This window comes from Paraburkholderia sp. WC7.3g (genome assembly GCF_050436345.1).
Classification (GTDB): Bacteria; Pseudomonadota; Gammaproteobacteria; order Burkholderiales; family Burkholderiaceae; genus Paraburkholderia; species Paraburkholderia podalyriae.
On sequence record NZ_JBNDMA010000001.1, the window covers coordinates 2,350,293 to 2,405,000 of the forward strand.

The following is a 54,708-nucleotide window of genomic DNA, read 5'->3' on the forward strand; positions in this document are numbered from 1 at the left end:
TCGAGAACCTGCGCGCCGAACTCGGCTACGCCGATTACCTCGGCGCGCTGCAACGCTACCGGACCGAGCATCCCCGCGACACGCGCCTGCTGTTGATGTCGTCGTTCCTGATCGAGTATCCGTTTGCGAACCGGCTTTATCCGGGCGCGCTGGACGCGCTGCGGCATGTCGGCAAACACGGGCCGACGGTGATCCTGTCGGATGGCGACGTCGTGTTCCAGCCGCGCAAGATTTCGCGCTCGGGCCTGTGGGACGAAGTCGACGGGCGCGTGCTGATCTACATCCACAAGGAGCTGATGCTCGATCAGGTGATGGAGTGCTATCCGGCGCGCCATTACGTGATGGTCGACGACAAGCTGCGGATTCTGAGCGCGATGAAGAAGGCTTGGGGCGCGGAGCTGACGACGGTGTTCCCGCGCCAAGGGCACTATGCGTTCGATCCGAAGGAAATCGCGAGCAATCCACCCGCGGACGTGACGCTCGGGCGGATCGGCGAGTTGGCGGAGATCGATGTGCAAACCCTGTTGCGTAGCGCGAAGGGCAACTAGTGGGCGCCGCTGCGCCGGGCGCCGCTGCGCTAGCCGTGGCCGAACAGCTTGACCAGCAGCCCGAACACACCAATCGGGATGGCGACCGCCACGCACAGCACCACGAACGTAAGGACCAGGACCACGAGCACTTTGATCGCACTGGGAGATGTCGACATAACGGCCATTGACCTGAGACAAAGGAACCCCAAAGGAAAGCAGGTCGCGCAACGCGAATGCAGTGCGAATGCCACGTTCGGCGCGACATACTGTGACAGGTAGCAGGCATTCGCCACCGTTTGAGCAGCTTAGTACATTCGACTCGCGCACCACGGCTTCGTTTCGATTGCATCGAATCATCCTCTGCCGATTCGTGCGAGCCCATCACTCATCCACTACCGCATCATCCGCCAACCCGCTTGACAGTCGTTTTCGAGGAGTGACGCCATGGCCGAAGCAACCTCGCAACCCACCCCGCCGCAAGTGCTGGACCAAGACACGCTGCGCAATATGGATCGCTACTGGCGCGCGTGCAATTACCTGTCGGTCGGCATGATCTATCTGCGCGACAATCCGCTGCTGCGCCAAGCGCTGAAGCCCGAGCACATCAAGAACCGGCTGCTCGGCCATTGGGGCTCCGACGCCGGACAGAGCTTCGTGCTCGTGCATCTGAACCGGCTGATCCGCAAACTCGATCTCGACGTGATCTATCTGTCCGGTCCCGGTCACGGTGCGCCCGCGAGCCTCGCGCACTGTTACCTGGAAGGTCATTACTCGGAGATTTATCCGGATCGCAGCGAGGACGAAGCAGGCATGCAGCGCTTTTTCCGGCTATTCTCGTTCCCGGGCGGCATCGGTTCGCATTGCACGCCGGAAACGCCGGGCTCGATTCATGAAGGCGGCGAACTCGGCTACTGCCTGTCGCATGGCTACGGCGCCGCGTTCGACAATCCGGAGCTGATCGTCACCGTGATGATCGGCGATGGCGAAGCGGAAACCGGCCCGCTCGCCACCTCGTGGCATTCGAACAAATTCCTTAACCCGATCCGCGACGGCGCGGTGCTGCCGGTGCTGCATCTGAACGGCTACAAGATCGCCAATCCGACGCTGCTCGCGCGCATTCCGCGTGAAGAACTCGAAGCATTGATGATCGGCTACGGCCATAAGCCGTATTTCGTCGAAGGCGACGATCCGGCCACGATGCATCAACAGATGGCTGCGGCGCTCGAACAATGCATCGGTGAAATTCGAGCGATCCAGCAACATGCGCGGCAGAACAATGACGCGACGCGGCCGCGCTGGCCGATGATCGTGCTGCGCTCGCCGAAAGGCTGGACCGGGCCGAAGGAAGTCGACGGTCACAAGGTCGAAGGATCGTGGCGCTCGCATCAGGTGCCGGTGGCCGATGCGGTGACCAATCGCAAGAGTCTGAAAATCGTCGAGGAGTGGCTGCGCAGCTACGGCCCCGACACGCTGTTCGACGCGAACGGCCGGCTCGTCGAGGAACTGCGGGCGCTTGCGCCCGAAGGCGCGCGCCGCATCAGCGCCAATCCGCACGCGAACGGCGGGCTGATGTGCAAGATGCTCGATATGCCGCCGTTTCGCGATTACGCGGTGGCCGTGAAGAAACCGGCAGCGGACTATACGTCGCCGACGGCGGTGCTCGGCACGTTCCTGCGCGACGTGATGCGCAACAACATGTCGAATTTCCGGTTGTTCGGTCCCGACGAAACCGCGAGCAACAAGCTGCACGCGGTTTATCAGGCATCGGGCAAGACCTGGGTCGCCGGGCTCGAAGCGAGCGACGCCGACGGCGGCGACCTGTCGCCCGATGGCCGCGTGATGGAAATGCTCAGCGAGCACACGCTCGAAGGCTGGTTCGAAGGCTATGTGCTGACCGGTCGCCACGGACTCTTCGCGACCTACGAGGCGTTCGTGCACGTGATCGACTCGATGTTCAACCAGCACGCGAAGTGGCTCGAAAAAGCCAAGCGCGATCTTGGCTGGCGGCAGCCGGTGCCGTCGATTAATCTGCTGATCACGTCGATCGTGTGGCGCCAGGACCACAACGGCTTCACGCACCAGGACCCCGGATTTCTCGACGTGGTCACGAACAAGAGTCCGGACGTCGTGCGGATCTATCTGCCGCCCGACGCGAACTGTCTGCTCAGCGTCGCCGATCACTGCCTGCGCTCGCGCGACTACGTGAACGTGATCGTGTCCGACAAGCAGCCGCATCTGAACTACCTGGACATGGATGCGGCCGTCACGCATTGCACGAAGGGCATCGGCATCTGGGACTGGGCATCGACCGATCAGGGCGTCGAGCCGGACGTCGTGATCGCGTGCGCGGGCGACATCGCGACGATGGAAGCGCTCGCCGCCGTGCAGATCCTGAAGGAGCATTTCCCGACGCTGAAGATCCGCTTCGTCAACGTGGTCGATCTGTTCCGCCTGATGCCCGAGCATGCGCATCCGCATGGACTGTCCAACCGCGACTTCGATTCGTTGTTTACGACCAGCAAACCGGTGATCTTCAACTTCCACTCGTATGCATCGCTCGTGCACAAGCTCACGTATAACCGCAAGAATCACGAAAATATTCACGTCCACGGCTATCGCGAGAAGGGCAACATCAATACGCCGCTCGAACTCGCGATCATCAACGGGATCGACCGATTCACGCTTGCGATCGATGCGATCGACCGGGTGTCAACGCTACGCGGCGTTGGCGATCATACGAAGGAGTGGCTGCGCGGGCAGATCATCGAGCATCTCGCGTACGCTCACTCGGAAGGGATCGACAGGGAGGAAATCCGCGACTGGACGTGGAAAGGCTGAGCGAGGACGCGCCATGCACGATCACGATCAGGAACGGAAGATTCTGGTGCTGAATAGCGGCTCGTCGTCGCTGAAGTTCGGGCTTTTCGCGCACTCGGCCGACGACGAACAGCTGCTGCTCGAAGGGGCGGCCGAGGGCATCGGCCGCGACGACGGCCGCCTGCGGATTAAGGCGGCCGATGGCCGCGTGCTGTTGCAGCAGCAGCGCAAGCTCGAATCGCAGTCCGACGCGCTGCAGAAGCTGTCGCAGGTGCTCGTGCAACAGCATCATGCGCGCCCCTGTGCGGTCGGGCACCGCGTCGTGCATGGCGGCCCGCATCTGCGCACGCACCAGCGCATCACCGGCGACGTGCGCCGTCAGTGGCACGACGCGCTGCACTTCGCGCCGCTGCATATTCCGCCAGCACTCGCGCTGATCGACGAAGCCACGCAGATTTTCGGCGACGCCGCGCATTTCGCCTGCTTCGACACCGCGTTTCATGCGACGCTGCCGCCGCGCGCCGCGCAACTCGCGATACCGCGCCGTTACGCGGACGCGGGCGTGATCCGGTATGGCTTTCACGGGCTGTCGTACGAATCGCTGGTCACGCAGATCGGGGCGGCGTTGCCGTCGCGCGCGGTGTTCGCGCATCTGGGCAACGGCTCGAGCGTGTGCGCGCTGCTCGATGGGCGATCGGTCGATACGTCGATGGGCTTGACGCCGACCGGCGGCATTCCGATGGGCACGCGGTGCGGCGACCTCGATCCGGGCGTGCTGCTGTATCTGATGCGCACGGAACGGCTCGACGCCGATGCGCTCGAAACGCTGCTCAATCGCCACAGCGGTCTGGCTGGTTACGCGGACGGCGAAAGCGACATGCAAGCGCTTGAAACTCGCGCGACGACTGGCGACGCGCAGGCGTCGCTCGCGCTCGATGCCTTTGCGAGCGCGCTGCGCAAGACGACCGGCGGATACGCGGCCCTGCTTGGCGGCATCGATCTGCTGGTTTTCACTGGCGGGATCGGCGAGCACAGCGCCGAGGTGCGGCGACGCGTGTGCGATGGGCTCGCGCTCGTGGGGCTCGTCGAAAACGATCCGACGGGCAAGGTGAGGGTGCTGCACACCGAGGAGGAACGGCAGATCGCGCGGCATTGCCGGGCATTGCTGCAAGCGGGCGAGGGCTCGGCCCGGTCCGTCTGAGCCGCCTGATCCACGTTAGGGCGTTCGGACGACGGTCCGGTCCGCGATCGCCGTGACGCCGAACAGCCGCGTCACGTCTTCGAGCATCGCGGCGCGCTGTGCTTCGCGCTGAAGCTCGCCCGACAGCGTGATGCGCCCCCGCGCGACTTTCACGCACACGGCGTGCGGCGGGACGGCCGAGTCCCACGCGAGTCGGCGCGTCGCTTCGGCGGCGATCTGCGCGTCGGTCAGGCGGGGAGATTCGCTCGATCTCGAGCTTGCGGACCGCATGGACGCTCCACGAAACAGAATGCTGATCCACTCACACTAGCAGATGTGGCGGGTTTTGCCCGCGTGCGCGCTTTGCCCGCGCTTCGCCGCGACCGCCGCGCGATCGCGGGTATGCTCACGATTCGTTCCGCCACGTTTATCATGATGACTACCTGACAAAACGCGCTGTCGAGCCGTGAACGGCGCGCGCATCTTCCACGAGACCTCGCATCCCCATGAATTCGACTCCCGACGCTCCTTCCCGACCCTCGCCGCGCGCGCTGACCACGCTCGAAGGACGTGTTCTCGGCGTGCTCGTCGAAAAGCAGCACACGGTGCCTGACAGTTATCCGTTGTCGCTGAACGCGCTGACGCTCGGTTGCAATCAGAAGACCGGCCGCGCGCCGGTGCTCAACGCGACCGAGGCCGAGGTGCTGAGCGCCGTCGATGGATTGAAACGCCTGAGCCTCGTGTTCGAGGGCAGCAGCAGCCGGGTGCCGCGCTTCGAGCACAACATGAACCGCGTGCTCGGGCTGCCGGGACAATCGATCGCGCTCTTGACCACGCTGCTGCTGCGTGGCCCGCAAACGGCCGCCGAATTGCGCCTGAACAGCGCGCGCCTGCATGGCTTCGCCGATATTTCGTCGGTCGAGGCGTTCCTGGACGAGCTTGCCGCGAACGATCCGCCCCGCGTGATCCGGCTGCCGCGCATGGCGGGCGAGCGCGAGCCTCGCTGGATGCATCTGTTGTGCGGGGAGTTCAGCATCAGCGAAGCCGCGCAGTCCGCGATCGCCGAGGACGACAGCGTGCCGCCGTCCGCATTCGAGGCGCTGAAGGCCGAGCAAAAGCGTCTCGCCGATGAAGTGACCCGGCTGCAGACTGTCGTGCGGCGCATGGCGACGGAGCTGGGTATCAGCGCGGACGATTTGTGATCTGAACCGGAAACGAAAATCCGACCGCCTGTTTCACGCATCCCGCCGACGCGGCCTGTCCGCCAGCAACGTGCGCTGCGTGCGATAGAAGATCCGCGGTGGCACGTTCGGCGAGTCCTCGGCGAGCCGGTCGAGTTCGGTACGGATCGCGCTCAGGTAGTGCGTTTCGCGAGCATCGGCGTCGCCGGCAAACACCGCTTCGAGCCGCCGGCGCACCGCACCATAGCGCGCACCGGCCGCGCGATGCTTCTCGGCACGCTCCGCATAGCGCAGGAACGTCTGCAACGCGGCCGACATCGCCGCCGCCACGCTGACGAGCCCAACGACAATCCGCATCCCGATCGACACCGGCGGCGCGCTCAGCGAGGCGAACACCGCCGTGCCGACGAACGCGGTCAGCGCGGTCACGAGCCACCCCATGCGGCGCTCGCGCGCCGACAGCAGATCCGCCATGTCGTAATGACTCATCTGCGATTCGCGTGCGCGGCGAATCCATTTCAACAGCAACTCGGTTTCGTCGACGGGCGGCTCGTAGGCGGGCAGGGTCGTCATCGTTCAGCGTTCGGCACGCGCATCAATCGTAGGAAAACGAGCTGCCGAACTTCTCGATCCGCTCCAGCGCCATGCCCGAGCCGCGTACGACGCAGGTGAGCGGCGCCTCGGCGACGAACACCGGCAAGCCGGTTTCCTCGGCGAGCAGGCGGTCGAGGTCGCGCAGCAGCGCGCCGCCGCCCGCGAGCATGATGCCGCGCTCGGCGATGTCGGCGCCGAGTTCCGGTGGCGTCTGTTCCAGTGCGATCTTCACCGACGACACGATCTGGTTCAGCGGATCGGTCAGCGCTTCGAGGATTTCGTTGCTCGACACCGTGAAGCTGCGTGGAATGCCCTCGGACATGTTGCGACCTTTGACTTCCATCTCCATGACCTCGGAGCCCGGAAAGGCGGAGCCGATTTCCTTCTTGATCGCCTCGGCGGTTTGTTCGCCGATCAGCATGCCGTAGTTGCGGCGAATGTAGTTGACGATCGCGTCGTCGAACTTGTCGCCGCCGACGCGCACCGAGCCTTTGTACACGATCCCGCCGAGCGAGATCACGCCGACTTCGGTCGTGCCGCCGCCGATATCGACGACCATCGAGCCGGTTGCGTCGGACACCGGCAGGCCGGCGCCCGTTGCCGCGGCCATCGGCTCCTCGATCAGATAGACCTGCGAGGCGCCCGCGCTATGCGCCGCCTCCTTGATCGCGCGGCGCTCGACCTGGGTCGAACCGCACGGCACGCAGATGATGATGCGCGGCGATGGAGCAAACAGCCGCGACTCGTGCGCCATCTGGATGAAGCGCTTGATCATCTGCTGGGTGATGTTGAAATCGGCGATCACGCCGTCTTTCATCGGGCGGATCGCCTCGATGTTGCCCGGCACCTTGCCGAGCATCTGCTTCGCTTCGCGGCCGACGGCGAGGATGATCTTCTTGCCGTTCGGGCCGCCTTCCTGACGGATCGACACGACCGAGGGCTCATCTAGCACGATGCCCTTGCCACGCATGTAGATCAGCGTGTTCGACGTGCCGAGGTCGATCGCGAGGTCGTTGGAAAAGTAGCCGCGCAGAAAACCGAACATGCGTATTCCTGTCTTTGCGTAGTCGGGCGCTTGAGCGCCGCCGGGAGGCTGTCGGGGTCTGCCGCTTGCACGCGGCGGGCGGCCACTGCGGCCGCGCGACAGCAAGAATAGCAGTTTATCGACGGGCGCGGCCGCGAAGCCGCACTATATCGTCGGCTATCTCCCGCTCGCCGGCCGAGCCGCGCCGCGATCGTGCGGCATGCCGCAAGCAGCGGCTCGACACGCAAATAGCCCCTAAATCAAGGCTTGCGCGCGCAATCTGATCGAACACCATCTTTAAGCCTCCTTTAAGTGGAGGCCACTACATTACGCACCCACCACGTAACCCTCGGCAAAACTCCCTGACTATGATCACCAAAAAGTATTGGCGCGGTAGCGCTGCGATCTGCGTTGTCCTCGCAATCGGCGGCGCGTATGCGCTCAGCCAACGCAATGCCGATGCGTCCGTGAGCGACGCGCAGGGCCCGACGTCGTCGCCGCATGCGGCGTCGGATATCGTCGGCTCGCGCACGTCGGCCCCGGACTTCTCCGGCATCGTGACGCGTTATGGCCCGGCGGTCGTGCACATCGGCGTCAAAGAAGCCGCATCGGTCGACGAAAACGGTCAACGCAAAAGCGGCGGCGAAGCGCTCGGCTCGGGCTTCATCATCAGCCAGGACGGCTTCATCCTGACCAACAATCACGTCGTCGACGGCGCGACCAGCGTGAGCGTGAAGCTCACCGACGGCCGAGAATTCCGCGCCCGCGTGATCGGCAAGGACAAGGCCACCGACGTCGCCGTGGTCAAGATCGACGCGACCAATCTGCCGACCGTGAAGATCGGCAATCCGGACAGCAGCAAGGTCGGCGAATGGGTCGTGGCAATCGGCTCGCCGTATGGCTTCGACAGCACGGTGACCTCGGGCATCATCAGCGCGAAATCGCGCTCGTTCTCCGACGATAGCCCGATCCCGTTCATCCAGACCGACGTGCCGGTCAATCCGGGTAACTCGGGCGGCCCGCTGTTCAACCTGAACGGCGAAGTGATCGGCATCAACTCGATGATCTACTCCCGCACCGGCGGCTTTCAGGGCCTGTCGTTCGCGATTCCGATCGACGCGGCGATGCACGTGAAAGACCAGCTCGTGAGCACCGGTCACGTGAGCCGCGGCCGCATCGGCGTGGCTGTGCAGCCGCTTAGCGCGGACAAGGCGAAGGCACTCGGTCTCAACTCGGCGGGCGGCGCACTGGTGGGCTCGGTCGATCCCAACGGCCCCGCGCAAGCAGCCGGTCTGCGCCAGGGCGACGTGATCGTCGGTGTGAACGGCAAGCATATCGGCAGTACGACAGAATTGATCGGTCAGGTCGCGCAGCTGTCGCCGGGCAGCGCAGCGACGATCAGCGTGTGGCGCAACGGCGGCGAACGCAAGCTGTCAGTGGCGGTGGGCGCGCAGCAAGCGTCGGACGTGGCATCGGCCGCGCCGCGCGAGGAGCAGCAGCAACAGCCGCAGCAGCAAAACCGTCCGCGTCTCGGCGTCGCCGTCCGCGCGCTGACCCAGGACGAACAGCAGCAAGCGCAGCTGCCGGGCGGCGTGGTGGTGCAGCAGGCCACCGGTCCGGCCGCCGAAGCCGGCATTCAGGCGGGCGACGTCATCATTGCCGTCGACGGCAAGGTGATTCACGGCGTAGAGCAGTTGCGCCGCATGATCGCTCAGGCGGACGATAGCGTGTCCGTCACCGTCGTACGCGATGGTGAAGAAGCGTCGGTCAACGTGACGCTGGGCTGATCGGTTGGGCCCGCCGGTGCAAAGCCGGCGGTGGGCACGGCGCGCTCAGGTAGCGCGCGTGCCTCAGTTGGACGGCTGGACCCCATCCGCGTGAGACGTGCGTTGCGATACGTCGCGCGGCTCGTCGGGTCCGCCTCCCAGCGCGACATAAAGCGATACGCCATTCTGCAACGCCGTCGCCCGAAGCTGGATCAGTTGCTGCTCGGCGGCAAACTGATTGCGTCGCGCATCCACCACCTCGAGATAAATCGAGATTCCGTTTTCGTAGCGCAGCTCCGCCGTTTCGGCGAGTTGCCGCTGCGCCTGCACCGCCTGCTCTTGTGCAGCGATCTGCTCCTTGTAGCGTTGCCGTGCGACCAATGCATCGGACACCTCACGAAACGCGTTCTGCACCGTGCGCTGATAATCGGCGACCATCTCGTCGCGTCGCGCGCGCGCCTGCGCCAGCTGTGCCTGGCGCTGTCCCGCATCAAAGATCGGCATACCGACCAGCGCGCCGAACGACCACGCCTGCTTGGCCGGCACGAACAGATCACCGAGTTCCGGCGATACATAACCGAAGCTGCCGGTCAGCGCGATGCGCGGAAAGAAGTCCGCGCGCGCGGCGCCGATGTCGGCATTGGCCGCGCGCAGCTGCTGCTCGGCCTGCCGGATGTCCGGCCGGTCGATCAGCAATGCGGACGGCAAGCCCGCATCGAGCTCGCCGAACTGTGCGGCGTCCGCGATCGGCGGCGCGTGCGGTAGCGCCTCGCCAAGCGGCCCGCCGATCAGCACCTCGAGCAGATGGCGCTGCTGCGCGGTGGTCCGTTGCAGTTCCGCCAGCTGCGTCTGCGCCTGCGTGACCAGAATCGCGGCCTGGTCGTAATCGACCCACGATGTGACGCCCGCGTCGAGCCGCAGCTTCGCGACTTCCAGCGCGTAGCGGCGACTGTCGAGCGTCTGTTGCGCAAGCTCGATGCCTTCTTCGCCCGAGCGGATCGCGTAGTAGTTCGACGCGACATTGCCGATCAACGACAAACGGAACGCGCGCTGCGCCTCGGCGCTCGCCAGATACCGGCGCCGCGCCGCTTCGCTGGTGTTGCGCACGCGTCCCCAGAAGTCGAGTTCGAACGACGTGACCGCAGCCTGAACGTTGTACTGGTTGAACTGGACCGAGATATCCGTGTTGTCGAACTCGGGATCGATCGAGCCGAGCGGCGCCTTCGTGCGGGTCGCGCCCGCGTTCGCATTGACCTGCGGTAGACGCGCGGCGTTCTGGATGCGATAGAACGCGCGCGCCTGCTCGATGCGCGCAATCGACGCCGCCAGATCGCGGTTGTGCTCGAGCGCCGCGTCGATCAGCAGCTTCAGTCGCGGATCGGCGAAGAAGGTCTGCCAGTCGACTTCGCTTGCCAGATGCGCGTTGGCCGGATTGGCGGTCTCCGTCGTGTCGAAGTGATCGGCGATCGGCAGTTGCGGCTGCTGATACTTCGGTGCGAAATTGCAGGCGGCGAGCGAGCAGCAGAGGAGGGGCAGCAGGCTCTGACGAAAGCTCTTACGCATCGCGCTGACCTCCACCCAATTCGCGAGGCGTAGCCGTCGGCCGATCGTCATCGTCGAGATCGATGCTGCGTTTGTTGCGACTCAGCCAGCGGCGCGCGGCCACATAGAACAACGGCGTAAAGAAGACGCCGAACAGCGTCGCGGTCAGCATGCTGCCCATTACGCCGGTGCCGACCGCGCGCCGGCTCGCGGCGCCCGCGCCGGTTGCGAGCACGAGCGGCAGCATACCCAGCACGAATGTGACGCTGGTCATCAGAATAGGGCGAAGACGCTGCTGTGCGCCGCTTTTTGCGGCGGCCAGCGCGTTTTTGCCTTCGGACTCTTCCTTGATCGCGAACTCGACGATCAGAATCGCGTTCTTCGCGGCAAGGCCGATGATCGTCACGAGGCCGATATTGAAGTACACGTCCGCGGACAGCCCACGCAGCATCGTCAGCAACACCGCGCCGATCACGCCGAACGGGATGATCAGCAACACCGCCACCGGAATCGCCCAGCTCTCGTACAGCGCCGCGAGCAACAGGAACACGACCACCAGCGACAGCCCTAGCAGCATGCCGATCTGGCCGCTCGCCTGTTTTTCCTCGAGCGCGGTGCCGGTCCATTCGTAGGTCAGGTTGCCGGTCAGCACGTGCGACGCGATGCGCTCCATCTCGGCGATCGCCGCGCCGCTCGAACGGCCGGGCGCGGCCTGGCCGGACAGCGTCGCGGACGGAAAGCCGTTATAGCGTTCGAGTTGCTGCGGCCCGGAAATCCAGCGCACGCGCGTGAACGCCGAGAACGGCACCATCTCGCCGCGGCTATTGCGCAAGCGCAGCGAGGTCACGTCCTCGGCGCGCATCCGTTGCTCGGCATCCGCCTGCAACAATACCCGCAGCACGTTGCCCTCGAACACGAAGTCGTTCACGTAGTTCGAACCGAACGTCAGCGCGAGCGCCTGGTTGACCTGGCCGATCTGCAGGCCGAGCGCGCGTGCCTTCACGCGATCGATCTCGACATAAAGCTGCGGCGCCTCCGGCATGCCCTCGGCGCGCACGCCCGCGAGGAGAGGGCTTTGCGATGCTTCGATCATCATGCGCCGCGCGGCCTGCTGCAGCGCTTCGCCACCGACGCCACTGCGATCCTGGATCTTGATCGTGAAGCCGGTCGCGTTGCCGAGCGACGGAATCGCCGGCGGATCGAGCGCAAAAATGATCGCCTCGGGAATCTGCCGGAACGCGGCATTCGCGCGCCGCACCAACGCGCTCGCCGAATCGGCATCGCCCGAGCGTTCGTCCCACGGCTTCAGATCGACGAACGACAGTGCCGCCGATTGCCCCTGGCCAAAGAAGCTGAAGCCCGTCACCGACGCGACGTTGCGCACCTGCGGCTGCTGCCGCAGAAACGCCTCGACCTGGTCGATCGCGCGCTGCGTGCGCTGTTCGGTCGAACCCGGCGCGCCGGTGTACGTGATGAAGATGTGCCCCTGGTCCTCGGTTGGCAGAAAGCCGGTCGGTAGCCGCGCGAAGAAAAATGCGGTGATCGCGCAGGCCGCGACGAACACCAGCAGCCAGCGCAGCGGCGAGCGCAACATCGCATCGACGCCGCCGATATAACGGGTGGTGCCCGCATCGAGCCCGGGATTGAAGGCGTCGAACACGCGGTGCAGTAGACGCGCCGCCGGATTCTTCGGCCGCTCGTTGGCCGCTGCCTCGCTGCGCAACAGCGCCGCGCACAACGCCGCGCCGAGTGTCAACGCCAGCAGCGTCGACAGCAGGATCGACACCGCGAGCGTCACCGAAAACTGCCGGTAGATGCCGCCCGTCGAGCCCGGAAAAAAAGCCATCGGAATGAACACCGCGACTAGCACCAACGTACTCGCGATCGCCGCGCCCGCAATCTGCCCGATCGCCTTTACCGTTGCGCGCGGCGCGCTGAGCCCTTCCTCGCGCATGATGCGCGCGACGTTTTCGACGACGACGATGGCGTCGTCGTTGAGGATACCGATTGCGACCACCATGCCGAACAGCGACAGAATGTTGATCGACAGCCCGAACAGATACAGCCCCGCGCAGGTGCCGATCAGCGCGATCGGCACGACGATCGTCGGAATCACGGTCGCGCGCCAGTCCTGCAGGAACAGGAACACCACGACGGTCACGAGCAGCAGCGCCTCGATCATCGTGCGGATCACGCCGTGCACCGAGGTCGTGATGAACGGCGTGGTGTCGAACGGCACGGTCCACGTGACGCCGCGCGGGAAGGTCGGCCGCAATTCGGCCATGCGCTGGCGCACCGCGCTGGCGACCGCGAGCGCGTTCGCGCCGCTCGCGAGCTGGATCGCGATGCCGGCCGACGCCTTGCCGTTGACGCTGAGCCGATTGCCGTAGCTGTCGTTACCGAGTTCGACGCGCGCGACGTCACCCACACGCACGGTCGAGCCATCCGGATTCGCGCGCACGATGATGTCGCGGAACTGCTCGGGCGTCGAGAAGCGGCTTTGCGTGACGATCTGCGCGGTGAATTCGGCGCCCGGCGCGATCGGCTGATCGCCGAGGCCGCCGCCCGCGGTCTGGCTGTTCTGCTCCTGGATCGCCTGCAGCACCTCGCTTGCCGACAGGCCGAAACCCGCGAGCTTGCGCGGATCGAGCCAGATCCGCATCGCGTACGACGAGCCAAACAGCTGCACGTCGCCGACGCCGTCGATACGGCGCAGCTCGTTGACGATGTTGTTCGACGCGAAGTTGCCCATCGCAACGGCGCTGGTGGTGTCGTCGGTCGCCTGCAACGCCAGCAGCATCAGAAAGCCCGACGACGCCTTCGTGACGCGCACGCCGACCTGACGGACTTCGAGCGGCAAGCGTGGTTCGACGCGACTCAGACGGTCTTGCACCTGGGTGCGCGCAATGTCGAGATTGGTGCCGGGCTTCAGTACCACGGTGATCTGCATCGAGCCGTTCGCGCGACTCACCGACGACATGTAGAGAAAGTTTTCGATGCCGTTCATCTCGTCTTCGACGATCGACGTGACGGTACGCTCGAGCGTGCTCGCGTCCGCGCCGCTAAAGGCCGCGCTGATGCTCAGCGACGGCGGAGCGACGTCGGGGTACTGCTCGACCGGCAACAGCGCAAGCGCGATCGCGCCGAACAGCACCGTGAAGAGGGCGATGACCCACGCGAAAACCGGCCTGGCGACGAAGAATCGATTCATCGGCGAGCCCGTCAGTGCGCAGCGGAAGCGGCAACGGGCGACGCGGCCGAGTGTGCCGTTGGCGACGCCTCGGGCGCGGGCCGCGCGTCGACACGCTGACCCGGCTGCACCTTCTGCCATCCATCGACGATCAGGCGCTCGCCAGGCTTCAGGCCATCGCGCACGGTCCAGCGTCCTTCGCCCTGCTCGCCGAGATCGATGTTGCGGCGGACCACGGTGCCGTCGTCGGCAACCAGCGCGACGCTCGCGATGCCGTGATCGAGCTGCACCGCGCGCTCGGGAATGCGGATGCCCTGCAGATTGCCCGCCGCGATGATGCGCCCGCGCACGAACTGCCCCGGCAACAGCGTGCGGTCCGGATTCGCGAACTGCGCGCGCACCGTCTGCGTGCCGGTGGACGGATCGACAACGAGGTCGGCGAAGTCCAGAAAGCCGCGCTCGTTGTAGACCTGGCCGTTGGCGAGGATCAGCTGCACCTCGACATGCTTCATGCTGGTCGGCTTGCGAGTGCCTGACTGGATCTGCTGTTCGACATCGAGCATCGCGGTATTCGACTGCGTGAACACCGCGTTGATCGGCGTCAGCTGGTTGACCTGGGTGAGCAGCGTGGCCGCGCCCGCGCTGACGAGCGCGCCTTCGGTGACGAGTGCGCGGCCCGCACGCCCGGCGATCGGCGTGCGCACGATGCAGCGATCGAGCCGCAGCTGCGCGAGCGAAACGGCCGCCTGCGCATCGGCCACGCTGGCCTGCGCCTGCTGCACCGTCGCGAGCGCGGCGTCGTATTCCTGCGCGCTGACCGCATGACGGCCGACCAGCGGCTTGAACCGGTCGACTACCGACGCCGCGTTGTCACGCACAGCGGTCGCGCGCGCGAGCGCGGCCTGCGCCTGCTGCAACTGCGCGCGATAGTCGCTCGCGTCGATCTGGAACAGCGGGGCGTTGGCCCGCAGGTCCGTGCCTTCCTGATACAGCGTGCGCTCGACGATGCCATCGACGCGCGCGCGAATCTCGGCGGTACGCACGGCCTCGATACGACCCGGCAACTCGACGACATCAGCGACAGGGGTGGTGGAAACCGTTTCGACGAGCACGGGGAGCGGCGGCATCGACGCGGCGGTGGGGGCCTGCTGGCGGTCGTTGCAGGCGGCAAGCAGAAGCGGCAAACCGGTGATCAACAGCGATATGGCACGACTACGCAGGCGGAGTGCGGAGCGAAGCAAGAGAAACTCCTTTGATCAAGGCAGTCTTTTTTGCGCGTGAGATCGGTGAAAGCTTTAACGGTTTGCGGTCGAATTAACTATTGAAAACGTGTGGGCGCGTTAACGCGCGGAAAAGATTTCCGTCGATGCTACCGTGTCTAGATGGCTTGTCAATTTATTCTTGGTCGTGTCGCGTGGAGTGGCGTCGCAGCGGGCAAGTGGCGGATCGGGCGGGCATGACCGGTGGCTTTCCGCTCGCAGACGACACACATGTTGAATGGCAATTGTCAATCACATGTCAATTACGATTCAACAATGCCGCTATTTAAAGTTCGACGTCCGCGCTGGCCGACGATATCGGCAATGGTTTTGCGTGCCATGTAACCGGTAGCGGCCAATGATGAGTCGTCCCTTTCAAATGGTGATCAGGCGCGAACCGGCTCGACTGCTAGCGGCTCGTGGAGCACGACCAAAACATCCGTTGCCGCGCACGGCAACGGCCGTGAAATCCGCATGCTTTGTGGGTGGCGATGCGGCAGCACCGTCGCGGGTTTGCACGGCATCGGGCGTGCCGCGGCGTCGCATTTGCGCGCTTGCGGAATCGGCGGTGAATCGTCGGCGACTCGAGGATTGCGAGGCAGGCCTCAGCCGATGCGCCCGCGCCGCAGCACGGTGCTCAGACCGAGCGAGTGGCCTGGGTCGTAGTAGTGAATCAACAGGGTGCGCCGCTGGCCGTTTCGCACGTCGAGGTTCGCATGCTGAAGTGCGAAGCCGTTGAATTCGTAAACGCTGCCGGGTTTGACCCGAATGCGCCTGCAGTGACCGACACGCAGATCATGCAAGGTATGCCAGGTGCGCCAGCTGAGCGGCAGGCTGTGCAGGAAGCCGTGGCGGATCTTGCAGATCACGTTGGTCAGCGTGGTCACCGACAGGCGCGGCTTGCGGTACATCACCAGGTCGCCGTTGTGAACCCCGTCGGGCGCGAGCTGAAGCGGAATCAGCAGCGTCAGCAGGTGCGAGTCGTAATGGCGGCAATGGCTCTCCGCCAGCGAGGTGTTGCTGGCACAGCGCAGCACGGGGAACGCCTCGGTCGGTAAATCTGTATGGCCAATTTTCGCGGCCATCGCGCGCGTATTCGCGCAGATCGCCTGCTCGAGTTCGCGAAAGGCTAGACCGCGACGCAGCAGGTCGGCGATTCTCGCGCCGGACTGCGAACGCTCTGGCGTGTCGCCGAACAGGTGGTCGATGAACTCGTTGATTTCGGCGATCGTCTCCAGTGGAATCACGTCATCAAAAGACTTCAAAGCAACATTTCTGCCGATTCGAATCCGCCTGGAAAGAATATGCCCACGCACGTCTGTCAGGGTGTCCATCGCCCAAATTTCCATTCGTTTATTGCTCTGCGACCGTAATGAAAAATATGCTTTACGAGCCTCCAGCAATGTGCGCCAGCGTACACAAGATGCTCGGGCGATTGAGCGAGGTCATCGAATCTTAAGTCGATTCCCCAGTCGAATTTGTTAAATATCGTTGGAGGAATTTGAAACGGCTGCGGCTGCGACGATGTGTGCGCGAGTTCGGCAAAATGCGGAAATAATGGGTCGAATTCGAAATCTTCCTTGTCGATGTCGAGGCCATTCTGAAACGTCGTAGCGGCAGCAAAGTAGAAGTGTCGCGGTTTGTGTCCTTGTTATCTCTTTGACGAGGTTTTGAGCCGTGCTGCTCCAGATAGCCGCGCGTTGCCTCGAAATAGCTGAAGGTCGATTCGGTCGCCGTGAAGTGCAGCGCCATCAGCCGGCTGGTCGCATCGTCGATGTACACACAGCAGCGTGCACGCCGCGGACCGTTCCTCGAACCAGCGATGATCGCTGCCATCGATCTGGATCAGTTCACCGAGGCACGCGCGCCGGGCACGCGGCTGGTAGATCTTCGGCGGCCGCTGCCGGCGTGGAATCCACAGCCCGGCCTCCGTCGTCAGGTGACGCACCGTTTCCTTGGACAGCCCCAGCCCGTGACATTCGCGCAGCTTCTCGCACGCCAGCGTCGGCCCAAAATCCGCGTAGCAGTCCCGGATCAGATTCAACGCCCGTTCAGCCACGCCATCGGCCAGCTGATAGTTGCTCGGGTGCCCACGATGTCGCGACAGCAGCCCCGACGCGCCCTGGCTGCGATAGCGCAGCACCAGACGTTCAACCTGACGGACGCTCAACGCAAGGGGGTCCGCTGCCTGGCCCGGCTTCAGACGTCGCTCGCAAACAGCCTGTACCACTTTCAACCGGTCCAGCTCGGTCATCGTCATGGTGATCATCCCGGACGTCCTCACGCGAGCCTCCCATTCAATGGTCAGCCAGCATGACATGCGACGCTTCAGCTTTGCCCAGGTACGACATTACAGCTTTGCCCTAACATCCGGATTGTTGATAATTAACATTATGTCAAATTATACATCCCTCGAAACCGGCTGCCACGACGCACTTCACCTGTGGTCGTGCCGATTCTCACTCAGAGGCATTACGATCCCCGCGCGTATCGGTTTGATTCATGCACGAGCTATGCCCCATTCGCTAATTGTTAAATATTTCGTGCGCCGCGAGAATAATCTTTGCAGGAAAGACAAATACCCCTATTGAGGATCGAAGCGAATTTCTTCGTTGGCATCAGCTACATGCATTTCGACGTGGCATTCGAACGCAACGTGATCGTCGCGTCGCCTCTCGCCGTGATTTGCGACGCATGTTCGAACACGCGCAGACGCTCGGCATCCGCGATCAGTCGTTTCCTCGTCGTCGAGCGTCCCGTCGACCCGAAGCCCATCACCTTTTCGTATTCGCGCGGTCTGCCGTGCCTGAAGCGGTTAAAAAAGTCATCGCCCGGCAGACCGTTGTCGAGACTCATCAGGCAACCGTAGTCGAGCGACGCGCAGTCGCTCAGCGAGCGCGCCGCTTCCTCCAACGCGCGATAGCGGCTTTGTAATGGATCGTCGCGACCGAAAAGCGCGTGCAGTTCCTGATACGTCACGAGCCTTTTGCGCTTCGCGGCACGCAATAGCATCGCGGCAATATCGCGGGTCCTATCCGTGTTCACGTTGTTCTCCTTACCGCGTGCTTGCAAAGACCACAACTATTACCGCAGCTATGCGTATCGAGTCATAAAGTGCCCGGCATAGAAGTAATTCCGGATTTGAATCATGCAGCCAGATTAAGCAGATGTTACTGGACTGGGAATTCACAGCGGCACCTATCCATTCAAAACCCCGCGAAGCGTTTCCAATCCGCAGCATCCTTTTCGCAGGGTTGTGGCAAATATCAGCACCACGCATCGAAGAGTGCACCCTAATAAACATTCACAAAACAGCAAGGTGTGCCAGGCGAGCCGAACGCAACAGATAAGGTTATTTAAATCAGTTCAATCAGGTTAGCAAACGTTAAATTCAATCTCAAGAAGAATCTTTAAGTTGGTAGAAAGAAAAACGTCATATGACCGACCTACGAGAGGTTCAAAAACGATTTTTCTATCAAACGAAAGCCGCGATTAATTTTTATTATTTTAGACACAGCCGCCAACTTTTCGATTATTTCTAAGTTGCGCGCCCTGCTTTGTGTCTGCCCGGGTAACCGATTACAGTCCGGTCAGCGACCACCAACGGTGGAGTTCTCGATGTATCGACCGAATGACGATTTGCCAACCGTCGCACGGCGTCTCGCGGCGGGGAAGAAGCTGCTCGACGGCGTCGCGGCCGCCGTGGTCGCGAAAGAGATGGGCATGACAAAGACGACGGTCGAGCGATATCGAAAGCTATTGGAGCAAGGTGGACTGGACGCACTCAGAAACATGAGCGTCGGCGGCCGCCATTCCGCGCTGGCGGTGGCGGATCTCGACTGGCTGGCACAGGCGCTGAGGGCCTCGCCGCGAGACTACGGCTTCGACGCCGACGGCTGGAGCAATGCGCGTATGCGCGAGCTGATAAGCCGTCAGTTCGGCATTTCGTACTCGCGAGTCTATGTGTGGCAACTGGCCACCAGACTCGGCGTCTCTTACCGGCTTGGAAGGAATGCGCAATAACGCTGCGGCCGAGCTAAAGCACGCGCGTGTGCATCGGCTTATGCGCTTTCGCGAACCTTCGGCAGAAACTGCGGCGCCAGTTCGACCTCCGACCACTGGAATGGCACGGCGGCGCCGCTGCGCCGCACTTCGGTCACATGAAACCGCACGAGCCGCTGCGCGCCTGCAAATGCCGCGAGTTCGTCGCAGTCCCATATGATTCTCGCTTGCACCGCGAGATAAAGTAGATCGCCGGTCGCGAAGTCGATAAACAGCAGACCCGCGCGTGGATCGTGCACGAGGTTGCCGATCGTGTTGAAAAGCCGGTTGCCGCTATAGTCGGGCGTGGTCAGCGTATTCGCGTCGTCCACGCGCACGAAGCCCGGCGCACCGCCCCGATGCGAAACGTCGACGCCCTTCCCCAACCCCGCTTCCTCACTCAGGTTCGCACTGGCGATAAAGAACGTGTCCGCGCTCGCGAGCAATTCGCGGTCGGCATCGCTCAGATGAGCGGCGATGTCGGGCTGTGCGCGCATCAAGCTCGCATCCCGTTCGGCGAAATACGGCGTGCGGCTCTGGATGTACTTCGGGCAATTGCCGAAGCTCTGCAACACTTCGACCTGCAACGTGCCACCGTCCACGGACCGTACGACGCCATTCGCCCGATTGCGCCGCCGCGTGCGCGGCTCGATGCCCAGCGCTCCGAGCTGCGCGCCGACGCGCCATCCCGCGGCGAGCGGATCGCCAGCCAGGGCGCCGCCCTCGATACGCAGCGTCCGCGCATCCGGTGACGAGACGAAACCCGGCGCACCCGCGCGCAGCGTCGCCCACGGCTGACCGCTCGCGTCGACGCCGCCGATCACGACAAACGGTTGCGCGGCAAAAAACTCGCGGTGCTGCTCCGGCATGAAACGGCGAATCCCCCGACGTCCGATCGACTCCGCGATGTCACGCACACCCGCACGCTGCTGCGCATGCAGCTCGCCCGCATGAAACGGCGACGCGTCGGCCCCCCAGCTATTCAACGGAACGAATTCGGACATGATCGGACTCCTGTGCAAAATCTGACGCGGCGCTGAACGCGCATCACGCCGCCAGCAACCCCGCCTTGGTCGACGGCATCGCGATGAACCGCGGCAATGCCTCCACGCGACGCAGCCACGCGCGAATGTGCGGAAACGGCTGCAACGACACGCCGCCCTCGGGCGCGTGAGCGATATACGTGTGCGCGGCGATATCGGCGATCGTGACGTGGATGCCCGCCACGAACGCCTTATCGGCAAGCTCCGCGTCGATCACGTCGAACAGTTTGACGGCGATCTTCTTCGCGCGCTCGTGATCGAGCGGCGCGCCGAACACGGTAACGAGCCGCGCCGCGCACGGCCCGTATGCGATCTGACCCGCCGCGAGCGACAGCCAGCGCTGCACCGCCGCGGCGCCGCGCGGGTCTTCCGGGAGCCACGACGCGTCGCAATAGCGCTTCGCCAGATAGACGAGAATCGCATTCGAGTCGAACAGCGTCAGCTCGCCGTCCTGAATCGTCGGCACCTGACCGAACGGATTCAGCGCGAGGTACTCGGGCGTGCCGTTCTCGCCCGCCTTCAGGTTCAGTTCGATCACCTCGAACGGCAGATCGAGCAGTGTCAGAAACAGCTTCACGCGATGACCGTGGCCCGAAAGCGGCGTCGTGTACAGCTTGATAGGCTGGGCGGGTCTGGCGACAGGCATGGACGGCTCCGGAGGCGTTGAATGATATGCCCAGCATAAGGCGTAGGCACACTCGCGCGGAAGCCCGATAATCCGGGAAACATAGTCAAGCGGGAATGGACAATCGATCATGGCCGATGTGCGCAACGTGAACCTGAACCGCCTCGCGATCTTCGTCGCGGTCATCGACGCGGGCTCGCTGAGCGCCGCGGCGACCCGTCTCGGACTCGCCAAGACGATGGTCAGCACGCACATGCAGCGGCTCGAGGCGGAGGTCGGCGCGAGCCTGCTCGTGCGGACCACCCGGCGGCTCGGTGTGACCGAGGCGGGCCGCGCGTTCTACGAGGCGAGCGTGAAGATTCTGCGCGCCACCGAGGACGCGCTGAAGGCGCTCGGCGGGGAAACGTCGCCGGTGCGCGGCACGCTGCGCGTCAGTGCGCCGAACGACTACGGCACGCTCGTCGTCGCGCCCGCGCTGGTCGAATTGCGCCGCACGCATCAGCAGCTCGACATCGAGCTGCTGAGCAGCGACCGCTACGTCGATCTGATTGCCGATGGCATCGACGTTGCGATCCGGCTGGGTCGTCTCGCGGATTCCAACTATCGCGCGGTGAAGCTCGGCAGCTTCGTCAAGTGGCTGGTCGCGAGTCCCGAGTTCGTGCGGACGTGGGGCGTGCCGGGCACGCCGATCGCGTTGGAGACGCTGCCCTATTGCGCGTTGTCGGTGCTGCCTCATCCGTTGATGCTCGATCTGCGGCACGTCGACGGCAAAACCGCGAGCGTGCGCTGCGCGTCCGCGTTGCGTGTCAACACGGCCGATGCCTGCCGCGCGGCGACGCTCGCGGGCGGCGGCATCGGTCTGTTGACCGATTTTTCGATCGCGGACGACGTTGCGGCGGGACGGCTGATCCGGCTGCTGCCCGAATGGACAACCGCGCCGGCGAGCATCCAGGCCGTGTTTCCGCCGACCAGCCACCCGCCAGCGAAAGTGCGTGCCTTGATCGACACGCTCAAACGAAGGCTCGCGGCGGCCCCCGCGGATCAGAACGAAAACTAGCCTGCCGGTCCATTGGCGTTCCCGTTCCAGCCCTACGGCGGTTAGCTTCTATCCGCGCAAGCGCCCGATTTGCTCTACTGCGACGATGCGCGCCGCGCCCCGCGGCATCGCCCGATCGTCAATGTGGAGAGCTTATGTCCGCCGTTTCACGTCCTGCTCAAGGGGTTCTCACCGTCGCATGTCCGAGCGCGGCGGGCCAGGTTGCCGCCGTCGCCGGCTTTCTCGAACGGCATCGTTGCTATGTCGACGAGCTCACCGTATTCGACGACGAGCTCAGCGAGCGCTTTTTCGTGCGCTGCGTGTTTCACCACGTCGATCGCGACGCCTCGCTGCGGATCGCCACGCTGACGCAGGAATTCGCGCCGATCGCCGAACGCTTCCGGATGACCTGGGCAATCCACGATCTGTCGAGCCGGCCGAAAGTGCTGATCATGGTGTCCAAACTCGAGCACTGTCTCGCCGACCTGCTGTTTCGCTGGCGCATGGGCGAACTGAAGATAGACATCGTCGGCATCGGCTCGAATCACCGCGACCTCGAACCGCTCGCACGGCAGCACGGCTTGCCGTTCCATCATCTACCGATTACCGCAGATACCAAGGCACAACAGGAAGCCCAACTGCTCGACCTGTTCGACTCGTCCGGCGCGGAGCTGCTGATCCTCGCGCGCTACATGCAGATCCTGTCGGCCGAAACGAGCCGGGCGCTCGCCGGTCGCGCGATCAATATCCACCATTCGTTCCTACCCGGTTTCAAGGGGGCGAGGCCGTATCATCAGGCCCATGCGCGCGGCGTCAAGGTGATCGGCGCCACCGCGCATTTCGTCACCGACGATCTCGACGAAGGTCCGATCATCGAGCAGGGAGTCGAACCGGTCGATCACTCGTACAGCCCCGAACGGCTGCTGACGACCGGACGCGACGTCGAATGCATTACGCTCGCTCGCGCGGTGAAAGCGTTCGTCGAGCGGCGTGTGTTCATCAACGGCGAGCGCACCGTCGTGCTGCGCTAAACGGAAAAACGCCGCTAAAAAGCGGCGTTTTCATCTGCTGCGCCGACGCTTGCCGGCTTACTTCACCCAACTATCCACTCGATCCGAATGCGCGCTGATCCACGCGTCGGCGGCCGCGACCGGTTTTTCGCCATTCTGCGTGGCCAGCATCACCGTGTCGATCTCGCCGGGCTTCCATTGGAACTTCTTCAGGAATGCGACCACCGTCGGCGCCTTTTTCTCGAGCTCCGGATTCACCACGCTATCCACGTGCTCCGCTTCACCGAATACCTTCTTCGGATCTTCGAGGAATTTCAGCTTGTACTTCGCGAACATCCAGTGCGGCTTCCAGCCGGTGACGATGATCGGTTTGCTGGCCGCCTCCGAGCGCGCCAGTTCGGCCGTCATCGCACTGCCCGAACTCGGCATCAGCTGATAGTCGAGCCCGTAGGCCTTGATCGCCTCGCTGGTTTTTTGCATCACGCCAGCGCCAGCATCGATGCCGACGATACGCGCGCCGAATTCCGACTTCTTCGCCTGCAGATCGCCGACGCTCTTCACATCCGAGTTGTCCGGCACGATCAGACCGATCTTCGCGTCGTTGAAGTTCGGCCCGAGGTCGACCACCTTGTCCTTGAAGTTGTTCCAGTACGCGCCGTGCGTGACCGGCAGCCACGCGGACAGCGTCGCGTCGAGATCGCCGCGCGCGACGCCCTGCCACATCACACCGGCGGCCACCGGCACCAGTTGGACCTGATAGCCGAGGCGTTTCTCGATCACCTGGGCGGCTACGTTCGACGTCGCGACGCTATCGTCCCAGCCCTCCACGTAACCGATCTTGATGGTCGGCTTCGAATCGGCCGACACGCCCGCACTGCCCGCCGCCAGCATCACGCCCAACGCGCTTGCCACCACTATCTTTCCGATCAGTCTCATCGCCGTTCTCCCGTTGATCCATTTGCCCATTGACGCGTTAGCTATCGAACCGCTCATCGCTCCTTTAGAATCGCCAACCAGAATTGCCGGGTAGCGTTGTTTTGCGACATGCAGTTGTCCGCATGCGACTTCCACGCAAATCCGCCGAGTGTTTGCCGTGCTCTCGTGGTTATCAGTCGTGCTACTTGTCGACGACGAGATCGGTCAACGGCTTGCTACAGCACAGCAGCACCATGCCCTGATCGATCTCGCGCTGACGGATACCGCCCGCGTGCTTCATCGCCACTTCACCGGACACGAGCTTTACCTTGCAGGTGCCGCACATGCCTTGCGTGCACGACGCCGGCAGCCGCACGCCCGCCTGCTTCGCCGCATCGAGCACATGCTGGCCGCCGCCGCACTCGATCTCACGATGACTGCGCGTAAAGCTCACCTTGAAACGCGTTGCGGTTTCGACCGGGGCGGGCGCATCGCGCGGCGTGTCCGCGACATGCGCTTCAGCCGGTTGCGCGGCCGCTTCGCCGATAGTCTCGAACGAAAAGCTTTCCTCGTGATAATGCTGGCGATCGAAGCCGCCTTCGTCGAGCAGATTGCGCACCGCCTGCATGTACGGCGCAGGGCCGCAGGTGAAAATCTCGCGCTCCAGAAAATCCGGCGCCACGAGTTTTAGCAGCGGCAGCGTCAGAAAGCCGGTGATGCCGGGCCAATTGGTGCGCGTGCCCACGCGCTCACAGACGAACGCGGTACGGAAATGCGCCTGATTCGCGGCGATCAGATCGAGCTCGCGCGCGAAGATGATGTCGTCCGGCGTGCGCGCGCTGTGCACGAAGACGATATCGCTGTCCTCGCCGAGTTCATGATGCGCGCGGCTCATCGACATCAACGGCGTGATGCCCGAGCCCGCCGACAAAAACAGGAACTTGCGCGCCGGGTGCCGCGCGCAGGTGAATTCACCGGCGGGTCCCAGCACGCGCACCTGCATTCCCGCATGCAGATGATCGTGCAGCCAGTTGGACACGGGGCCACCCGGCACGCGCTTCACGGTAATCGAGATCGTATGCGGCCGCGTGGGCGGCGACGAAATCGTATAGCAGCGATTGACCCGCTCGCCGTCTATTTCCAGTTCCAGCGTGATGAACTGCCCCGGCTCGAACACGAACGCCCGACCGGATGGTGCGCGGAAGAAAAAGCTCTTCACGTCGTGCGTTTCGTTGCGGACCTGGCAGCACTCCAGCGTGTCGTCGGCGTCGCTGTTCCAGCGCGCGGGCAGCGCGTCCCAGAAGCGCGGCTGCGTGACGCGGCTCGGCGCGCCACCTGAACCCGGTGAATTCTTCTCGATGTCCGCTTCAAACATGGCCTGATCGCGCATCATGGTTGTCCCCCCGCTCCTCATCGCGGTATTGCGCTCAGCGCGCGAACGACACGACTTTCTCGTCGTGCAACGGCCGCAGCTTTGCGTCGAAATCCGCGAGACGGCCGATATACCACTCGCAGAACTTTTCAACGAGCCCCTCGGTGAACGGCGAGTACGGACCGGGCTGATACGCGCTGCTCGTCGCCCCGCGCTGCGAATATTCGACGAGCGTGCGATCCTGGTCGTTCGTCGCACGCCATACGGCGGTCAGATTGTCGACGTCATAATCGATGCCTTCGCGTGCGTCCTTGTGCACCAGCCATTTGGTGCGCACCAGCGTTTTGCCGGCCGACAGCGGAATCACCGAGAAACTGACGATATGGTCGCTCATGAAGTGATGCCAGGAATTCGGCTGGGTCCAGAACGACAGGCCGCCCAGATCGGCCAGCTTGAAACCGCCGAGCAGCTTCTTCGAGGCGACCTTGGCATCGAGCGTCTGCGATTCGCCGTCGCGATCGAGCGGCAGCCGTTGCGTACGAAAACCTGTGACCAGATCGGCGAGCCGCTCGATTTCCGCCGACGGCAACTGCATCGCCTCCCACTGCGCGGTGCGACGAGCCACCGTCGCCTCGAACGCGGCCATGCCCTCTTCGTTCGCGGGCGTGCGCTGATAACCGAAGCCGTATTCGTACAACGAGATGGTTAGCTCGGGATGGTTCGCGACGCAGTGATAGCACTCGCGATTGTTCTCCATCGTCAGCTTCCAGTTGCCCTCCTCGATGATGTCGATCGACGCGGCGATCTTGCAGCCGGCCAGATCGTGCGGCAACAGATACGGCTCCATCGCCGCGCGCATCACGGAAAAATCGGCGGGCGGCTGCTCCGCGAGGCAGATGAAAATCAGCCCGGCGAGGTTCTCCACGTGCACCGCTTTCAGGCTATGTTTGCAGCGGTCGAACTGCTCGCCCATGTGCTCCGCGAACATCAGGTCGCCATTGAGGCTATACGTCCAGCTGTGATACGGACAGACGATATTGCCGAGTGAGCCCTTGCCAGTATTGCACAGACGCGCGCCGCGATGGCGGCATACGTTGTGAAACGCGCGCACCCGCATGTCGTCGTCGCGCACGATCAGGATCGAATCGTCGCCGACTTCCACCGTCACGTAGTCGCCCGGCTCGGGCACGTCGGGCTCGACCGCGACCTGAATCCAGTGCTGCCGGAAAATCGCGTCGATGTCGAGCGAGAAGATCTCCTCGCTCGTATAGAACGGCGCTTCCAGCGTGTAATTCTGCTTGCGGCGTTCGATCATTGCGCGAACGTCTGCGGAAACTTTCATTGTGTGCTCCGTTGCGTGTCACGTCTGGCGCCGCGCCAGGCCCTCCTGGTCGCATGCTGGCCCGAACCGGAATTCAGTAATCCACCAGTTGATGCTCGCGCAAATACGCGAGTATCACTTGTGCTTTTTCGACGGAACTCCCTTCAATTACGACGCTGCCGCCGCGGCTCTCGGTCGTCGTCGCCGACAGCATGCGCGCGTGGCCCGAGCGCTTTTCGGCGGCGGCGAGGCGCACCGGTTTCGCTGTGGCGGGGCCGATGGTCCATGCGGAATGTTCTCGATCGGTACCGCGCCGGACATCGGCGAGCGGCACGGCGGCGCACTCGATCGTGCCTTCGCGCAGCCGCGCATATGCGTACGACGTCGCGGCGTTCGCGAGCGGATGCACGGCGATCAACGCGGGCAGCCGCACTTCGACGCGCCGTCGCAAGCCCTTCGGCATGAACTGCCGGACCTGCGCGCAACCGTCGCGCAGAGCCAGATCGACGGCGGCGCCGACGAGCGGCACTGCCAGCGCATGCGCGACGCGATACGGCAGCATGCCGCTATCGAAGCCGCCTTCGGCGCGCGTGCCGGTCAGCACCAACTCGTAGCCGCGCAAACGTGCGGCGAGTTGCGGCGCGGGGTCGGCGTCGGGCGGCATCTCGAGCACTTCGACCGAACCCGCGCCGAGCGCCAGATAGTCGTTCAACGCGGCGTTCGACGGATCGCCCGCGTGCAGCACGTCGAGCCTCGCGCCGCTGGTTCGGGCGAGCGACAGCGCCAAAGTCAACGCCGCCGCATCGTTACGGCTGTAGCGCGCGACGCCGTTGACCGGATGGCGTCCGAGCGAAACCAGAACGGCGATCTTCATGCGAGCACTCCTTCGGCAAGCTGGCCGGGTTGCAGCAGCGCGGCCGAGGTGGCGCGCGCGGCGCGCGCCGCGGCCGCCGCCTCGTTGAGCGCCGCGATGGCTTCCTGCGCGTCGGCGATCACGGTCAGATTCGCGCGCTTCGCGATCGGCGCGCTCGCGTCGAGATTCACGGCGATCACGTGGCGGCAATCCTTGATGCCCTGCAGATGCTGCACCGCGCCGGAGATGCCGAACGCGATATACACGCTCGCCTCGACGGTCTTACCGGTCGCGCCGATCTGCTTGTCGCGCGTGAACTTGCCGTCGTCGACAGCGACCCGGCTCGCGCCGATCGCCGCGCCGAGGGTCGCCGCGAGCCGCTCGAACGCGGGCACGTCGCTGACGCCGTTGCCGGCCGACACGATGAAATCCGCCTCTTCCAGCGCAACCTGCGCCGCGTCGATTTCGTCGATGCCGAGATCGCGTATCGCGCGTTGTGCGTTTGCGGCTTCCACGTCACGGTCGAAGCGCCACGGGAGCCGCTCGCCCGCGCCGACGAACGGCAGCTTCGGATCGACCGCATTCGGCGCAAGCAGCACGACTTCGGGCAGCGCGCGGCTGGCGAGCGCCGTATTCGCACGCATATAGGTGGCCGCATGGCCGGCATCGATCTCGACGACGTGCGTCGCGACGCTTGCATCGGCCGCCGCCGCATAACGGCGGCCGAGCTCGCCGTCGCCGCTCGCGTTGTCGGGCAGCAAGACATGGGCTGGCGCGTAGGCCGCGACGCACGCGGCCAGCGCGTTAAGTTCATCGTCCGGCGCGTACGTGCGGCGATCGAACGTCGGCAATTCGATCAGCTTGTCGGCGCCGAGCGCGGCGGCATCGCCGGTGAATTCGCCGAACACGAGCAGCATGACTTCGGTGCGCGCGTCCGCGATCAGCGCGGCGGCGGCGAGCGTCTGGCGCGCGTGTTCATCGAGCGCGCCGCGGTCCGCGTGCGCCGCGATCAGCAGCACATGATGCGGCGTGGCCGTCGTGCGGCGCGGCTTCGGTTGTTCGTGATGCGCCGTGTGACGCGCATCAGCCAGCAACGCACTGCCGCCGGCATCCGCCACGCCAATCACGCCCAGCGTGATGCGCCTGAGTCCCTGTGCCGTCACCGTAAACGGCCGGCGCGGATCGATTCGTTTGAGCGTATTCATCATCGCGTTACTCCAGCGCCGCGGCGACCAGTTCGGCGACGTCCAGCACTTCTGGTCGCGGCCCCACCACCCCTTCGAGCATCGCCGTGCAATTCGGGCAGCCGACCGCGACGATCCCCGCGCCGCTCGCCCGCGCGTCGTCGATACGGATGTCGGGAATCCGCCGCTTGCCCGGGATATCGGTCAACGGTGCGCCGCCACCGCCACCGCAGCAACGTCCGCGCAGGCCGTGACGCTCCATCTCGACCACCTTGATGCCGATGCTCTTCAGCACGCGGCGCGGCGCTTCCGTCTCGCCGTTGTAGCGGCCCAGATAGCACGGGTCGTGATACGTGATGTTGCGCTCCGCGACGGCGGCGGCCACGCGCGGCGACAGCTTGCCGCTCGCGATCAGTCCGTCGATCAGCGCCGTGTGATGCTGCACCTCGTAGAAGCCGCCGAGCGCGCGATATTCGTTGCGCAGGCTATGCAGCACGTGTGGATCGGCCGTGACGATGCGCGTGAACGAGTACTGAGCGAGCGTACCGATCAGCGTACGGGCCAGTTGCTGGAACGTCGCTTCGTCGCCGAGCCGCCGCGCGGTGTCGCCGGTATCGGTTTCGACGCCGCCCAGCACCGCGTAATCGACGCCCGCGCGGTTCAACACCTTGACGAGCGCGCGCAGCGTGCGCTGATAGCGCATGTCGAACGCGCCTTCGCCGGCGATCAGCAGCACGTCCACGTGCCGGCCCGGCTGCGCGACCTGCACCTGCAGATCGACGGCCCAGTCGTAACGCGCGCCGATGTCGTAGCCATTGATGCTGCCGGTTTCACGCAGATTCGCGAGCGTCACCGGCCCCTTGCCCGGCACGCTGCCTTCGACGAGCGTCTGATTGCGGCGCATGTCCACGATCGCGTCGACGTGCTCGATCAGCATCGGGCACTCCTGCACGCAGGCGCGACAGGTCGTGCAGGACCACAGCGTGTCCGCTTCGATCAGACTGGAGATCAGCGGCTTGCCTGGCGCGCCCGCATGCTGGCCAACCGGAATGCCGGGCGTCGGGCTACCTGCGTACTGCGCGTCGGTGCCGCCGACCATGCCGGTCACCAGATCCTGGATCAGCTTCTTCGGATTCAGCGGCTGACCCGCCGCGAACGCGGGGCACGCCGCTTCGCATTTGCCGCATTGCACGCAGGCGTCGAAGCTGAGCAACTGGTTCCAGCGGAATTCGACCGGCTTGCCGACGCCGTATTCCTTCGCGTCGAGCAGCGGCGCTTTCAGCGCGGTGGGCGGCACGGCGTCGCGAGCGGCGGCAAAACCGGCAAAGCGCTCCTGACGCGGATGAAACGCCAGATGCAGCAGCCCGGCCAACGCATGTTTCATCGGCCCGCCGCGCGCCGCGCCGAACGTCATCGTGAACGCGCCCGCCGCGATCAGCAGCGCGACCAGTACGGCAAGCGAGCCGGACATCGCCGTCGCCGGCAGCGCGATGAACAGCGCGAGACCGAGCGCGAACGCGCCGAGCAGCAGCGGCAACTGATCCCATGGCCCGCGCGACAAACGCGCCGGCACCGTCTTCGCGCCATGCCGGCGGCGCCACACGAACACCGTGCCGATCAGCATCGCCAGCGCGGCGACGAAGATCAGCTTGTCGAGCCACGGCGAGTAGATCGCGAGACCGTAGTTGACGAACACGAGCGCCATCGCGAGGAGCGCGCCCCCCGCCGTGGCGACGTGCGTGCGGGCGATGTACGGATCGCGCGCGACCACGTGATGCAGGTCGACGAAGTAGCGCTTCGGGATCGAGAGCAGATTGGTCCAGCCATAGGCTCCCGCGGCAGTCGCGCGGCCCTCGCGCCAGTACGCGGCGCGGCGTGCCAGCGCGAACGCGAGACCGGCCACCGACACCCACAGCAGGACGGTGATGACAAACACGGGGCTCATCGTCAGAAATCCTTGCAAAGGCGCAGCGCGTCGTAGATCGCGCCGTGAATGTTGTGCATCGAGATGCAGTCGCCGACCCGGAACAGCAGGAAGCGGCCGTCGCCGAGCGGCTCGTCGAGACACGGCTGCGGTTCGGACGCGAACAGCTTGTGCACGTCGAGCTGGCCGCGATTGACCGATTCCGGCTTCAGCCGCCAGTAAAGCTGATCGTTCGGCGTACTGCCGTTTTCGATCACCACCTGGTCGACCGCGCGCTCTTCCTGCTCCTCGGTGTACTCGTTGCGGATCACGGCGATCTTCTTGCCGTCGTCCTCGTACACCTTGTCGAGCCAGTAGTTGGGCGTATGGATCACGCCTTGCGCGTATAGACGGCGATAGAAAATCGGGAACGTGGTGCCGCCGACGTCGTCGGCGACCTTCACGTCGGGCGTGACGATCTCCACGTTCGCGCCGCGGCTCGCGATGAAATCGGCGACGCCCGCGCCCGCATGCGTGCTGACGCCGTCGTACACGAGCACGTTCCTGCCCGGCTCGACCTTGCCGGCGAGCACGTCCCACGAACTGACCGCGAGCCCCGCGTCGACACCCCACGCCGCGACCTGCGACGTGAACGCCGAACCGCCGGTGGCAAGCACGACGATGTCCGGCTTTTCGGCCATGATGACGCGCTCGTCGGCGGCGACACCGAGGCGGCGGTCCACGCCGAGCCGCTTCGTCTCCATGTCGAACCAGCGCACGATGCCGGCCATCTGCTCGCGCTGCGGCGCTTTCGCCGCCAGCATGATCTGGCCGCCCACGTAGTCGTTCTTCTCGAACAGCACCACGTCGTGACCGCGCGACTTCGCGACGCGCGCTGCTTCGAGCCCCGCCGGTCCGGCACCGACCACGACGACCTTGCGCTTCGGCCCGCGCGACTTCGCGATCACGTGCGGCATCGTCGCTTCGCGCGACGTCGCCGCGTTCTGCACGCACAGCACGTCGAGCCCGTTGTACTGCCGGTCGATGCAGTAGTTCGCGCCGACGCACTGCTTGATTTCGTCCTCGCGGCCATCGCGGATCTTGATGACCATATGCGGATCGGCGATCTGCGCGCGCGTCATGCCGACCAGATCGACCATGCCGCTCGCGAGCAGCCGCTCGGCCTGGCCCGCGTCGCGAATGCTTTGCGCATGCATCACCGGCACCTTCACGACCTGCTTGATGCCGGCCGCGAGATGCACGAACGGCTCGGGCGGCAGCGCCATCGGCGGCATGCAGTTGGCAAGCGTATTGTGCGTGTCCGCGCCGGAACCGATCACGCCGAGATAGTCGATCAGGCCGCTCTCGCTCATCGCCTGGGCAATCTCTTTCAGTTGCTCGTGATCGAGCCCATCTTCATGGAATTCGTCGCCGCACATGCGCAGGCCGACGCAGAAGTCGGCGCCGACGGCCGCGCGCACCGCCTGCAACACTTCGACGCCGAAACGCAGGCGGTTTTCGAGCGAGCCGCCCCATTCGTCGGTACGGAAGTTGGTGCGCGGGCTCCAGAACTGATCGATCAGATGCTGGTGCGCGGCCGAAATCTCGATACCGTCCATGCCCGCATCTTTCACGCGCTTCGCGGCCGCTGCGAAGTCACCGATGATGCGGCGGATCTCTTCGACCTCGATAACCTTCGCGTTGCCGCGATGCACCGGCTCGCGCACGCCCGACGGCGACATCAGATGCGGCCAGTGCTCGCCGTGAAACGCCGAACGGCGTCCCATGTGAGTGGCCTGAATCATGATCTTCGCGCCATGCGCGTGCATCGCTTCGGCGAGCCGCGCGAGCGGATCGACAATTTGGTCGGTGGCGAGATTCACCGATTTCCACCAGCCTTGCGGGCTGTCGATCGACACCGGGCTCGAGCCGCCGCACACGGCGAGTCCGACGCCGCCCTTCGCCTTTTCCTCGTAGTAGCGGATATAACGGTCGCCGGGCAGGCCACCCGGCTCGGCATAGACCTCCGCGTGCGCGGTACTGACGATGCGATTGCGCAGCGTCAGCTGGTTCAACGTGAGCGGCTTGAAAAGGTTCGGGTAACGCATCGCGATCGACCTCGGAATGCTCGGATTAGATGGACGCGAGCGGCGACACTTCGAACACGCAGTGCTCGTGTCCCTCCGCCGCGCAGCGCGCTTCTTGCGATTGCGACGGCGGTCCCCGGCGCGCACCTTCGGGTGCCGTATCGTTGACCCAGTCCATCGCGCCAGCGAACCAGCCGGCGAACATGTAGCAGAGCTTGCCGGTCTTGCCCGGTTGCGCGAGCACGAACGACGAGTGACGCAATTCGATCCGCGCATGCGAGCTGGCCGGATCGGCTTCGATGATCCTGAACAGCCCCCAGCCGCGCTGCGACAGACGGTTCAGGTAGTGCTCGAACACCGCCATGCCGGTCAGCCCATGCTGCTTCGCTTCCTTGTCGCACCAGAAATACGCGGACTTGTGCCCGGCCTTGTACAGAATTTCCGCGTACGCGTCGCGGCCGAGCGCTTCCTCGACGGCGACATGGTTGTTCGTGAAGAAATGACGCGGCACGTACAGCATCGGCAGCGCGTCGGTGGTCCAGACGCCGGTGTCCGGATTCACGTCGATGGGCAGTTGGGGTTGCATGAAAAGACTCCGTTTCTATCCGCTATAAAAGGAAGGGGTGACGCTCACAAGTTCCAGACTTCGCCGAACACCCGTACCCAGTTCTCGCCCACGATCTTGCGGATGCGCGTCTCGCTCCAGCCGGCGCGTTCCATCGCGGCCGTGAGGTTCGGAAACTCGCCGATCGTGCGAATGCCTTCGGGATTCACGACCTTGCCGAAGTTCGTCAACTGGCGATAGCGGCCCTTGTCGTGCGTGATCCAGTCGAAAAACTCGGTGCTGTAGCCCTGCGTGAAATCGGTGCCGATCCCCACCTGGTCCTCGCCGATCAGGTCCACCACGTATTCGATCGCCTCGATATAGTCGTCGACGGTCGCATCCGCTCCGCGCTTCAGGAATGGCGCGAACATCGTCACGCCGACGAAGCCGCCCGCGTCCGCGATCTCCTTCAGCTGCTCGTCGGTCTTGTTGCGCGGATGCTCCTTGAGCCCGGACGGGCAGCAATGCGAATAGCAGACCGGTTTGTTCGACGCCGCGATCGCCTCCGACGAGGTCTTGCCGCCCACGTGCGACAGATCGACCATGATGCCGACGCGGTTCATTTCCTGAATCACTTCGCGCCCATAACCGGACAGACCGCCGTCGCGCTCGTAGCAGCCGGTGCCGACGAGGTTCTGCGTGTTGTAGCAAAGCTGCACCACGTTGACGCCGAGATCCTTGAACGCTTCGATATAGCCGAGGTTGTCCTCGAACGCATGCGCGTTCTGGAAGCCGAAGATGATGCCGGTCCGGTTCTCTTGCTTCGCGCGGAAGATGTCGTCGGTGGTGCGTACGAGCGTCAGGATTTCGCTGTATTGGCGGATCTGCTGCTTCATTTCGGCAATGTTGTCGACGGTCTTCTGAAAACTCTCCCAGACCGACACCGTGCAGTTCACCGCCGTCACGCCACCCTTGCGCATATCCTCGAACACCGAGCGCTCGAACTTCGAAATGTTCAACCCGTCGATGATGATGCTGTTTTCGTGCAGTTGGCTCATCGTTTGCTCCACGCGTACTCAGTAAATAGGAAAGCGCTCGCACAGCGCGAAAATCTCGCGGCGCACGCGTTGTTCGGTTGCGGCATCGCCGTCGGGGGACCCACGCAGCCCATCGAGCACCGCGACGATCAGACGGCCGACCTCGCGAAACTCGCTGACGCCGAAGCCGCGCGTCGTGGCCGCCGGTGTGCCCAGACGAATGCCGGAGGTGATCGTCGGCTTCTCGGTATCGAACGGAATGCCGTTCTTGTTGCAGGTGATGCCCGCGCGCTCCAGCGCCTGTTCGACCTGATTGCCCTTGAGCCCCTTGGGTCGCAGATCGACCAGCAGCAGATGGTTGTCGGTGCCGCCCGTCACCAGATCGACGCCGCCCGCTTTGAGCACGTCGCCGAGCGCCCGCGCGTTCGCGAGCACGCTGTCGATATAGGTTTTGAAGCCCGGCTGCAGCGCCTCGCCGAATGCGACCGCCTTGCCGGCGATCACGTGCATCAGCGGGCCGCCCTGCAAGCCGGGGAACACCGCCGAGTTGATCTTCCTGGCGATCTCTTCGTCGTTGGTCAGCACGAAGCCGCCGCGCGGACCGCGCAAGGTCTTGTGGGTGGTCGACGTGACCACGTGCGCATGCGGGACCGGATTGTCATGACGGCCCGCCGCGATCACGCCGGCGATATGCGCCATGTCCACCATCAGCTTCGCACCGACGCCATCGGCGATCGCGCGCAGCCGCGCGAAGTCGAGCGCGCGCGGATAGGCGGAGAACCCGGCGATCAGCAGCGCGGGTTTGTGCTGTTGCGCCAGCTCCTCGATCTGCTCGTAGTCGATCAGCATCGTGTCGCGCCGCACGCCGTACTGCACCGCGTTGAACCACTTGCCCGACAACGCGGGCTTCGCGCCGTGCGTCAGATGCCCGCCCGCGTCGAGCGACATGCCGAGCACCGTATCGCCCGGCTTCGTGAGCGCGAGCATCACCGCGCCGTTCGCCTGCGCGCCGGAATGCGGCTGCACGTTGGCGAAGCGCGCGTCGAACAGCTGCTTGATGCGATCGAGCGCGAGCGTCTCGATCGTGTCGACGTTTTCGCAACCGCCGTAGTAACGCTTGCCCGGATACCCTTCCGCGTATTTGTTGGTCAGCACCGAGCCCTGCGCGTCGAGCACCGCGCGCGACACGATGTTTTCCGACGCGATCAGCTCGACTTGCGACTGCTGGCGCTCGAGCTCTTTCAGAATGGCGCCGCGCACGGCCGGATCGCGCGCCGGTAGGGAGTCTTCGAAGAAGGGATTCGGGTTCGACATGACAGGTCCGTGAGAACGTTGACGGGAAGGTGGCCGCAGGTCGCCGGGGTAGCGCCACCGCTTTGCCTTGCGTCTATTCTTGACGGTCCGCCCGCGCGTCGATTTACGAATTCAGACGCGTTCTTTGCCTTTTCCGCCATGCGCGTCCTTTTTCGACAAGTCGGCGCGCTCCGCACGCATGGGCCTGCACGACAAGGCGGTCTCCTTGCGCCGATCGGGTGCGCCGAGCGTGCGTCGCGGCGCCGTTCTGGTGCGGCGCAGGTGCCGTTTGATCAGTCGATTGCCTGGCTATTCAGGCTTTTTGCGCAGCGTCCAAGGGTTTAGCCTGATGGCACAGTAGTTGCCCTGATACTCAGAATTCAGATAGTCGCCATCCCCCCAAGGCGACGCGACATTCATCTCAGGAATCACCGTTCTCATGTCCACCGATCGCACGGCATCGTTGTCGCATTTCGCGTTCATGCCGGTTCACAACTTCACGATGATCGCCTTCACCAACGCGATCGAAGTGCTACGCATGGCGAACTATCTGACGGGCCAGCCGCTTTACCGCTGGTCGATCGTCAGTCCCGCCGGCGGGCCGGTCATGGCGAGCAACGGGCTAGCCGTCGATACGGGGCCGGTCGAGTGCGTCGGGCAACCCGATATCGTGTTCGTGGTTGGCGGCATCGACGTGCAGCGCTCCACCACCGCCGAGCATCTGTCCGCGCTGCGCCGTTTCGCGCGCATGGGCTGCGTGCTGGGCAGCCTGTGCACCGGCACCTATGCGCTCGCGCGCGCCGGTCTGCTGGCCGGTTATGCGTGCGCGATCCATTGGGAAAACATGTCGGCGCTGAAGGAGGAGTTTCCCGATACGCGCTTTCTGAAAGAGCTGTTCGTCATCGATCGCGATCGCGTGACCTGCACCGGCGGCGTCGCGCCGCTCGACATGATGCTGAACCTGATCGCACCGCGCGTCGGTAACGCGCGCGTCACGCAGATCGCCGAGCAGTTCATCGTCGAACACGTGCGCGACACCAGCGCGCAGCAGAAGATGCCGCTCGTCGCACGGCTCGGCTCGGCCAACAAGTCGCTGTTCGAAGTGATAACGCTGATGGAGAACAACATCGAGGAGCCGCTGTCGCGCGAAGAACTCGCACGGCTCGCCGGCATGTCGCAACGGCAGTTGCAACGACTGTTCCGCGAGCATCTGGGCATGACGCCCACGCACTACTATCTGACGCTGCGCTTGCGCCGCGCGCGCGAGCTGCTGTTGCAGACCGACATGTCGATCATGCACATCACGATGGCGTGCGGCTTCCAGTCGGCCTGCCACTTCTCGAAGAGCTATCGCGATGCGTTCGGCACCGCGCCGACGCGTGAGCGTCGCCGGCAGGCGCCTTCGCTCGCCAATGCGCCGGTGATGGCGGCTTGATCAATGAATCAGGCGCGCGTGACCGGCAGGCCACGCAGCGCCTTAGCGGCCAGCCAAACTCAAGCCGCCTTCAACAACCCGTGCGGGTCGATCACAAACTTCTTCGGCGCGCCGCCGTCGAATTGCCGGTAGCCCTCGGGCGCATCGTCGAGCGACACCACCGTCACGTTGACGATATCGGCGATCGGCAAACGATCCCAAAGTATTGCCTGCATCAGATCGCGGTTGTACTTCATCACCGGCGTCTGCCCGGTGTGAAACGAATGCGACTTGGCCCAGCCGAGCCCGAAACGCAAGCTGAGGCTGCCCCGGCGCGCGGCGGCATCGGCCGAGCCGGGATCGTCGGTCACGTAGAGTCCGGGAATGCCGATCGCACCAGCCGCCCGAGTGATTTCCATCAGCGAATTGAGCACCGTGGCCGGGGCTTCCTCGTGTGAGCCGCTGCTGCCGTGTCCGTGTGCTTCGAAGCCGACGCAGTCCACCGCGCAATCCACTTCGGGTTTGCCGAGGATCTGCTCGATCTGTTCGCCGAGCGTCGCGTCCTTCGACAGATTGATGGTCTGGAAGCCCATCTTGCGCGCATGCGCGAGGCGCGCCTCGTTCATGTCGCCGACGATCGTGCAGGCCGCGCCCAACAGGCGCGCGGACGCGGCCGCCGCCATGCCGACCGGTCCCGCGCCCGCGATATAGACGGTCGCGCCGGGCTTCACGCCGGCCATCACCGCGCCGTGATAGCCGGTCGGCAGAATGTCGGACAGGCAGGTCAGGTCGCGGATCTTCGCCAACGCCTGCGCGCGGTCCGGAAATTTCAGCAGATTGAAGTCCGCGTACGGCACCAGCACGTATTCGGCCTGGCCGCCGATCCAGCCGCCCATGTCGACATAACCATACGCGCCGCCCGCGCGCGACGGATTAACGTTCAGACACACTCCCGTATGCTGCGCCTTGCAGGTCGGGCAGCGTCCGCACGCGACGTTGAACGGCACCGACACCAGATCGCCGACCTGCAGCGTCTCGACGTCGCGCCCAATCTCGATCACTTCGCCGGTAATCTCGTGCCCGAGTACCAGGCCGACTTCGGCGGTCGTGCGGCCACGCACCATGTGCTGATCGGAGCCGCAGATATTCGTGCTCACCACTTTCAGGATCACGCCGTGGCCGATCGACCTGCCGCGTGGATCGACCATCTTCGGATAGTCGATCGACTGCACTTCGACCTTGCCCTGCCCCAGATACACGACGCCGCGATTGCTGCTCATTGTCTCGTCTCCATGTTCGTGAGCGGTGCGCCCCGCACGCTGCACGGCGCACCGTTTCACCAGCGTAGCGGCCGCCCGCAGCGACACCTGTGCCGAACACGACACGCGTTTGGCCACAACCGACAACGCCGGCATCGCGCGCGTTGCCGCGCATAACTTTTTCTTTACCCTCACGCAACATATCGTCGTTTGCCAGCGTTTCGCGAAAGCCGGATAGTGCAGCCTCCCCCGAATCGCCGATCCACCGATCCACCGATTCACCGATCCACACTCCACGACCGAGGACCCGTTTGCAATGAAGACCCGAGCGCTCAAACTGATAACAACCACCACGTTCGCGCTGTTCATGCTGTCCGCGATCTCACCCGTCAGCCACGCGGCCGAGCCCATCGGCGCGCAACTCAAACCGGCCGTCGATGCCGCGATCCAGCCGCTGATGGCGAAGTACCATATCGCCGGCATGGCGGTCGGCGTGATCGACGACGGCAAGCCTTACGTGTACAACTACGGCGTCGCATCGACGCAAACCGGCAAGCCCGTCACCCGCGACACGCTGTTCGAACTCGGCTCGATCAGCAAGACCTTCACGGCGACGCTCGCGTCGTATGCGCAGCTCGACGGCAAGCTGTCGTTGTCGGACGGCACGGAGCGCTATCTGCCCACGCTGCGCGGCCGCCCGTTCGGCAAGGTCAGCCTGCTGAACCTCGGCACGCACACGCCCGGCGGTCTGCCGCTACAGGTGCCGGACGACATCCATAACGACGCGCAATTGCTGCGGTATTTCCATGACTGGCAGCCCGCTCATGCGCCCGGCACGTTCCGCACTTACTCGAATTCCGGCATCGGCACGCTCGGCCTGATCACCGCGAAGGCGATGGGACAGGATTTCACCGTGCTGATGCAGCAACGCGTGTTTCCGGCGCTCGGCATGAAGAACAGCTACATCGACGTCCCCGCGGCGAAAATGCCGGACTACGCGCAGGGCTATGCGAAAGACGGCGCGCCGGTCCGTCTGACGGGCGGCGTGATTTCCGCCGAAGCCTACGGGGTGAAGTCGACCGCCGCGGATATGCTGCGTTACGTGCAGGCGAACATGAACCTGATTTCGCTCGACAGTCAGTGGCAGCGCGCGATCACGGACACGCATACCGGCCACTTCCAGTCCGGCGTGCTGACCCAGGATCTGATCTGGGAGCAGTACCCGTATCCGGTCGAGTTGCGCACTTTGCAGGCCGGCAATTCGCTGGAGATGGTCCTCAACGGGACGCCGTCGACCGAAATCAAGCCGCCGTTGCCGCCGCAGCAGAACGTCTGGATCAACAAGACCGGATCGACCAACGGTTTCGGTGCGTATGTCGCGTTCGTGCCGCAAAAGCGCATCGGTATCGTGATGCTCGCTAATCGCAATTTTCCGAACGAAGCGCGCGTGAGCGCCGCGCATCAGATCCTCACGGCGCTGGATGCCGGCAAGCCCTGATACGGCGTGGACTTACGTGCGCAGCCGCGCACGCGCTGCGCCGGCGATCCGCGCGAGCGCATCCGCGCTCAGACGGGCCGCGATTTTCTCGACGTACGCATGATGCCGCGCTTCGAGCGGCGCACCGAGCTCCCGCGCGAGCAGATAGCGGATCAGCGCAATGCGCCGATGACGCAGCGCGATACTTTGATCGAGCAGCGCGAGCGCGGCGCCGGCATCGCGCTCATCGCAAGCGCGTGCCGTGAGAAGCGAGGTGGCCGCGCGGGTCGACGTCATGGCGAAATCAGCAAAGCGAGCCGCGCATCGCTCAGCACATCAACGGCTCGGCGGCGTCGAGCATGATCCTGACGAAGTAATCCGCGAAGCTGCGGCGCACGACGATGTCGAAACTGTCGGCGCCCGTGGGCAGCAACGTAATCGACGCCTTGAAGTAATGGCTCTGCGCGCACTGCCCCACCCCGAACAGTTGCGGATGCAGATCGAGCGGACAGCCGCGCGCGAGCACGTCGCGCGTGCGGGTGCCGCTGATTTCGAGCACCGTGCTGCCGCTGCCGACATCGACAGCCGATGCGAACACGCCCGCGAACGCCGCGCCGAGCTTCGACTGCAACGGCGCGGTACGGGTCGCGTCGTGCGCGGCTTCCGAACGCACGAGCCATTCGTCCGGGCCGAGCCACACCATGTCGTAGCCGTTGCCGCGTGCGACCGTGTTCGCCTGTTCCGGCGGCTTGCAGCCGATCACCTGTTCGACCGCGCGGATGAACGCCGCGTCGCGGGTGTCGCCGCGCACGTTCACGAGTTCCAGAAACGGCCGCTCGCCGAGCCGAAACGCGGCGCTCGCGCCTGCCTGATGCTGCTTGAGCAACGCAGCGACTCCCATCAGCGGCGACTCCTGCCATACGCCGCTTTGCCGTCCGGGCGTGCGGGCCACGACCGGCACTGTCCCGCCTGTTTCATTCCACATGTTGACGTGCTCCTTCGCTGTCGTAGAACACCGGACTCGCGATTTTCGCCGCGATCTGTTTGCCGCTCGCGAGCGGAATCGTGACGGTCGTGCCGATCTTGTCGAGACCGCCCTTGACGACCGCCATCGCGATCGAGCGCTTGAGGATCGGGCTGTAATAGCTCGACGTGACGTGTCCCAACATCGGCGCGGTATCGCCCTGGAACGGACCCGCGACGATCTGCGAGCCTTCGGGGATCACGAACGACGCATCGTCCGCGAGCAGCCCGACCAGTTGCTTGCGCCCCGCCTTCGCGGTGTCCGAGCGGGCGAGCGAGCGCTTGCCGAGAAAATCTTTCGACTTCGCGACGAGCCCGCTCATGCCGATGTCGTGCGGCGTCATCGAGCCGTCCGTATCCTGGCCGACGATGATGTAGCCCTTCTCCGCGCGCAGCACGTGCATCGTCTCGGTGCCGTACGGCGTGATGTCGAACTCCGCGCCCGCGGCCATCAACGCTTCCCACACCGCGCGCCCGACGTTCGCCGGCACGTTCACTTCATACGCGAGCTCACCCGAGAAGCTGATGCGCATCACGCGCGATGCCGCCCCCGCCACGGTGCCTTCGCGATATGTCATGAACGGGAACGCCGCATTCGCGAAGTCGATGTCGTCACAGACCTTTTGCAGCAGCTTGCGGCTCATCGGTCCGACCACCGCGAACGTCGCCCAGTGATCGGTGACCGACGCGAGCCGCACGCGCAGGTCGGGCCATTCGGTTTGCAGCCAGCGTTCGAGCCACGTGAGCACGCGCGCCGCGCCGCCGGTGGTGGTCGTCATCATGTAATGCTGCTCGGCGAGGCGCACGGTGACGCCATCGTCGAAGATCATGCCGTTTTCGTCGAGCATCAGGCCGTAGCGGCACTTGCCGACTTCGAGCTTGGTCCACGGATTCGTGTACACCCAGTTCAGCAGCTTCGCGGCGTCGGGGCCCTGAATGTCGATCTTGCCGAGCGTCGACGCATCGAGAATGCCGACGCTCGTGCGCACCGCGAGCGCTTCGCGCGCAACCGCCGCGTGCAGGTCCTCGCCCGCCTTCGGGTAGTACCACGGACGCTTCCAGTTGCCGACGTCCTCGAACGCGGCGCCGTTTTCCACATGCCATTCGTGCACCGCGGTCTTGCGCACCGGATCGAGCCATTCGCCCAGTTCGCGGCCGGCGAAGGTGCCGAACGTGACCGGCGTGTAGTTTGGCCGGAACGTCGTCGTGCCGGTCTCGGGAATGGTCTTGCCGAGCGCCTGCGCGAGAATCGCCATGCCGTTGATGTTGCCGAGCTTGCCCTGGTCGGTGCCGAAACCCATCGCGGTGTAGCGCTTCACGTGTTCGACGGATTCGAAACCTTCACGCGCGGCGAGGAAGATATCGGCGGCCGCCACGTCGTTCTGGAAATCGACGAACTGCTTGGGCCCGCGCGTGGCCAGCTCACGTCCGCCGACGAGCCACAGCGGTTCCAGCTTCGTTTCGCTCAACTCGGCGACCTGCACCGGATTCGGCCGCGCGACGATGTATCCGGCCGCGCGCGCCGCGTCGACGCCGGCGTCGACCGCGAAGCGGATGCCCTGGCCGAGCGTGAAGTCACCTGCGCAGGCGCCGACGCTGGTTTCCGCCTGGAGCGCCTTACCCGGCACGAAGCAGGCCTTGTCGTCATGCCAATGCGCCTTGCCGCCCGACTGCGCGAACAGATGCAGCACCGGGCTCCAGCCGCCCGACATCGCGAGCAGATCGCACGGCAGCTCGCCCCGTTGCGCGGCGATCCGCCCTTGCGCATACGAGGCGATCGCCACCGACGCGACGCGCAGCTTGCCGTGCGCCGCCGTGACGACCGTGCCGTTCAGCACCTTGATGCCATGGCGGCGGGCGAGCGCGGGCAGCGTGCCCTTCGATTCGCCCGCGCGCGGATCGATCACGCTCACCTGGGCGCCGGCCGCTTTCAGGTCGAGCGCGCATTGATAGCCGTCATCGTTGTTCGTGAACACGACCGCGTTGCGCCCCGGCAGCACCGCGTAGCGATGCAGGTAGACCGACACCGCCGATGCGAGCATCACGCCCGGCAGATCGTTGTTGCCGAACACGATCGGCCGTTCATGCGCGCCGGTCGCGAGAATCACGCGTTTCGCGCGGATCTTCCACAACAGTTCGCGCGTGCCCTTGCGTTGCGACACGGGCAGATGATCGGTCAGACGCTGCGTGACCGTGACGAGATTGTGGTCCTGATAGCCGAACGCGGTGCTGCGGCTCAGGATCTTCACGTCGGGCAACTGCCGCAATTCATCCTCGATTTTCTGCACCCACTGCAGCGCGGGCTTGCCATCGATCTGCGCGCCACAGGACAGCAGCGTGCCGCCGAGCTCGGGCTGATCGTCGACGAGCGTCACGCGCGCACCGGACAAGGCCGCCGCGTGCGCGGCCGCGAGCCCGGTCGGGCCGCCGCCGACCACCAGCACGTCGCAATGCGCGAAGCACTTGTCGTAGCGGTCCGCGTCGCGCTGTCGCGGCGCGGTGCCGAGGCCGGCCGCGTCGCGAATCGCTTCCTCGTACTTCGGCCACAATTTGCGCGGCCACATGAAGGTCTTGTAGTAGAAGCCCGCCGGAATGAAGCGCGCGAACTTCTGGTTGATCGCCATGCGGTCCTTCTCGATGCTCGGTTTCGCGTTCACGCTGCTCGCGACGAGCCCCTGGTACAACTCGACTTCGGTGGCCCGCGCATTCGGCACCGTGTAGGCGCCGGTCTCGAGCTGCACGACCGCGTTCGGCTCCTCGACGCCCGCGGTCACGATGCCGCGCGGCCGATGATATTTCCAGCTGCGCGCGACGAAATGCACGCCGTTGGCGAGCAATGCCGACGCGAGCGTATCGCCCTGATAACCCTGGTATTCGGCGCCGTTGAACGTGAAGCTGAGCGCGATCGCGCGGTTGATCCGGCCACCGGTCGGGAGTCGGTCTTTCTGGCTCATGATGCTTTGCCCTCTTGCTTGTTGCCTGCCTGTGCGTCGCTACTGTCGAGCGACGGCAAGGGTCGCTCGAACGTCTGGTAGCCCTGGAATGCGTAGCTGACGGTGTCGCGCTGCGCCTTGAACCAGCGGCGGCAGCCTTGTGCATGCAGCCACTGCTCGCGATGCACGCCGCGCGGGTTCTTGCGCATGAACAGATAGTCGCCCCATTGCTGGTCGGTGAGCGTGTCGGTGTCGAGCGGGCGGACGATGTCCGCCTCGCCGCCGCACGAGAATTCGGTTTCGGCGCGGGGACCGCACCACGGGCATTCGATCAGCAGCATCTGTGTCTCCTCTTCGTTGCGGCGCGTAGCCTTAGTGAGCCACGGCGGCCGCGCCGTGCTCATCGATCAGATGACCGGTATAGAACCGATCCAGCGAGAACGGCGCATTCAACGGATGCGGTTCGTCCTTCGCGATCGTGTGCGCAAAGACCCATCCCGAGCCGGGCGTCGCCTTGAAGCCGCCCGTCCCCCATCCGCAGTTGAAATACAGCCCCTTGACGTCGGTCTTGCTGATGATCGGGCACGCGTCCGGCGACACATCGACGATGCCGCCCCACTGCCGGTTCATCCGCACGCGAGAAAACACCGGGAACATTTCGACGATCGCCTCGAGCGTGCCCTCGATGATATGGAAGCTGCCGCGCTGGCCAAAGCCCGTGTATTGATCGACGCCCGCGCCGATCACGAGATCGCCTTTGTCGGACTGGCTGATATACGCGTGGACCGCGTTCGACATCACGACCGTGTTGACGACCGGCTTGATCGGCTCCGACACCAGCGCCTGCAACGGATGGCTTTCGAGCGGCAGCCGCACGCCGGCCATATCGGCGAGCGTCGACGTGTTGCCGGCCGTGACCACCGCGACCTTCTTTGCCTTGATGAAGCCCTTGGTCGTGTCGACGCCCGTCACCTGGCTGCCGTTGCGGCGAATGCCGACGACCTGGCAGTTCTGCACGATATCGACGCCGGCCTGGTCCGCGCCGCGCGCGAAACCCCAGGCCACCGCGTCGTGCCGCGCGACGCCGCCGCGCCGCTGGATCGATGCGCCGAGCACCGGGTAGCGGCTGTTCAGATTGATGGTCGGCTCGAGTTCCTTGATCTGGGCGGGCGTGAGGAATTCGGCATCGACGCCGTTCAGACGGTTCGCGTTGACGCGGCGTTCGGTGTCGCGCACATCCTGCAGCGTATGCGCGAGATTCATCACGCCGCGCTGGCTGAACATCACGTTGTAGTTCAGATCCTGCGCGAGCCCTTCCCACAGCTTCATCGCTTTCTCGTAGAGCCCGGCGGACTCGTCCCACAGATAGTTCGAACGCACGATCGTCGTATTGCGCGCGGTATTGCCGCCGCCGATCCAGCCCTTCTCGAGCACCGCGACATTGCGCACGCCGTGCTCCTTGGCGAGGTAGTACGCGGTCGCGAGACCATGCCCGCCGCCGCCGACGATCACGACGTCGTACTCACGTTTGGGCTCGGGGCTGCGCCATTGCCGCTCCCAGTTCTCGTGATACGACATCCCGTTGCGCAGCAGGCTGAATATCGAATAGCGGCTCATCGTTGGTCCTTTGCGGTTTTGCTGATGCTGTGTGCTTCAACACTCGATGACGTTCACGGCGAGTCCACCGCGCGACGTCTCCTTGTATTTCGTCTTCATGTCGGCGCCGGTTTCGCGCATCGTCCGGATCACGCTGTCGAGCGACACCACGTGCTTGCCGTCGCCCTTCATCGCGAGGCGCGCCGCGTTGATCGCCTTGATCGCGCCCATCGCGTTGCGCTCGATGCACGGGATCTGCACCAGCCCGCCGACCGGATCGCACGTCATGCCGAGGTTGTGTTCCATGCCGATTTCGGCGGCGTTCTCGACCTGGGTGGGCGTACCGCCCATCACGGCCGCGAGCGCCGCGGCGGCCATCGAGCAGGCCACCCCCACTTCGCCCTGGCAGCCCACTTCGGCGCCGGAGATCGATGCGGTTTCCTTGTAGATGATGCCGATCGCCGCGGCGGTCAGCAGGAAGTCGACGATGCCCGCGTCGCTCGCCGCATGCATGAACTTCACGTAGTAGTGCAGCACTGCCGGGATCACGCCGGCCGCGCCGTTGGTCGGCGCGGTGACGACCCGGCCGCCCGCGGCGTTTTCCTCGTTGACCGCCATCGCGTACAGGTTGACCCAGTCGAGCATCGACAGCGGGTCGCGCAGCGATTCCTCCGAGTGCGTGCGCAGTCGCTCGCACAGCTCGGCCGCGCGGCGCTTCACGCGCATCGGACCGGGCAGCTCGCCGCGCGCCTTGCAGCCGCGCTCGACGGACGCGGCCATCGTGCGCCAGATCGCCAGCAGGCCTTCGCGCACTTCGGACTCGGGCCGCGTCGCGGATTCGTTGCGCAACGTCACTTCGGCGATCGACAGACCGCTTTCGCGGCACACCCGCATCAGATCGTCGCCGGTGCGAAACGGATACGGCACCTCCGCGTTGGCGCGCTGTCCGTTCACGCGATCCCCGTCGCGATTGACGACGAAGCCGCCGCCGATCGAGTAATACTCTTTTTCGACGAGCAACTGACCGTTTTCGTCGAAGGCCTGAAAGCGCATGCCGTTCGGATGCACGACGCCCGAACCCGGTGCGCCCGGCATCAGCTTGCGGTAGAAGCCGACATGTTCGCGCTCGTCGAACGCGACCGGATGCTTGCCGAGCAGCACGAGCTGTTTGGCCGCGCGGATCGCGAGCAGCCGCGGCTCGATCAGGTCCGGGTCGAGCCGGTCCGGCAGATTGCCTTCGAGGCCGAGCAGCACTGCCTTGTCGGTACCGTGGCCCTTGCCGGTCGCGCCTAGCGAGCCGAACAGCTCAGCTCTGACGCGACGCACGAAGCCGAGCAGATTCGCGTCCTCGATATGCGACGCGAAGCGGCAGGCGGCAATCATCGGCCCGACCGTGTGCGAGCTGGATGGACCGATGCCGATCTTGAACAGATCGAAGACGCTGACGTTCATGGCGAGCCTTGTGCGTTGGGCCTTGCGCGTTGCGATGACCGGAGCGCTTCGCGCTGACTGATGCGCCCGGATGGAATGTACGTATTGCACCGCACGGCGGGCCGGATCGATAGAATAAAAACGGCAACGCAGTGGGATGGCGTCGTCAACCGAGCCACCACGCGGGCCGCTGGGCACACCTCGCGACCCATTTGCGACAGGCGCCCCAAGTTGCGCCGGTGATGCTGAAGGCACGCGGTGCTATGCTTGCCTCACCGTTTCGGTTAACGTTCGTTCCTCTTTCGCCGTTCCTTTTCGCCGAACCGCCGCGCGCATGAATTCCGCTCAAACGCTTGCCCCTCCCTCGCGCGACACCGCCACGAAGCAGCGCATCCGCTTCGGCATCATCCTGCTGCCGAACTTCACGCTGACCGCATTCTCGGGTTTCGTCGACCTGCTGCGCCTGTCCGCCGACGAAGGCGACTTCAGCAAGCCGGTACGCTGCTCGTGGAGCGTGATCGGGGAAACCCTTGCTCCGGTGCGCGCCAGTTGCGGCATCCAGATCACGCCGTGGGAAACCTTCGAGGCGGCCGAAAAATTCGACTACGTGGTGGTGGTCGGCGGACTGCTGCACTCGGGGCCGGCCGCGAGCGAGGCGACGCTCGCGTTCATCCGCCGCGCCGCCGCCCGCGACGCGACGCTGGTCGGCATGTGCACCGGCGTGTTCTCGCTGATGCGCGCGGGCGTGCTCGACGGCCATCGCATCTGCGTGAGCTGGTTTCACTACTGGGATTTCATCGAGCGCTTTCCTTCGGTCGACGAACAGATGCTGGTCGCCGACCGGCTGTTCGTGATCGACCGGCGGCGCATCACCTGTTCCGGCGGCCGTGCGTCGATCGACGTCGCCGCCGCGATCCTGCTGCGTCATTTCGAGACCGCCACGGTGCAGAAGGCGCTGCGCATTCTGCTCGTCGACGACCTGCAGAAAGGCAACGCGCCGCAGCCGCATCCGCCCGGTCTCGCGCCGGCCTCGCATCCGAAGGTCAAGCGCGCGATCCTGCTGATGGAGCAGCACGTGGGCCGCGCGCTGTCGCTCGACGAGCTGGCGGGCAAGCTCGATCTGTCTCCGCGTCAGCTCGAGCGGCTGTTCAAGGCGCAGACCGGCAAGGCGCCGCAGGCGTACGCGAAGCTGGTGCGTCTGCGCACCGCCGCGTGGCTGCTGACGAGTTCGGACAAGACCGTTGCGGATATCGCGTCGAGCTGCGGCTTTTCGGACGCGTCGCATCTGGGACGGGAATTTCGCAAACAGTTCGGCGTGCCGCCGATGATGTATCGCGAGCAGCGTGGCACGGCGGCGCAAGTCGACGATGGCTCGTGCTACGACGAAACGTTTCCGGGCCGCGCGAAGGCGATCTGAATTCGCGCGCCCCGCTACTCCGACAAGCGCCGCTCGACGCTCGGCGCATGCCCGAACTGCGCGCGATACGCCTTGCTGAAATGACACGGCGAATGAAAACCGCACACCGTGGTCACGCGCGCGATCGACGTGTCGGTATTGCGCAGCAGCTCGCGCGCGCGGCGCAGCCGCAAGCTCAGGTAGTAATGCGTCGGCGACACGTTCAGGAACAGCTTGAACATCCGCTGCAAATGACGCTGCGACAGCTTGACGAGCCGCGCGAGTTCGTCGAGCGATAGCGGCTCCTCGATGTTCGCTTCCATCAGCCGCACCACTTCGATCAGTTCAGCGCGCGACAGGCCGACCCGCGCGTCGACCGGAATGTGCTGGTAATCGGTCGAGCCGCGAATCCGCTCGACGATGAACTGCTCCGACACCTGCGCGGCCACCGCGGAGCCAAGCCGCATGCCGACCAGATGCAGCATCAGATCGAGCGGCGCGGTGCCACCGGTGCAGGTCAGCCGGTCGCGGTCGATCACGAACAGTTCGTCGTCGAAATGCACGTGCGGATAGCGCTGATGCAACGGCGACATGTCCTCCCAATGCACGGTCGCGCGATAGCCGTCGAGCAGCCCGGCCGCGAGCAGCGCATACGGGCCGGTGCAGATGCCGCCGAGCGGCACGCGCTGAGCGGCCGCCTCGCGCAGCAGCGCGATCACCGCGTCGTTCACATACTCGCGCACGTGCCAGCCCGCGCACACGAACAGCAGGTCTGGCATGCCGGCCTCGGCGAGCGTGGTGGTCGGCTTCACCGTGATGCCGTTGCTGGCGGGCGTCGGCTCGCCGTCCGGCGTGATCACCGACCACCGGTAGTGCTGCGCGCGGCCCACGTAGTTCGCCATGCGCAGCACCTCGACCGCGCTCGTGAACGCGATCATCGAAAAGTTCGGCAAGGTCAGAAAGCCGACGTGGGCGACCGCGCACAGCCGCGCATCGGCTTCGGTGGAGACGATCGGGTCGCGCTTCATGGCCACGTTCGAGAGCCGCATCGGATCAGCGCATCAGCCGTGTTGCGCCGCCGGCTCGCGGCGCACTTTCATCGCCTGGCGCAGCCCCGCGAACAGCGGTGCGCGTGCCTTGCCCGGCGCCCGGCCGAAACTCTCGGTGATGCGGTCCAGAATGATCGCCAGCATCACGACCGACATGCCGCTTTCGAAGCCGAGTCCGATATCGAGCCGCTGGATGCTCGCGAGCACGTCGTTGCCGAGGCCGCCCGCGCCGACCATCGACGCGATGATCACCATCGACAGCGCCATCATGATGGTCTGGTTCACGCCGGTCATGATCGACGGCAGCGCGTTCGGAAACTGCACCTTGTACAGCAGTTGCCACGGCGTGCAGCCGAACGCCTGTCCCGCTTCGACGATTTCGCGATTCACGTGCTTGATGCCGAGCGCGGTCAGACGCACCGCGGGCGGCATCGCGAAGATCACCGTCGACAGGATGCCCGGCACGCGGCCGAGGCCGAACAGCATCGCGGCCGGAATCAGATAGACGAACGCGGGCATCGTCTGCATCAGATCGAGCACGGGGCGCACGATCATTTCGACGGTGCGGCTCTTCGCCATCCAGATGCCGAGCGGCACGCCGAGCACGAGACTGATCACCGTCGATGACAGCGTGAGGCCGAGCGTGATCACCATCTGATCCCAGAAGCCGGTGCCGTAGATCAACAGCAGCGCCGCCAGGGTAAACAGCGCGAAGCGCCAGCCGACCCGCCACAAGCCGATGCCGACGAAGAACGCCATCAGCGCCCACATCGGCACGGCCTGCAAACCGTGCTCGACCGCCGCCGCAAAACTCTCGATGACCTTGCCGATCGTGTCGAAGGTCTGCGCATCGTGATCGAGCAGGTAGTGAACGCCGTGATCGACCCAGGCGCCAAGTGGAATGACTTCAGACATGAGAACCTCGATGGCGCGTGAGAACGTTCAGCACGTTCGTCTTGTTGACCGAACCGCAGTAGGAGCCGTCCGCTTCGACGACGGGCAGCGGCGCGCGGCTCGCCACCACGCGCGCGACCACGTCGTCGAGCGGCGCGCTGCGGCGGATGCATTCGATCTGGTTGAGCTGCGGCGACGCGCTGCCCGTCGCATCGCGGCACACGAAGCCGCGAATCCGCCGCTCGCTATCGAGCACGAACGCGTAGTCGGCGCTGCCGTTGAACATCGCGGCGACGCTCGACGCGTCGATCTGCGGCGAGTGCAGCAGCGGCACTGCATCGGTCTGCATCAGGTCGCCGGCGGTCAGATAGCGGCTCGTGTCGATGCCTTCGAAGAACGCGCGCACGTAGTCGTCGGCCGGGTTCTTGATGATTTCCCGCGGCGTGCCGATTTGTACGACGCGGCCGCCTTCCATGATCGCGATGCGCGTGCCGATGCGCATCGCTTCCTCCAGATCGTGCGACACGAACAGGATCGTGCGCTGCTGCTCGCGTTGCAATTCGAGCAGCACGTTCTGCATCTCCTTGCGCTTGAGCGGATCGAGCGCGGAGAACGCCTCGTCCATGATCATCAGCGACGGGTTGACCGCGAGCGCGCGGGCGAGCCCGACGCGCTGCTGCATCCCGCCCGACAGCTCGGCGGGCAGTTTCTGCGCGAACGGCGCAAGGCCGACCTGTTCGAGCACCGTCAGCGCCCGCGCTTCGCGCTCCTTGCGGCCGACGCCCGCCACCTCGAGCCCGAACGCCGCGTTGGCCAGCACGCTGCGCTGCGGCATCAGCGCGAACGACTGGAACACCATGCTCATGTCCTTGCGGCGCAGCGCGATCAGCTCGGCGCGCGGCACGCTCGCGACATCGCGGCCGTCGATCAGCACCTTGCCGGCGCTTGGCTCGACGAGCCGATTGATCAGGCGAATCAGCGTCGACTTGCCCGAGCCGGACAGGCCCATCAGCACGAAGATCTCGCCCTCGCGAACCTCGAACGACGCGTTGTGGACGCCGACGATCTGACCGGTGCGGGCAAACACCTCTTCCTTGGTGGCGCCGCTGGCCAGCATCGCGAGCGCCTGTTTGGGGTTGGTGCCGAACACCTTGCACAGTCCTTCGACCACGACCTTGGGGGAATTCATCGAATGCTCTCCTCGCGTGCGGACGTCCGTCCGCGCTGTGCCTACATAGTTGCCAGAAAAAAGTGCGGCTAGCCGACTAATTGCGACAACCACATGAGGAAATGCGACACCCGGGCGCGGCGCGAGCGCTCGGCTCGGCGACGAAAGCCCTGTGGGATAAGGGATTGGCGCGGATTGGGCCGGCGCGCCGAGTGTGTCGCGCCAGAGCAGATCGTGCTCCGCAACGGCGGTGAGCGCGAGGCGCCCGCGAATCGCCCCGCTCAGGAAATCGACACGCCCAGCAAGCGCCCGACGCCGAACGTAAACCCTGCCGCGATCAGCCCGATGATGATCTGCCGCAGCGCCGAAAACCCCGCGCTGCGTCCGTTGAACAACGACGTGAACACGCCGATCGACGCGAGCGCCAGCATGCTCAGCACGACACACTGCACGATCGCGCTGACGCCATGCGTCCACAGAAAAGGCATCACCGGAAAAATGGCGCCAAGCGCGAACAGACAGAACGACACGCCCGCCGCCGACCACGGATTGCCGCCCAGTTCCGCCGGATCGAGACCGAGCTCCTCGCGGGTCAGGGTGTCGAGCGCCTTGTCCTTGTCGCGCATCATCTGCGAGGCCACGCGTTTCGCCTCGTTCGCGTCGAGCCCTTTGGCGCGGTAGATCAGCGCAAGCTCGTGCTCCTCTGCTTCGGGCTGCTCGTCGATCTCCTGGGCTTCCTTCGCGATCTGCGTGCTCGCGAGTTCGCGCGCATTGGTGACCGATAGCCATTCGCCGAGCGCCATCGAACAGGCACCGGCGATCAGCCCGGCGAGGCCGGTCAACAGGATCGCCTGGTTGGCGGTGCCCGCGCCGGCGACGCCCATGATCAGGCAGAAGTTCGACACGAGGCCGTCGTTCGCGCCGAGGACCGCCGCGCGCAGATCGTTGCCCGACGAGGCGCCCTTGTGCCACGACTCGGCCGACGCAATGCGCGCGCCGGGCGACAGGTCGGTATCGCGGGTGCCCGCGAGCGTCTGCACGACCGCCGCGTGATGATGTTCATCGGCCGACATGTGGCCCGCGTCGCGTTGGCCTTGATATTTGTTGCGGTCCGCGTATTCGGCGGCGGCGAGTGTCGGCAGCACGAAGTCCGCGCCGCACAGACGCACGAGCCCCTTCATCAGGCGCGTTTTGACCGCATGCCCACGGCCTTTCGGTTCGATGCCGTTGGCCCTGAGCTTGTCGGCCCACACCTGCGCGTGGCTGTGTTCGGATTGCGCGAGATCCTGATAGACCTGCTTGCGGGTTTCGTCTTTCTCGACGTTCGCGAGCGTCTCGTAGAGGGCGGCGCTGTGCAGTTCGTCGGAGAGATTCGCCGTGTAGCGTTTCACTTCATGTCGGGTTGCCATGATCATGCCTCGCAACTGCCCGGCGCCTCGTCAACGATGAATGCGACGCCGGGCGTCCGCCTGTCCGTTACTGGCTGGCAGGCGCACCAACGCCGGCTTTCTTCTGGGCTGCCTGCAGCTTGTCCGGATAGTTCGGATCGTTCTGCGCCGGCTGGTAGCCCGCCTCTTCGAGTTTCTTCAACTCGGCGTTCTTTTTCGCGCGAGCCTGTTTGCGCTCTGCCTTGCGCTCGGCCTTGGTCGGCTTCGGGGTGGTCGTCGTCGCGCCCTGCTGGGCTGCGGCGTCCGTCGAGCCCTGTGCGACCGCGAGCGGGATCGTGCCGGCCACCAGTGCGACGACCGAAACGCCCAGCATGATTCGTTTAATGGCGAAGCTCTTCATCACTGATATCCCCTGAAAAATTGGCAACAACGTACGAGTTGCGTCTGCGAATCGTGAACCACCAGAGCGGGTCGCGCAGCCTCCACGCGAGCCCGTCAACAGGAGCTTACAGCCAAATAGCGGGATGCGGGTCGCGAGCGCGGAGGGCAACGTTCGTCGCTCGATCGACGGCTATGCAGGTGAAACCTTCCATGCACCGTTTTATGAATTGCTGCATTGGAGAATTACTAATCGATACGGCTTTGCTTCGCTTTATATCGCAATCGGCAAATTCTGCTCTGTTACAAAGGGACCTACGAGGTAAATAAAACCGCTCCTTGGGCTTTTACGCAGCGCTGGCATTTTGGCAGCGGGACGCCCCTGCGGCCTCATTTTCAGAATCGTCCGGGTTTTGCCGCGGATTGACTCACGAACAATGGTGGCGCGGATCGATTGCATCACGGCCATGCTTAATTCCCAGTAGTCGAACTCGAACGTATGAGGCGATCCGCTTCCATTGTTTTCTACATCACTAGCTGTAAACGCTTATGAACCACGGCGAGAATTTCTCTTACTACAAGATCGACAAGCTGTTTTGGCGTTGGAAGAAGCAAGACGGGGCCCGCATGGTGCGTGAGGTCTCGCTCTCGACGGACAACGAACCGCCTCCGCTTCCGGCCCCGCCCGATGCGAAGTCGAAAGCCGTGCCGAGCCTGCCCAGGTCTCCGAAACCTGATCCAACCGTAAAAATGATTAACGACCTTCTCAAGGTCGCGGAATCGGTTTCCCGCTTCAGAACATGGTTGAATACGCCGGTGCCGCCCAAACCACCCAAAGCGGCGAAGGTCGCAGCCCCGAAAAAGACGGTACCGCCATTCGATATCCAGGAAATACCGAACGCTCTGCGCAAGGAAATGATGCCCATCGGGGCCACGTTAATGGAGCGATGGTTTGCCGGCCGGTTGAACTATTCCGCAATCCCCAGCGACGAGTTCCAGGAGATCAATCAGGAAGGCAAACCGTATCCGCCTGACATGTACGATACAACCACGATAAAGATGGACTGGGTACTGAAGTTCGCTCGCGCCAGACGGAAATACGACTACCTGATCAACGATGCGATCCGCTCACCCGCGGCACTTCAAGTGCTTCACAACAAGCTCCGTTTCTACAAGCACAGAAGCGAGCTATCTACGCACGATATCTGTCGAGACGATCCGCAACATCTACATCAATTTTTCCAGTTCCAACGCGTCGAAGTTGACGGTACGTTTGCCGAAAAAATCAAGCTACAGCTGATGGCGGATGCTGTGAGAACAGGTGTCCCCGACGATTTGACCGCTGCGCTTGGATCGTTCGTAATCTACGCCGCTATTGCTCACGTCCGACTGTCAAGGGACCCATTTGGTACGCAAAAGACGACTGCCGAAGTAACGGGTGCATGGATATACGTAAAAGATAACTTCACGTTTACCGATGAGCTCGGGCAGCGGTCACAGTATCTAGGGCATTGGAGCAGTAACGGCGTTATCGTGATGCCGCTTGATGGCATAGCGGCGGCGTCCCGTTATATTCCCTATGTGGAATCGCCGGTTACGCTTGGCGATCCGGTTATCAAAGGACAGGTTTACTACCCGATCCATAACAGCGATTTCCGGCAATGGGCGATCAGACATCAGCGCGGCGGCGATTTCATCATCTACTCGGACCGTCGCTTCGTTCCACTCTTTCCGCCGATCGTGCTCTATCTATGAAACGCATCTCTACGCATGTCGTATTGTTAGCGGGTCTCATCGCCGCGCTTTATTTCGGTCTGTTCGACCATACTCCGCAAGGAAGCGAGTGCCGCCAATCGGCACCTGCCCACGGCCTGTACACGGCGGAGCTTTGCCTGTTGCGATGGATTCCGGGCCGCAGTGGAAGCCCCGAATATGTCGGCCGGCTATTCGACGCC

47 protein-coding genes and 1 pseudogene (2 of these 48 running past the window's edge) are annotated in these 54,708 nt (G+C 64.4%); 13 read left to right on the plus strand and 35 right to left on the minus strand.

Annotation, left to right across the window (positions count from 1 at the left end; translation table 11 throughout):
- Window positions 1–548, plus strand: the 3' portion of a protein-coding gene (locus OKW43_RS10865; RefSeq protein ID WP_429447129.1) for an HAD family hydrolase. 151 nt of this gene lie to the left of the window's left edge; the window shows 548 of its 699 coding nt (coding positions 152–699); the start codon falls outside the window, past its left edge; it ends in the stop codon at window positions 546–548.
- Between the two features lie 29 nt (window positions 549–577).
- Here the strand turns inward: OKW43_RS10865 and OKW43_RS10870 are convergent, their stop codons facing one another.
- Window positions 578–706, minus strand: coding sequence for a hypothetical protein (locus tag OKW43_RS10870; RefSeq protein ID WP_429447131.1), 129 nt, complete (start codon window positions 704–706; stop codon window positions 578–580).
- A 268-nt stretch (window positions 707–974) separates the two neighbouring features.
- Between OKW43_RS10870 and OKW43_RS10875 the strand changes: the two genes are divergently transcribed.
- Both OKW43_RS10875 and OKW43_RS10880 read left to right on the plus strand, forming a co-directional pair.
- Window positions 975–3,368: a phosphoketolase family protein gene (locus OKW43_RS10875; RefSeq protein ID WP_429447133.1), complete on the plus strand. Its 2,394-nt coding sequence runs from the start codon at window positions 975–977 to the stop codon at window positions 3,366–3,368.
- 13 nt (window positions 3,369–3,381) lie between these two features.
- Window positions 3,382–4,548 (plus strand): acetate/propionate family kinase, encoded by a 1,167-nt coding sequence (locus OKW43_RS10880; protein WP_429447135.1) that lies wholly within the window; start codon window positions 3,382–3,384, stop codon window positions 4,546–4,548.
- Between the two features lie 15 nt (window positions 4,549–4,563).
- Here the strand turns inward: OKW43_RS10880 and OKW43_RS10885 are convergent, their stop codons facing one another.
- A complete protein-coding gene (locus OKW43_RS10885; protein ID WP_187634255.1) occupies window positions 4,564–4,818 on the minus strand; it encodes a BON domain-containing protein in 255 nt (84 codons plus the stop codon).
- Between the two features lie 215 nt (window positions 4,819–5,033).
- Between OKW43_RS10885 and OKW43_RS10890 the strand changes: the two genes are divergently transcribed.
- A complete protein-coding gene (locus OKW43_RS10890) occupies window positions 5,034–5,729 on the plus strand; it encodes a YceH family protein (protein ID WP_429447137.1) in 696 nt (231 codons plus the stop codon).
- Between the two features lie 33 nt (window positions 5,730–5,762).
- Here OKW43_RS10890 and OKW43_RS10895 read toward each other — a convergent pair whose 3' ends face one another.
- A complete protein-coding gene (locus OKW43_RS10895; protein ID WP_429447139.1) occupies window positions 5,763–6,281 on the minus strand; it encodes an SLATT domain-containing protein in 519 nt (172 codons plus the stop codon).
- 22 nt (window positions 6,282–6,303) lie between these two features.
- The gene (locus OKW43_RS10900; RefSeq protein WP_187634257.1) at window positions 6,304–7,347 is read right to left on the minus strand and encodes a rod shape-determining protein; all 1,044 of its coding nucleotides are present in this window, start codon (window positions 7,345–7,347) and stop codon (window positions 6,304–6,306) included.
- A gap of 347 nt (window positions 7,348–7,694) precedes the next feature.
- On the opposite strand from OKW43_RS10900, the gene OKW43_RS10905 reads away from it, so the two are divergent.
- Window positions 7,695–9,113: a trypsin-like peptidase domain-containing protein gene (locus OKW43_RS10905; protein WP_187634258.1), complete on the plus strand. Its 1,419-nt coding sequence runs from the start codon at window positions 7,695–7,697 to the stop codon at window positions 9,111–9,113.
- Window positions 9,114–9,176: 63 nt separating this feature from the next.
- Here the strand turns inward: OKW43_RS10905 and OKW43_RS10910 are convergent, their stop codons facing one another.
- From OKW43_RS10910 to OKW43_RS10935, 6 genes and pseudogenes are all read right to left on the minus strand, one after another.
- Entirely contained in the window at window positions 9,177–10,655 is a 1,479-nt protein-coding gene (locus tag OKW43_RS10910) for an efflux transporter outer membrane subunit (RefSeq protein WP_187634259.1), read from the minus strand.
- Window positions 10,648–13,845, minus strand: a complete 3,198-nt coding sequence (locus OKW43_RS10915) for a multidrug efflux RND transporter permease subunit (protein WP_429447142.1) — start codon at window positions 13,843–13,845, stop codon at window positions 10,648–10,650. The genes OKW43_RS10910 and OKW43_RS10915 overlap by 8 nt, the downstream gene beginning before the upstream one ends.
- Window positions 13,846–13,856: 11 nt before the next feature.
- Window positions 13,857–15,065 (minus strand): efflux RND transporter periplasmic adaptor subunit, encoded by a 1,209-nt coding sequence (locus OKW43_RS10920; RefSeq protein ID WP_187634261.1) that lies wholly within the window; start codon window positions 15,063–15,065, stop codon window positions 13,857–13,859.
- A gap of 623 nt (window positions 15,066–15,688) precedes the next feature.
- The gene (locus tag OKW43_RS10925) at window positions 15,689–16,486 is read right to left on the minus strand and encodes a hypothetical protein (protein WP_429447143.1); all 798 of its coding nucleotides are present in this window, start codon (window positions 16,484–16,486) and stop codon (window positions 15,689–15,691) included.
- Window positions 16,487–16,757: 271 nt separating this feature from the next.
- Window positions 16,758–17,343 (minus strand): annotated as a pseudogene (locus tag OKW43_RS10930) (helix-turn-helix domain-containing protein); the annotation flags it as partial.
- Between the two features lie 362 nt (window positions 17,344–17,705).
- Window positions 17,706–18,128, minus strand: a complete 423-nt coding sequence (locus tag OKW43_RS10935; RefSeq protein ID WP_429447144.1) for a hypothetical protein — start codon at window positions 18,126–18,128, stop codon at window positions 17,706–17,708.
- Window positions 18,129–18,701: 573 nt separating this feature from the next.
- Between OKW43_RS10935 and OKW43_RS10940 the strand changes: the two genes are divergently transcribed.
- The gene (locus OKW43_RS10940) at window positions 18,702–19,106 is read left to right on the plus strand and encodes a helix-turn-helix domain-containing protein (protein WP_429447145.1); all 405 of its coding nucleotides are present in this window, start codon (window positions 18,702–18,704) and stop codon (window positions 19,104–19,106) included.
- A gap of 38 nt (window positions 19,107–19,144) precedes the next feature.
- On the opposite strand, the gene OKW43_RS10945 is transcribed toward OKW43_RS10940, so the two are convergent.
- Both OKW43_RS10945 and OKW43_RS10950 read right to left on the minus strand, forming a co-directional pair.
- Window positions 19,145–20,128, minus strand: coding sequence for a pyridoxamine 5'-phosphate oxidase family protein (locus tag OKW43_RS10945; protein WP_429447147.1), 984 nt, complete (start codon window positions 20,126–20,128; stop codon window positions 19,145–19,147).
- Window positions 20,129–20,171: 43 nt separating this feature from the next.
- Complete coding sequence (locus OKW43_RS10950) at window positions 20,172–20,813, minus strand: glutathione S-transferase family protein (RefSeq protein ID WP_429447149.1); 642 nt, start codon at window positions 20,811–20,813, stop codon at window positions 20,172–20,174.
- A 109-nt stretch (window positions 20,814–20,922) separates the two neighbouring features.
- On the opposite strand from OKW43_RS10950, the gene OKW43_RS10955 reads away from it, so the two are divergent.
- Both OKW43_RS10955 and purU read left to right on the plus strand, forming a co-directional pair.
- Window positions 20,923–21,849: a LysR family transcriptional regulator gene (locus tag OKW43_RS10955; RefSeq protein ID WP_429447151.1), complete on the plus strand. Its 927-nt coding sequence runs from the start codon at window positions 20,923–20,925 to the stop codon at window positions 21,847–21,849.
- Window positions 21,850–21,983: 134 nt separating this feature from the next.
- Complete coding sequence (gene purU / locus OKW43_RS10960) at window positions 21,984–22,859, plus strand: formyltetrahydrofolate deformylase (protein WP_429447153.1); 876 nt, start codon at window positions 21,984–21,986, stop codon at window positions 22,857–22,859.
- A gap of 57 nt (window positions 22,860–22,916) precedes the next feature.
- Here purU and OKW43_RS10965 read toward each other — a convergent pair whose 3' ends face one another.
- The 10 genes from OKW43_RS10965 to OKW43_RS11010 form a co-directional block, all read right to left on the minus strand.
- Window positions 22,917–23,774, minus strand: coding sequence for a glycine betaine ABC transporter substrate-binding protein (locus OKW43_RS10965; protein ID WP_429447155.1), 858 nt, complete (start codon window positions 23,772–23,774; stop codon window positions 22,917–22,919).
- Between the two features lie 181 nt (window positions 23,775–23,955).
- On the minus strand, window positions 23,956–25,146 hold the full coding sequence (locus OKW43_RS10970; protein ID WP_429447157.1) for a 2Fe-2S iron-sulfur cluster-binding protein: 1,191 nt from the start codon (window positions 25,144–25,146) through the stop codon (window positions 23,956–23,958).
- Between the two features lie 34 nt (window positions 25,147–25,180).
- Window positions 25,181–26,467, minus strand: a complete 1,287-nt coding sequence (locus OKW43_RS10975; RefSeq protein WP_429447159.1) for an aromatic ring-hydroxylating oxygenase subunit alpha — start codon at window positions 26,465–26,467, stop codon at window positions 25,181–25,183.
- Window positions 26,468–26,540: 73 nt separating this feature from the next.
- Complete coding sequence (locus OKW43_RS10980) at window positions 26,541–27,320, minus strand: electron transfer flavoprotein subunit beta/FixA family protein (RefSeq protein WP_429447161.1); 780 nt, start codon at window positions 27,318–27,320, stop codon at window positions 26,541–26,543.
- The gene (locus OKW43_RS10985) at window positions 27,317–28,504 is read right to left on the minus strand and encodes an electron transfer flavoprotein subunit alpha/FixB family protein (protein ID WP_429447401.1); all 1,188 of its coding nucleotides are present in this window, start codon (window positions 28,502–28,504) and stop codon (window positions 27,317–27,319) included. Before OKW43_RS10985 ends, OKW43_RS10980 begins: the two co-directional genes overlap by 4 nt.
- Window positions 28,505–28,511: 7 nt before the next feature.
- Complete coding sequence (locus tag OKW43_RS10990; protein ID WP_429447163.1) at window positions 28,512–30,428, minus strand: (Fe-S)-binding protein; 1,917 nt, start codon at window positions 30,426–30,428, stop codon at window positions 28,512–28,514.
- 2 nt (window positions 30,429–30,430) lie between these two features.
- Window positions 30,431–32,494, minus strand: a complete 2,064-nt coding sequence (locus OKW43_RS10995; RefSeq protein ID WP_429447165.1) for an FAD-dependent oxidoreductase — start codon at window positions 32,492–32,494, stop codon at window positions 30,431–30,433.
- A gap of 25 nt (window positions 32,495–32,519) precedes the next feature.
- Window positions 32,520–33,059, minus strand: a complete 540-nt coding sequence (locus OKW43_RS11000) for a DUF5943 domain-containing protein (RefSeq protein ID WP_429447167.1) — start codon at window positions 33,057–33,059, stop codon at window positions 32,520–32,522.
- 44 nt (window positions 33,060–33,103) lie between these two features.
- Entirely contained in the window at window positions 33,104–34,075 is a 972-nt protein-coding gene (locus OKW43_RS11005) for a dipeptidase (protein WP_429447169.1), read from the minus strand.
- Between the two features lie 18 nt (window positions 34,076–34,093).
- Complete coding sequence (locus OKW43_RS11010) at window positions 34,094–35,368, minus strand: serine hydroxymethyltransferase (RefSeq protein ID WP_429447171.1); 1,275 nt, start codon at window positions 35,366–35,368, stop codon at window positions 34,094–34,096.
- Window positions 35,369–35,786: 418 nt separating this feature from the next.
- Between OKW43_RS11010 and OKW43_RS11015 the strand changes: the two genes are divergently transcribed.
- Entirely contained in the window at window positions 35,787–36,782 is a 996-nt protein-coding gene (locus OKW43_RS11015) for a GlxA family transcriptional regulator (RefSeq protein ID WP_429447173.1), read from the plus strand.
- 59 nt (window positions 36,783–36,841) lie between these two features.
- Here the strand turns inward: OKW43_RS11015 and fdhA are convergent, their stop codons facing one another.
- Entirely contained in the window at window positions 36,842–38,041 is a 1,200-nt protein-coding gene (gene fdhA / locus OKW43_RS11020; RefSeq protein WP_187637795.1) for a formaldehyde dehydrogenase, glutathione-independent, read from the minus strand.
- A gap of 295 nt (window positions 38,042–38,336) precedes the next feature.
- Between fdhA and ampC the strand changes: the two genes are divergently transcribed.
- A complete protein-coding gene (ampC, locus tag OKW43_RS11025) occupies window positions 38,337–39,518 on the plus strand; it encodes a class C beta-lactamase (protein ID WP_429447175.1) in 1,182 nt (393 codons plus the stop codon).
- Window positions 39,519–39,530: 12 nt separating this feature from the next.
- Here the strand turns inward: ampC and OKW43_RS11030 are convergent, their stop codons facing one another.
- The 6 genes from OKW43_RS11030 to OKW43_RS11055 are packed head-to-tail and all read right to left on the minus strand — an operon-like array spanning window position 39,531 to window position 46,501.
- Window positions 39,531–39,794 (minus strand): hypothetical protein, encoded by a 264-nt coding sequence (locus OKW43_RS11030; protein ID WP_429447177.1) that lies wholly within the window; start codon window positions 39,792–39,794, stop codon window positions 39,531–39,533.
- Window positions 39,795–39,825: 31 nt separating this feature from the next.
- Window positions 39,826–40,482, minus strand: a complete 657-nt coding sequence (locus OKW43_RS11035) for a sarcosine oxidase subunit gamma (RefSeq protein ID WP_429447179.1) — start codon at window positions 40,480–40,482, stop codon at window positions 39,826–39,828.
- Entirely contained in the window at window positions 40,472–43,474 is a 3,003-nt protein-coding gene (locus tag OKW43_RS11040; RefSeq protein WP_429447181.1) for a sarcosine oxidase subunit alpha family protein, read from the minus strand. The genes OKW43_RS11035 and OKW43_RS11040 overlap by 11 nt, the downstream gene beginning before the upstream one ends.
- Window positions 43,471–43,794, minus strand: a complete 324-nt coding sequence (locus tag OKW43_RS11045; RefSeq protein WP_429447182.1) for a sarcosine oxidase subunit delta — start codon at window positions 43,792–43,794, stop codon at window positions 43,471–43,473. Before OKW43_RS11045 ends, OKW43_RS11040 begins: the two co-directional genes overlap by 4 nt.
- A 31-nt stretch (window positions 43,795–43,825) precedes the next feature.
- Complete coding sequence (locus tag OKW43_RS11050) at window positions 43,826–45,070, minus strand: sarcosine oxidase subunit beta family protein (RefSeq protein WP_187637801.1); 1,245 nt, start codon at window positions 45,068–45,070, stop codon at window positions 43,826–43,828.
- 36 nt (window positions 45,071–45,106) lie between these two features.
- Complete coding sequence (locus tag OKW43_RS11055; protein ID WP_429447184.1) at window positions 45,107–46,501, minus strand: L-serine ammonia-lyase; 1,395 nt, start codon at window positions 46,499–46,501, stop codon at window positions 45,107–45,109.
- A gap of 313 nt (window positions 46,502–46,814) precedes the next feature.
- Here OKW43_RS11055 and OKW43_RS11060 point away from each other — a divergent pair, with 313 nt between their 5' ends.
- Entirely contained in the window at window positions 46,815–47,897 is a 1,083-nt protein-coding gene (locus OKW43_RS11060) for a GlxA family transcriptional regulator (protein ID WP_429447186.1), read from the plus strand.
- A gap of 14 nt (window positions 47,898–47,911) precedes the next feature.
- On the opposite strand, the gene OKW43_RS11065 is transcribed toward OKW43_RS11060, so the two are convergent.
- The 6 genes from OKW43_RS11065 to OKW43_RS11090 form a co-directional block, all read right to left on the minus strand.
- Window positions 47,912–48,904: a GlxA family transcriptional regulator gene (locus tag OKW43_RS11065; protein WP_429447188.1), complete on the minus strand. Its 993-nt coding sequence runs from the start codon at window positions 48,902–48,904 to the stop codon at window positions 47,912–47,914.
- A gap of 33 nt (window positions 48,905–48,937) precedes the next feature.
- Window positions 48,938–49,840 carry a choline ABC transporter permease subunit gene (gene choW, locus OKW43_RS11070; protein ID WP_429447190.1) on the minus strand — a complete coding sequence of 301 codons (903 nt, stop codon included), beginning with the start codon at window positions 49,838–49,840 and terminating at the stop codon, window positions 48,938–48,940.
- Complete coding sequence (locus tag OKW43_RS11075; RefSeq protein ID WP_429447192.1) at window positions 49,833–51,008, minus strand: quaternary amine ABC transporter ATP-binding protein; 1,176 nt, start codon at window positions 51,006–51,008, stop codon at window positions 49,833–49,835. The genes choW and OKW43_RS11075 overlap by 8 nt, the downstream gene beginning before the upstream one ends.
- A 260-nt stretch (window positions 51,009–51,268) precedes the next feature.
- Window positions 51,269–52,396, minus strand: coding sequence for a VIT1/CCC1 transporter family protein (locus OKW43_RS11080; protein WP_429447194.1), 1,128 nt, complete (start codon window positions 52,394–52,396; stop codon window positions 51,269–51,271).
- 67 nt (window positions 52,397–52,463) lie between these two features.
- Window positions 52,464–52,775: a hypothetical protein gene (locus OKW43_RS11085; RefSeq protein ID WP_429447196.1), complete on the minus strand. Its 312-nt coding sequence runs from the start codon at window positions 52,773–52,775 to the stop codon at window positions 52,464–52,466.
- A gap of 252 nt (window positions 52,776–53,027) precedes the next feature.
- Window positions 53,028–53,222, minus strand: a complete 195-nt coding sequence (locus tag OKW43_RS11090) for a hypothetical protein (protein WP_429447198.1) — start codon at window positions 53,220–53,222, stop codon at window positions 53,028–53,030.
- Between the two features lie 80 nt (window positions 53,223–53,302).
- Between OKW43_RS11090 and OKW43_RS11095 the strand changes: the two genes are divergently transcribed.
- Both OKW43_RS11095 and OKW43_RS11100 read left to right on the plus strand, forming a co-directional pair.
- Complete coding sequence (locus OKW43_RS11095) at window positions 53,303–54,508, plus strand: DUF6402 family protein (protein ID WP_429447200.1); 1,206 nt, start codon at window positions 53,303–53,305, stop codon at window positions 54,506–54,508.
- A protein-coding gene (locus OKW43_RS11100) for a hypothetical protein (protein WP_429447202.1) crosses the window boundary here: on the plus strand, window positions 54,505–54,708 show its 5' end (the start). 219 nt of this gene lie beyond the right edge of the window; only the first 204 of its 423 coding nucleotides appear in the window; the start codon lies at window positions 54,505–54,507; the stop codon falls past the right edge of the window. The genes OKW43_RS11095 and OKW43_RS11100 overlap by 4 nt, the downstream gene beginning before the upstream one ends.

Coding starts and splice junctions, on each gene's coding strand:
- OKW43_RS10970 (WP_429447157.1), bottom strand. CDS start 25,146: ATGATGCGCGATCAGGCCATGTTTGAAGCGGACATCGAGAAGAATTCA.
- OKW43_RS11090 (WP_429447198.1), bottom strand. CDS start 53,222: ATGGCCGTGATGCAATCGATCCGCGCCACCATTGTTCGTGAGTCAATC.
- OKW43_RS10945 (WP_429447147.1), bottom strand. CDS start 20,128: ATGTCCGAATTCGTTCCGTTGAATAGCTGGGGGGCCGACGCGTCGCCG.
- OKW43_RS11095 (WP_429447200.1), top strand. CDS start 53,303: ATGAACCACGGCGAGAATTTCTCTTACTACAAGATCGACAAGCTGTTT.
- ampC (WP_429447175.1), top strand. CDS start 38,337: ATGAAGACCCGAGCGCTCAAACTGATAACAACCACCACGTTCGCGCTG.
- OKW43_RS11055 (WP_429447184.1), bottom strand. CDS start 46,501: ATGAACGTCAGCGTCTTCGATCTGTTCAAGATCGGCATCGGTCCATCC.
- OKW43_RS11000 (WP_429447167.1), bottom strand. CDS start 33,059: ATGCAACCCCAACTGCCCATCGACGTGAATCCGGACACCGGCGTCTGG.
- OKW43_RS11065 (WP_429447188.1), bottom strand. CDS start 48,904: ATGAAGCGCGACCCGATCGTCTCCACCGAAGCCGATGCGCGGCTGTGC.
- OKW43_RS10890 (WP_429447137.1), top strand. CDS start 5,034: ATGAATTCGACTCCCGACGCTCCTTCCCGACCCTCGCCGCGCGCGCTG.
- OKW43_RS10885 (WP_187634255.1), bottom strand. CDS start 4,818: ATGCGGTCCGCAAGCTCGAGATCGAGCGAATCTCCCCGCCTGACCGAC.
- OKW43_RS11015 (WP_429447173.1), top strand. CDS start 35,787: ATGTCCACCGATCGCACGGCATCGTTGTCGCATTTCGCGTTCATGCCG.
- OKW43_RS11005 (WP_429447169.1), bottom strand. CDS start 34,075: ATGAGCCAACTGCACGAAAACAGCATCATCATCGACGGGTTGAACATT.
- OKW43_RS10905 (WP_187634258.1), top strand. CDS start 7,695: ATGATCACCAAAAAGTATTGGCGCGGTAGCGCTGCGATCTGCGTTGTC.
- OKW43_RS10910 (WP_187634259.1), bottom strand. CDS start 10,655: ATGCGTAAGAGCTTTCGTCAGAGCCTGCTGCCCCTCCTCTGCTGCTCG.
- OKW43_RS11040 (WP_429447181.1), bottom strand. CDS start 43,474: ATGAGCCAGAAAGACCGACTCCCGACCGGTGGCCGGATCAACCGCGCG.
- OKW43_RS10870 (WP_429447131.1), bottom strand. CDS start 706: ATGTCGACATCTCCCAGTGCGATCAAAGTGCTCGTGGTCCTGGTCCTT.
- OKW43_RS10965 (WP_429447155.1), bottom strand. CDS start 23,774: ATGAGACTGATCGGAAAGATAGTGGTGGCAAGCGCGTTGGGCGTGATG.
- OKW43_RS11080 (WP_429447194.1), bottom strand. CDS start 52,396: ATGGCAACCCGACATGAAGTGAAACGCTACACGGCGAATCTCTCCGAC.
- OKW43_RS11050 (WP_187637801.1), bottom strand. CDS start 45,070: ATGAGCCGCTATTCGATATTCAGCCTGCTGCGCAACGGGATGTCGTAT.
- OKW43_RS11010 (WP_429447171.1), bottom strand. CDS start 35,368: ATGTCGAACCCGAATCCCTTCTTCGAAGACTCCCTACCGGCGCGCGAT.
- OKW43_RS11030 (WP_429447177.1), bottom strand. CDS start 39,794: ATGACGTCGACCCGCGCGGCCACCTCGCTTCTCACGGCACGCGCTTGC.
- OKW43_RS10990 (WP_429447163.1), bottom strand. CDS start 30,428: ATGAGCCCCGTGTTTGTCATCACCGTCCTGCTGTGGGTGTCGGTGGCC.
- OKW43_RS10875 (WP_429447133.1), top strand. CDS start 975: ATGGCCGAAGCAACCTCGCAACCCACCCCGCCGCAAGTGCTGGACCAA.
- OKW43_RS10895 (WP_429447139.1), bottom strand. CDS start 6,281: ATGACGACCCTGCCCGCCTACGAGCCGCCCGTCGACGAAACCGAGTTG.
- OKW43_RS10995 (WP_429447165.1), bottom strand. CDS start 32,494: ATGCGTTACCCGAACCTTTTCAAGCCGCTCACGTTGAACCAGCTGACG.
- choW (WP_429447190.1), bottom strand. CDS start 49,840: ATGTCTGAAGTCATTCCACTTGGCGCCTGGGTCGATCACGGCGTTCAC.
- OKW43_RS10940 (WP_429447145.1), top strand. CDS start 18,702: ATGTATCGACCGAATGACGATTTGCCAACCGTCGCACGGCGTCTCGCG.
- OKW43_RS10900 (WP_187634257.1), bottom strand. CDS start 7,347: ATGTTCGGTTTTCTGCGCGGCTACTTTTCCAACGACCTCGCGATCGAC.
- OKW43_RS10975 (WP_429447159.1), bottom strand. CDS start 26,467: ATGAAAGTTTCCGCAGACGTTCGCGCAATGATCGAACGCCGCAAGCAG.
- OKW43_RS10955 (WP_429447151.1), top strand. CDS start 20,923: ATGGCCGATGTGCGCAACGTGAACCTGAACCGCCTCGCGATCTTCGTC.
- OKW43_RS11060 (WP_429447186.1), top strand. CDS start 46,815: ATGAATTCCGCTCAAACGCTTGCCCCTCCCTCGCGCGACACCGCCACG.
- OKW43_RS10915 (WP_429447142.1), bottom strand. CDS start 13,845: ATGAATCGATTCTTCGTCGCCAGGCCGGTTTTCGCGTGGGTCATCGCC.
- OKW43_RS10980 (WP_429447161.1), bottom strand. CDS start 27,320: ATGAAGATCGCCGTTCTGGTTTCGCTCGGACGCCATCCGGTCAACGGC.
- fdhA (WP_187637795.1), bottom strand. CDS start 38,041: ATGAGCAGCAATCGCGGCGTCGTGTATCTGGGGCAGGGCAAGGTCGAA.
- OKW43_RS11085 (WP_429447196.1), bottom strand. CDS start 52,775: ATGAAGAGCTTCGCCATTAAACGAATCATGCTGGGCGTTTCGGTCGTC.
- OKW43_RS10985 (WP_429447401.1), bottom strand. CDS start 28,504: ATGAATACGCTCAAACGAATCGATCCGCGCCGGCCGTTTACGGTGACG.
- OKW43_RS11075 (WP_429447192.1), bottom strand. CDS start 51,008: ATGAATTCCCCCAAGGTCGTGGTCGAAGGACTGTGCAAGGTGTTCGGC.
- OKW43_RS11035 (WP_429447179.1), bottom strand. CDS start 40,482: ATGTGGAATGAAACAGGCGGGACAGTGCCGGTCGTGGCCCGCACGCCC.
- OKW43_RS10950 (WP_429447149.1), bottom strand. CDS start 20,813: ATGCCTGTCGCCAGACCCGCCCAGCCTATCAAGCTGTACACGACGCCG.
- OKW43_RS10880 (WP_429447135.1), top strand. CDS start 3,382: ATGCACGATCACGATCAGGAACGGAAGATTCTGGTGCTGAATAGCGGC.
- purU (WP_429447153.1), top strand. CDS start 21,984: ATGTCCGCCGTTTCACGTCCTGCTCAAGGGGTTCTCACCGTCGCATGT.
- OKW43_RS11045 (WP_429447182.1), bottom strand. CDS start 43,794: ATGCTGCTGATCGAATGCCCGTGGTGCGGTCCCCGCGCCGAAACCGAA.